Raw genomic sequence first — 57671 nt, 5'->3', positions numbered from 1 at the left:
GCAACACGGGCCACCAGTCCGGCGACCCGGCCTGCGACCGCATGCTGGCGCGCATCGCGACCGACGAGAACCTGCACATGGTCTTCTACCGCAACCTGCTGAAGGCCGCGTTCGAGCTGGCCCCCGACCTGACCATGCAGGCGGTCCGCGACGTCGTGGTGAACTTCCGCATGCCCGGGCACGGCATCCCCGGCTTCGAGCGGGCGGCCGCGCAGATGGCCATCGGCGAGGTCTACAACATGCGCATCCACCACGACGACGTGCTCCAGCCCGTCCTGCGCTTCCTGAAGGTCCTGGAGCTGGACGGCCTGGGCCCGGAGGGCGTGCAGGCGCAGGAGGAACTCGGCCTGTTCATGGGCGGCCTGAACGACGAGGCCCTCAAGTTCGACGAGAAGCTGGCCGCCCGCAAGGCCCGGATGGCGGCCCGGGGCCGCTGACCTCACCGGGGGGTGCGTCGCAGCGCGAGGCGCTCCTTCTCCGACAGGCCGCCCCAGACGCCGAAGCGTTCGTCGTTGTCCAGCGCGTACTCCAGGCAGGCGGGACGCATCTCGCACATGGCGCAGATGCGTTTCGCCTCACGGACCGAGCTGCCCGGCTCGGGGAAGAAGAAGTCGGCCCCGGTCTGCGCGCACAGGGCCTCGGCCTGCCAGGCGGGGTCGGCCGGGGTGATCGTTTCGGTGTGCATGGTCAGGATCGTGCCGGGCCGCGAAAAACGTTCGATCAACGCGGCATCAACGCCGCGGCACGGAGCCCCGCCGTCTCGATGATGCTCCGCCGCGGCGGGCCGGCGCACGGCGGCGCGCGGGGGGGACGGGTTTTCGCCGGGCGCGGACGGCGGCGTCCCGGCGGCGGTTGTCAGTGAGCGGTGCCAGACTCGGCAGTGCGGGCGGCGCGTCCCCGCCGCCCGGCCCGACAGGCAGCGGGACCCCTTTCGAGGAGGGCCGGAATGCTCACCACCCGTTTCGTCGACGGCGCCCCGAACTGGATCGACCTCGCCACATCCGATCTGGACGGCGCCCTCTCGTTCTACGGCGCGCTCTTCGACTGGCGGTTCCAGTCGGCCGGACCGGACGCCGGCGGTTACGGCTTCCTCCAGCTCGACGGCAGAACGGTCGCCGGCGCCATGCAGTCGGGCGCGGACCAGGGACCGCCGGCCTGGACGGTGTACTTCCGCAGCGAGGACGCGGCCGCGACCGCCAGGACGGCCGAGGAGGCGCACGGCCGGGTGGTGGTCCAGCCCATGGACGTCATGGGGCAGGGACACATGGCCGTCCTCACCGACCAGGCGGGCGTGCCCTTCGGGATCTGGCAGCCCGGCCGGACGAAGGGCGTGGACGTGGCGAACGAGCCCGGCGCCCTGTGCTGGGTCGAGCTGTACACACCGGACGTCGCCGCCTCCGCCGCGTTCTACAGCCGGACCCTCGGCCTGGAGACGTCCGCCGTGCCGTTCCCCGGCGGTACGTACACCTGTGTGAATCCGGGTGGCGCCGGGGAGGACGCGATGTTCGGCGGCATGGTCCCCCTGGCCCCCGACACGAGCGACGACTCGCCGTACTGGCTGCCGTACTTCGAGGTCGGGGACACGGACGTGGTGGTCGCCCGCGCCCAGGAGCTCGGCGGCACGGTCCGCATGCCCGCGTCGACCGTGGAGGGCGTCGGCCGCATGGCACGGCTCGCCGATCCGTACGGCGCCCGCTTCGCCGTCATCAAGAGCGCCTCGGGACAGGGCTGAACCGGGGCGCGGGCTCGGCCCGACGTGGGGGCGGAGGGTGGCGCGGGGCCGTTGTCAGTGCCGTGCGGCATCCTGTGATCGGCGGCGGGACGAGCGCCGGGACCAGGGGGAGGACAGGGCGTGTTCAGGGGGATCGACGACGTCGACTGGGCGTCGCTGGGGCATGCGTACACGGATTCGGCGACGGATGTACCAGAGCTGCTGTGGGGACTGGCGTCGGAGGACGCCGAGCTCCGGGAGATCGCCCTGGACGGGATGTACGGAGCTGTGCACCACCAGGGCGACGTGTACGACAGCACGCTCGCCTGCGTGCCGTTCCTGTTCGAGCTGATCGCGAGCGAGGCGATCGCCGACCGGGGTGCCGTGGTCGGGCTGCTGTGCAGCATCGCCGGCGCCTCGGAGGACCAGGACACGGCGGACGACGACTGGTTCGGCGAGTCCGCCGCGTTCGACCCCGAGGTGCACGAGGACTGGCAGCGGCCCTTCTTCGACGCGCGGGACATGGTCCGCGGCCGGGCGGGCGTCTTCCTCGGGCTGCTCGGCGATCCGGACCCGGGTGTCCGGGCCGCGGTGCCGGCCGCGCTGGGCCGGCTGCACGCCGAGCCGGTGCGGGTGCTCGGCGCGCTGCGCGGCCGGCTGGCCGCGGAGACGGACCCGGAGGCCGCCCGGTCGCTGGCGCGCGCCCTGGGCACGCTGGCCGTGCGGGTCCCGGCGGACGTGGGCGCCGAGGCGGGCGGGCTGCTGCGCGAGCTGGTCGCCGGCGTCCCTGATCCGGAGCTGCGGATGACGGCCCTGACGGAGCTGGCCCGCTGCGCGCCCGGCGAACTTCCCCCGGACACCGTGGAGATCGCCCTGGACGTGATGCGCCTCGCCCGGGAGACCGCCGAACTGCCCCCGGCTCCCCCGGCGCCCGGACGACCGCGCACCAACACGCTGATCTCCCATCTGCGGGAGCTGGAGGCGGAGCACCGTCGCGGCCTCGGTCTGCACGAGGCCGACGAGCTGCTCGCCGCGTTCCACGGGGAGTTGCGCGACCGCGCCGACATCCGGTTCCCACTGCTCATCGGCATGCTGGAGAGTCCCGACGGCCGCCAGCGGCGGCACGCCGTCTCCATGGCGGGACGGCTGCTGACCGGATGGCGGGCACCCGACGACGAGCCGGTCCTGGCCCTGGCCCGGCTGCTGCGCGAGGACGACCTGCGGCTGCAGAAGGACGTGCTGCGGGAGCTACGGCACCTGGCGCCGGTCTCGCACGGCGCGTCGGCGGAGCTGGTCTCCTACGTGGAGGCGTGGGAGGAACGCCCCGTCGAGACGGGCACACCGTTCGCGGAGATGGCCCTCGGACTGGCCTTCGAGGTGGTGGCCCTCCAGGGCGACGAACGGATCGTGCCGGGCCTCGGCCACGTCCTGGAGGTCGTGGAGATCCCGGAGAACCTGCCGCGGTGGATCGAGGCGCTGGGGCCCGCGGCGGCTGCTCCCCTGGGACCTGTGCTGGACGCCCGGCTCACGGCACTCGGTCACCCCACCCCGTCCGCCGGCCTGGACGCGCTCGCCGGCGCCCTGGGCCTCCTGCGGCACGGCCCGTCGGTGCCGCTGCTCACCCGAATCCTGCGGGAGACCACCGACCCGCGGACGCGGCGGGCCGTGCTCCGCGCCCTGAGCGACTACGGCCCGTCGGCGGCCGAAGCGGCGGAGCCCGTCCGCCGGTTGTGGGAGAGCGCCGAGCTGCGGGAGGAGGAGCGCGTCGACGCCGCGAGAGCGCTGTGGGCGCTGACCGGGGACGCGGAGGCGGTCCTCCCGCTCGTCCGCGAGAGCCTGCGGTCGCGGAGCTGGGGCCGGTGGTACGGGGCGATCCGGCTGACCGGGGCGCTCGGTCGCTCCGGTGCGGCGCTCGCACCCACACTGCGGGACATGATCGCGGCCGGCGAGACACCCGCCCGGGCCGCGGCCGCTCTGTGGCAGGTCACCGGGGACCCCGAAGAGGTCCTCCCGTTGATCGCGGAGCAGTGGCCGGCCGCCCCGAAGGAGCGTCCCGCGCTGGCCGCCGCGCTGGCCGGGACGGGCCCTGCGGCCGCGCCCGCGCTGCCACTGATACGCGCCGAACTGGCCTCGGCTCGCCGCCACAACAACGACGGCTCCGGAGGGAACATGCGCTACGACGTCCGCCCGGACGTGGCCCTGCTCGCCGACTGCCGGCGTGTCCTGGCCGCCTGCGGCGGGCAGAGCGACGAGGAGCCGACGGGCTGAGCCGCGCCGAAGAGCCGGGCCACGCCGAAAGGATGCACCTCTGCCGCCCTCACGTGCCCTGTTCGCGCCGGGCGCGGCTGGGCTGGACCCGTTTGGGTTCGCCGGGCATCTTCGGGTACTCCGGCGGGTACGGCAGATCGCCCAGCCCGTGGTCGTGTTCGTCGCGGCGGGCCAGTTCCAGCAGCGTGTCCAGGCTGAAGGCGTGCTGGTCCATGTCGGCGTGCACGTCGCCGAGTTCGGCGAACCGGGCCGGCATCGTGGCGAGGTCGAAGTCCCTGGGGTGGGCGTCGCCGACCTCCTCCCAGCGCAGCGGCGCCGAGACGGGGGCGTGCGGGCGGGGCCGTACGGAGTAGGCGGAGGCGATGGTGCGGTCGCGGGCGGTCTGGTTGTAGTCCACGAAGATGCGCTCGCCGCGCTCCTCCTTCCACCACTTGATGGTCACCCGGTCGGGCATCCGGCGTTCCATCTCCCGGCCCACGGCGATCGCGGCGCGCCGGACCTGGGTGAAGGTCCAGCGCGGTTCGATGGGCACGAAGACGTGCAGGCCCCGCCCGCCGGACGTCTTGGGCCAGCCGCGCAGTCCGCCGAACTCCTCCAGAACTGCCCGCAGTTCGTGGGCGGCGCGGACGGCGTCGGAGTAGTCGGTGCCGGGCTGCGGATCGAGGTCGATGCGGAGTTCGTCCGGGTGGTCGACCCGGTCGCGGCGCACCGGCCAGGGGTGGAAGGTGAGGGTGCCGTACTGGGCGGCCCACACCACGGCGGCCTGTTCGGTGGGGCACATCTCGTCGGCGCTGCGGCCGCTGGGGAAGGTGATGTGGGCGGTGGGGATCCAGTCGGGCATGCCCTTGGGGGCCCGCTTCTGGTAGAACCACTCGCCGCCGACGCCGTCCGGGTAGCGCTCCAGGGTGGTGGGGCGGTCGCGCAGGGCGCGCAGGATGCCGGGGCCGACGGCGGCGTAGTACTGGGCGAGGTCGAGCTTGGTGAAACCGCGCTCGGGGAAGAAGACCTTGTCCGGGCTGGACAGCCGTACGGTCCGGCCGCCCACCTCCAGTTCCACCGCGTCACCCATGCGGCCACGGTAGGCGCACCCGGTGCGGCGCGCACACCGGGCGGAGCGGGGCGGGTGCGCGCAGAATCGGGGGCATGGACCTGCCGGTGATGCCGCCCGTGAAGCCGATGCTCGCCAAGTCGGTGGCGAGGATCCCGCCGGGCATGCACTACGAGGCCAAGTGGGACGGGTTCCGGGCGATCGTGTTCCGTGACGGGCCCGAGGTGGAGCTGGGCAGCCGTACCGGCAAGCCGCTGACGCGGTATTTTCCGGAGCTGGTGGAGGCACTGCGGGACCGGGTGCCGGAGCGGTGCGTGCTGGACGGGGAGATCGTCATCGCGCGGGACGGGCGCCTGGACTTCGACGCGCTGACCGAGCGGATCCACCCCGCCGAGTCCCGGGTGCGGACCTTGGCCGAGCGGACGCCGGCCTCCTTCGTCGCGTTCGACCTGCTGGCCCTGTCCGGCGAGTCGCTGCTGGACGAAGTGCTGACCGACCGCCGGGCCCTGCTGGAGCGGGCCCTGTCGAACGCCACTCCCCCGGTCCACCTGGCACCGGCGACCACCGACGCCGCTGTCGCGCAGCAGTGGTTCGAGCAGTACGAGGGCGCCGGTCTGGACGGAGTCGTCGCCAAGCCGCTCACGCTGCGCTACCGGCAGGACGAGCGGGCCATGTTCAAGATCAAGCACGAGCGGACGGCGGACGTCGTCGTCGCCGGCTACCGCCTCCACAAGAGCGGCCCGGTGGTGGGCTCGCTGCTGCTGGGCCTGTACGACGACCGGGGCGCGCTGCAGCACGTGGGCGTGTCGGCGGCGTTCACCATGAAGCGGCGGGCCGAGCTGGTGGACGAGCTGGAGCCGTTGCGCATGGACGAGGTGGCCGGCCATCCGTGGGCCGCCTGGTCGGAGGAGACGGCCCACGAGACGGCCAGGCTGCCGGGTGCGCCGAGCCGCTGGTCGGGCAAGAAGGACCTGTCGTGGGTGCCGCTGCGGCCGGATCGCGTGGCCGAGGTGGCCTACGACCACATGGAGAACGGGGCCCGGTTCCGGCACACGGCCCGCTTCCGCCGCTGGCGGCCCGACCGCACCCCCGAGAGCTGCACGTACGCGCAACTGGAGGAGCCGGTGCGCTACGACCTCGCGGAGATCCTGGGCGGGTAGCGCGGGATCACCGGAACGGTCCCGGCCCCGGCGGCTCAGGGCTGCATCAGCACCTTGACCGCGCCGTCCTGCTTGCGCTGGAACATCTCGTAGGCGTGCGGCGCCTCGGCGAGCGGGACCCGGTGGGTGGCGAAGTCGTCGACGCCGAGCGGGTCCTCGTCGGTGAGGAGCGGGATGATGTCGTCGGTCCAGCGGCGGACGTTGGCCTGTCCCATCCTCATCTGGATCTGCTTGTCGAACAGGGTGAGCATGGGCATCGGGTCGGCCATGCCGCCGTAGACGCCGCTGAGGGAGATCGTGCCGCCGCGCCGGACGAGTTCGATGGCCAGGTGCAGGGCGCCGAGCCGGTCGATGCTGAAGCGTTCCGCGAGGGGCGCGCTCAGTTTGCGCGGCATGGCCGCGGTGGCCTGCTGGGCCAACCGGGCGGCGGCGCTGCCGTGGGCCTCGGTGCCGACCGCGTCGATCACGGCGTCCGGGCCCCGGCCGTCGGTCTGGTCCTGGATCGCGGCGATCAGTGCCTTCTCGTCGTCGAAGGCCCTCAGGTCGTAGGTCCGCACGCCGCGCCGGCTCGCCCGGGCCAGCCGTTCGGGCACCAGGTCGACGCCGAAGACGTGTTCGGCGCCGCGGGCCAGGGCGACCCGGCAGGCCATGTCGCCGATCGGCCCGAGGCCGAGCACGGCGAGGGAGCCGCCCGGCGGGACGGCGGCGTACTCGACGGCCTGCCAGGCGGTGGGCAGCACGTCGGAGAGGTAGACGAAGCGGTCGTCGGAGGGGCCCTCGGGCACCTTGATCGGGCCGAACTGGGCCTGCGGCACCCGCAGGTACTCGGCCTGCGCGCCGGGCACGGCCCCGTACAGTCGGGTGTAGCCGAACAGGGCGGCGCCCATGTGCTCGCCGGTGACCTGGGTGGTCTCGCACTGGGTGGGCAGCCCGGCCGAGCACATGAAGCAGTGCCCGCAGGCGATCTGGAAGGGCACGACGACCCGGTCTCCGGGCTTGAGGCCGGTGACCTCGGGGCCCACTTCCTCGACGATGCCCATGGGTTCGTGGCCGAGGATGTCACCCGGGGTCATGAACGGGGTGAGCACCTCGTAAAGGTGCAGGTCCGAGCCGCACAGCCCGGTGGACGTGATACGGATGACGGCGTCGGTGGGCTCTTCGATCCGCGGGTCGGGCACGTCGTCCACGCGCACGTCCCGCTTGCCCTGCCAGGTGACTGCCTTCATGGGGTCGCGCTCCCTTGGTCACGTGCGCGCCGGTTCGCCCTGGCGCGTCCGGTTTGCGGTGGCGGCCGGGTACCCGCACCCGCACCGCCGAACCGCCCGCCTCCACCCTCTGGGATCCGGCCCCCGGGATCCGCCCCCTGGGACCGCTTCCGATCTGGAATGGCCACTCATGACCGGATGAGCGCACAATCGACAACACGAACGGGGGCAAGCGTGCACATACGACACCGGGCGCGCAGACGACGCGCCACACGAGCGGCGGCGTTCCTGGCGGCCGCGCTGACGGCCTCCCTCCTGGCGGGCTGCACGGGGAACGGCCGCCCCCACGGCGGCCACACGCCGACCGGCGCCCCGACACCGAGCCGCAGCGTCACGACCGGCGCGACAGGCTCCGTACTGGCCGTGAAGATCGACAACGTGCCTGCGGCCCGCCCGCAGACGAGGCTCGACGCCGCGGACGTGGTCTACGCCGAGCAGGTGGAGGGCGGCCTCAGCAGGCTGATGGCGGTGTACGCCACCCGGATCCCCGAGGCCGTCGGACCGGTGCGCAGCGCCCGTGAGTCCGATCTGGAGCTGCTGCGCCAGTTCCACCGCCCGATGCTCGCCTTCTCGGGCGCCCAGAGCAGGCTGCTGCCGCTCATCCACCGGGCCCCGCTGCGCGCCGAGTCGCCCCACGAGGCAGCCGGCGCCTACTACCGGGGCACTGACAAGCCCGCCCCGCACAACCTCTACCTGCGCCCCGGCCGTCTGCTGCCCACCGTCCCGGGACGGGCGGCGCTGACCACCGGTTTCCGCTACGGCCCCGCCCCGTCCACCGGGGGCACGCCCGAGACCTCGCTCACCGTGCGCTATCCCTCGGCGCGCTTCACGTTCACCTGGAGCACACGCGAGCACCGCTGGCTGGTCGCGATGGACGGCACCCCCACGGTGACGACCGCGGGCACACCGGTGGCGCCCGCGACGGTGGTTGTGCAGTACGTCAAGATCCGCGCGTCGGCGTACCACGACTTCCTCGGCAACAACACGCCGTACACGCAGACTGTCGGTACGGGGACGGCGCGGGTGCTGCGGGACGGGCGGTCCTACGACGCCAGGTGGTCGCGGCCTGCCCCGGCGGACGGTACGACGTTCACGACGGCGGACGGCGGCCCGCTGGACTTCGCCGCCGGCCAGGTGTGGGTGGTGTTCGCGGCGGCCCCCTGAGGGCGTGACGGCGAGGGTGACCCTGGTGGTCGTAGTCTCAACGGCACCTCGTACGGGCCGCCCCGCCGTGCCTAGGGTGGGCGCATGTCGACTGTTCTGATCACCGGTGCCACCTCCGGGCTCGGCCGCTACGTCGCCTTCGAACTGGTCCGCGGCGGCCATGTCGTCCTCGCCCACGGCCGCGACCGGACCCGCACCGAGCAACTCGTCACGGAACTGAACGGCCAGGGGCGCGCGGAGGGGTTCGTGGCCGATCTGGCCCGGCTGGCCGAGGTGCGCGAACTTGGGGCGCGGGTCGCGAAGGCCCATCCCGAGCTGGACGTGCTCATCAACAACGCCGGCGTGGGCGCCGGCCCCCGCGGGTCCGGGCGCGAACTCGGCGCGGACGGCCACGAGTTGCGGCTCGCGGTGAACTACCTGGCGCCCGTGGCGCTGACCCGGGCGCTGCTGCCGGTGCTGCGCGCCAATCCGCCGGCCAGGATCGTCAACGTGGGCTCCGTCGGGCAGGAGCCCCTGGACTTCGACGATCCCGAATTCACCCGCGGCTACAGCGGGATGCCGGCCTACTGCCGCAGCAAGTTCGCGCTCGCCGCGCACACGTTCACGCTGGCCGAGGAGCTGGCGGGCAGCGGGGTGGCGGTGAACGTCCTGCACCCCGCGACCTACATGGACACGGCCATGGTCCGCGAGAGCGGGATCGGCCCGTGGAACTCGGTCGCGGACGGCGCTCCCGGGGTGCTGGCGCTGGCGACCCGTGACCTCGGCTCGGGCGGCTACTTCGACGGCACGCGCCCGGCTCGGGCGCACGAGGGGACGTACGACGGGGAGGTGCGCAGGCGGCTGGAGGCGGTCACCGAACAACTGCTGACCGTATGAAGGCCACTGTATGCAGTTCGCCGCATACGGTCGGGCGACGGGTGGCGTGCGGTCGACTGCATACAGCCGACTGCTCACCCCGTCGGCTGCCCCGGCCGGCTCCCCCAGCCGCCTACCGCAGCCCCCGTCCCGCCTCCAATGCCTCGCTCGCCTGCGCCACCAGCCCGTCCGCGCCGCACGCGCGTGCCAGGGCCAGGCCCCGGTCGAGTTCGGCGTCCGAGCGGGAGGCGATGCCGAACTCGACGCGGGCCGCCGCGTGTTCGTACTGGCAGGGCGAGGCCTCCAGATAGGCGACGGCCTGCGCGGCGAGGCGCACCGCGCGCTGGCCGGTCTCCAGCGCTGCCGCGCAGCGCAGGGCCTCGCCTATGGCGGTGTCCGTGCCGAAGCGCTCCGCCTGCCGGCGGGCGTCGGCGGCCAGCCGGGCGGCGCGGGCCGGGTCCTGGCCGGCGAGAGCCCGGGCGAGGCCGATGGACCAGGGTGAGAGGACCGGGTTGTGGCCGCCGCGCGAGGCGGCGGTCTTCTCTGCGGCCTCCAGTTCGCCGATGCCCTCCCGGGTCCGGCCCACGGCGAGCAGCAGCCGGCCGCGCACGGAGCGGATGTCGGGCAGCACGATCGTGGACGGGTAGGGCGGGGCGAAGCCGTACTGCTCGGCGACGGACCAGGCCTCGTCGACATGGCCGCGGGCCAGCAGCGTGTCGACGAGTCCGCAGGTCGCCGACCAGTACAGCGGCAGTCCGCGGCCGACGCGCTCGGCCAGCGTGAGCGCCTCGCGCAGCGCGGACTCGGCGTCCCGCAGCCGGCCCTGCCTGCGGTAGGCGAGGCCGAGAAAGGCGTTGGCCAGGGAGAGGTGGCCGCCCCGCCAGCCGGCGCTGGTGTAGGCGCGCAGGGCCTCGGCGAACAGGCTCTCGGCGCGGTCGAGCCGGTCTGCGTAGGTGTAGGCGCTGCCGAGCATCATCAGCAGTTCCACGCCCCATTCGGGGTCGGTCCAGCCGAGGCCGGGCGCGAGCCGGCCGTTGACGAGGGCCCGGTCGCACAGTTCGACGACCTCCTCGGCGCTCTCCCCGTGGGTCATCGCGTCGAAGCCGCGCAGGATGAGCATGGCCCGCTCGGAGTTGTCCCGTCCGGTGCAGGTTCCGGCCAGTTCGGCGAGGCGCCGGGAGCGCTGCTGGGAGACGGTCTCGCCGTGGATGCCCTCCCACATGAACTGCACGGCCTGCAGCCGCATCCGGACCGGCCCCGGAGGGTGGCGGGTGGCCTCGGCCTCGACCGTGCGGACGGCCTCCTCCAGTTCGTCGTTGTGGAGCAGGGCCTGGGAGAGGCGGACGACGGCCTCGACGCGCCGGCCCTCGTCGAGGCCGGGCGCGGCGAGGGCGCTGCGCAGGTGGTCGACGGTGACGCCGGGCGCGGTCAGCAGGGTGGCGCAGCCGAGTTCGTAGAGCACGTGCGCGTGGACCTCGGGCCTGGGAGGTTCGGCGAGGGCGCGTTCCAGGCAGCGGCGGGCCGCGTCGGGCGCGCCGACGGCGAGGTGTTCGGCGGCCGCCTCGCGCAGTTGTGCGACGAGTTCCTCGTCGTCGTCCGGGTGCACCTTCAGCAGGTGCTGGGCCGCCTCGGCGGCGCCCCGGCCCTGGTCGATGAGGATCTGCGCGGCGACGCCGTGCATGGCGGTGCGGATCCCGGACGGGATGGAGTTGTAGACGGCGGACGCGATCAGCGGATGGACGAACTCCAGCGCCCCTTCCTCCGTTTCGGCGCCGCCGGTCTCGGGCTCGGTGAGGATGCGGGCGGCGCTCAGCAGCCCCGCACAGCGCTCGGCGTCGTCGAGGCTCATGGTGGCGAGCTGGGCGACGAGGTCGACGGAGATGCCGGTGCCGAGAATGGCGGCTGCCCAGGCGAACTGGGTGGCGTCGATGCCGAGTTCCTTCAGGCGGGCGACCAGGCCGCCGCCGCGGGCGGAGCGGTTCAGGGCACGCAGTTCGCCGGCCCGGGACTCGACGGGCTGCAGTTCGCCGTCCTGGACCTTGGCGAGGAGTTCGACCGCCTCGTAGGGATTGCCGCCGGTGACGGCCCAGACCTCGCGGCAGAACGGGTCGTCGGCGTAACGGCCGAGGGTCGCCCGGGTGAGTCCCTCGGTGGCGGCCGGGGTGAGGGCGCTGAGGCTGTGCGTGGGCCGGCCGGCCGCGGCGGCGACCGCGTCGAGGTGGCGGGCGCTGTCGCCGCTCGCCTCGCCGGGGCGGCGGGCGACCACGACGAGCACGGACAGGTCGTCGAGGCGTTCGGCGAACGCGGCGAGCCAGCGCAGGGTCTCCTGGTCGGCCCAGTGGGCGTCGTCCAGGAGCAGGACCAGCGGCCACTCGCGGCGGGCGAGCCGGCGTACGGCGGCGACGAGTCCGTCGCAGACGTACTGCGGGTCGGGCGGGTCGGCGCTGCGGTCTCCGGGATCCACTATGCCGAGGGCGGGGCCGGCGATGTCGTACCAGTCGCCGAGGTAGTCGCGGGCCTCCTCGGGGAGCAAGGAGATCAGCGCCGGCTGGAGCAGTTGCCGTACGACGTTGAACGGCACGGACTTCAGGGTCTCGCCGCCACGGGCGGTCCACACGGTGCAGCCGCGGCGCTCGGCGACGCGGCGGGTCTCGGTCAGCAGCGCGGTCTTGCCGAGACCGGCCTCACCGCGGAACACCAGCAGGCTGCCGGCGGACGACCGGTCGGTGCACAGCACGTCGAGCGCCTGTGTGACGGTGGTGAGCTCCGCGTCCCGCTCCCACAGCGAAGCCGTGGCGGCCTCCGGGGGCCGTACCTCCGTCATCCCGTTACCTCCCCGAGTCGCCCGAATGACGTACAGACCACGAGCGTAGCCGTCGGAGGCGACCCGCGGAGGCCGGTCCCGGCAGCTGTTGCCTCGACGGGTGAACGAGAGTGCGGCGAGGCGACGCGCGCACCGCCCGACCTGCCGGTGTTCAGGTGACCGCCCGTCAACCTGGCTGGACGGGCGGCTCTTTGAAACGGCGTCTGCGGAACGGGGGCGAGGAGGGCGGCGCACGGACGGTGGTGCGGCGAGGTGAGAGCGGGCCGTGGCGGTGAAGACGTGGGGGGCGGCGGTGGACGGCCGGGGGCTGGACGGCACGTCCGGCGGGTGCCGACGGGACGACGCCCCCGGGCCTCCGGGCCCCCAGTCCCGGCTCCGCCGGGCCATGATCGGCCGCCGCCGGGACCACGGCGCGGCCGAGCGGGCGGAGGTCATCGGCGCGGGGCCCGCGGGCCCGCGCCCGGCGGTGCACGAGGCCCGGCCGCGAGACCCCACGCCCCGGCACGGCAGACCCGACAGGACCGACAGACCCGGCCAGACAGGCGGGACCGGCAGACCCGGCGGTGTGAGATCCCCGATTCGGGTGTGAAATGCCCTACTCCACGACATTCGCCGTAGATCCTCTCATCCGACTTTCACCGATGCCTCATACGGTGGGGTCATGACGCAGGTGACTCCTCCCGGGTGGTACGCCGACCCCGGGCAGACGAATGACGGTCCGCCCACCGAGCGCTGGTGGGACGGCAAGGCCTGGACGGACCAGACCCGCCCGGCCGGGTCGGCCGCCGCCTGGGGTCCGCCGGGGCAGCCGCCGTCGTACGGCGCGCCCGCGGATCCGTCGGCCTACGGCACGTACCCGGGGTACGGGTATCCCGCCCAGCCGCCCGCCGGGCCCCGGCGCGGCCTGCGGATCGGCATCGCCGTGGCCGCGACGGTCGCGGTGCTGGCGAGCATCGGCGTCGGCGCGTACGCGCTCACCCACGACGACGGCGGCGGCAAGGACCGGGCGACCTCGCGGCAGCAGCGGCCGGACGGTCCCGGTGGCGACTCGGGCGGGCCGGGCGGGGGCTCCCCGTCGCCGGCGCCGTCCGAGGCGCCGAAGGTCAAGGGCGGCGGCACGGTGCAGGACCCGTTCAACGGCATCAGCATGCCCGTGCCGGAGGGCTGGACCGGGCAGACGATCAGGGGCGGCGCGGCGATCACCTCCGACCACGCCTACAAGTGCCCCGGCGACACTTCCCAGCAGTGCACTCCGGGCGGCGCCTACTCGGCGCCGGCCGCGGGGCTGGGCACGGCCGGCGACACGGCCGAGCAGGTCGCCAAGGCGGACATCGCGGCCAACGCCAAGCAGTCCTACGGCGGCTCCACCTACGGCGGCATCACCTCGCACCGGGTGCTGGCCGCCAAGTCGGTGACGGTGGCCGGGCAGAAGGGGTACCTGGTCCGCTGGAAGGCGGTCACCCGCAAGGGCGCCGACGGCTACGTCGAGTCGCTCGCGTTCGCCTCCCCCAACGACGCCAAGCAGATCGTCGTCGTCCGCTTCGGCGTGGACGTCGGACAGCCGCTGTCCGTGATCGACGACGTCACCAAGGGCATCAAGGTCTCGTCCGGCGGCGGGAACGGCCAGAGCGTCTGAGACACCTGGACGATGCGGCCGGGTGGGACGCGCCTCCGCTCAAGGGGCGCCCCACCCGGCCGGGGGTGCGCGCCGCCCCCGTCCCCACGGTGCGGCGCGAGCAGGTCGCCGTCCAGTCATCCCGTGGACGGCGGCCTGGGTCTCAGGTCAGTCCGAGCGCGGGCAGCACGGTGGCCTCCACGAAACGGACGAGGTAGTCGGAGTCGGCGTACTCGCCGGTGAGCACCGGGCGGACGCGCAGGACGCCGAACATCATGGCGGGGACGTACTCCAGCGCGGGATGGCCCGCGGGCACCTCGCCCCGCTCGACGCCCCGGCCGAGGATCGCCTGGAGCGCGGCGATCTCCGGGGTGACCAGCGCGTCGCGCAGCGCCTGCGCCAGTTCGTGGTCAGCCGTGACGGCGTGCCCGAGCGCCTGCAGCAGCTTGGTGTCCTTGCCCGACCAGTCGCCGGCCGTCCGGGCGGCCTGGCGCAGGTCCTCGGCGAGGGACCCGGTGTCGATCCCGCTGAAGCGCACCCGACGATTGGCGCGCAGCGCGGCGGCGACGAACTGCGGCTTGTTCCGCCACTGCCGGTAGAGCGTGGACTTGCTGCACCGGGTGGTGGCGGCGACGCCCTCCATGGTCACGGAGTCGTAGCCGCATTCGCGGATCTGCTCCAGCACGGCGTCGAAGAACTCCCGCTCACGCTCGGGCGTGATCTTGGAGCGGCGCGAGGCGGCGACCGTCTCCGGTCCGTCCGCGGCCTGCGACGTCATGCGCTCCCTCTCCCTCGATGTGGGCCCGCCCAAGCTGCGCGCTAGGACTGTGGCCGACCCTCACTCCAGTGTGTCTCATGTCTATCGATACGCCAGTGTACCGGTACAGGATCGTATCGGTACACTGGCGTATCGGTACACTCTCGTATCGGTACTGCCACGTATCGATGAGGTCGGGGGCCGTTCCGATGAGTCCGGGCCCCGGCCCGGGTCTGTACACCGCACACCGCACATTGCACACCGCACGCCGCATATACGACCGACCGTCAGCGAAGGGGCCGGGGGATGAACGACCGAACCGCGCCTGTACCGGCGGGGCCGGCGCCGGAGGCAACCGCGCGACCGCCGCTCCTGCGTGAGTTCCTGCTGGTCGCCGGGCTCTTCCTGGTCTACAAACTCGGCCGGCAGCTGGCCACGGGGCACACCGCGGCCGCCTTCGGCGACGCGCGGGACGTGTGGCACCTCGAACGGGTCCTGCACCTGCCCCACGAGAACGCCGTGCAGACCGCGCTGCTCCACGGCAGCACCCTCGTGCACCTGGCGAACACCTACTACGCGACGGTCCACTTCCCCGCCACGCTGGCCTTCCTGGTCTGGCTCTACCTGCGGCGGCCCGCCCACTACGTCTGGGCCCGCCGGGTGCTCGCCGCGGTGACCGCCGCCGCGCTGGTGCTGCCGTTCACCTTTCCGCTGGCCCCGCCGCGCATGCTGACCGGCACCGGACTGGTCGACACCGGCCGCCTCTACGGCCCCTCGGTCTACGGCCCGCCCGCCACCGACCACCTCTCCAACCAGTTCGCCGCGATGCCGTCGCTGCACTTCGGCTGGGCGCTGATGCTGGCGATCGGCCTGATCACGGCCACCCGGACCCGGTGGCGCTGGCTGTGGCTGTTGCACCCGCTGATCACGCTGGTGGTGATAGTGGGCACCGCGAACCACTACTGGCTCGACGCGTTCGTGGCGACGGCCATGCTCGGCCTGGCCCTGGCGGTCCTCCGCCCGCCGCACCGGGCGGCCACCCCGGGCGCGCCTGGCGCGCCGGGCGCGCCGGGCACCCCGGTCGACCTGGTGAAGCACGGCCGGGCTGTCCCGAAGCCGTCCGCGCTGGCCGGAGCGGGCCGATGAGCGGCGCGGCGCTGGTCGCGGTGGCGCTGTCCCTGGTCTCGGCCGTCGCCTACGCCGCAGCGGCCGTCGCCCAGGAACGCCTGGCCTCCCGGGACTCGGGGGCGGGCCTGCTGCGGTTGCTCGGCAGCGGCGCCTGGTGGTCGACGGTCGGGCTGAACGCGGCCGCCGCGCTGCTGCACGTCGTGGCCCTGAAGTACGGTCCGCTGACCGTCGTCCAGCCCTTGGGGGCGCTCACCCTGGTCGCGGCCGTGCCGCTGGGGGCGCGGGCCGCCGGACGGCGGGTCGGCGCGGCGGAATGGCGCGGTACGGCGCTGACGCTGGCCGGGCTGGCCGCCCTGCTGGTCACCGCGTCCGGCCCGGCGCCCACGCGGGTGCTGAGCCTGCCCGAGGCGCTGGCCGTCGCCGCCACGACCGCCGCCCTGATCGGCGCGCTGTCCCGGCCGGGCGCCCGGCCGGGCCTGCGGCACGCCACGGCGTCCGGCTTCGCCTCGGGTGTCGCCTCCGCGCTCACCCAGACGCTGACGGTGGCGGTCACCGGCCGCTCGGGGACGCCGGGCGCCGAGGTCGTCGTGGTCGCGGTCCTCGTCGCCGCGTTCGCCGCCGGCGGCCTGCTGCTGTCCCAGACCGCCTACCGCGGCGGTCTCGGCGCCCCGCTGGCCGTGGTCACCCTGGCCAACCCGGTGGCCGCCGCGGTCATCGGGCTCTCCCTGCTCGGTCAGGGCCTGCGGGGCGGAGCCACCGGCGTGCTGCTGGCGCTGGCCGGGGCCGCCCTGGCCGCCCGCGGCGTGGTCCTGCTGACCCGGGCTGCGCCCGCACCCGTGCCCGCCCCCGGGCCGCTGCCCGGCGAGGAACACCCCGTCGCAGCGGTGCTGGCGCTGGCCCCGGGCACGGCGACGGCCGAACCGTCGCCCGTGCCCAGGCAGCCGGCACCGAGAACACCGTCGGAACCGGGGCAGCTCAGCACGCTCTGATGCCCCGGCAGGGGCACCGGGAGTCCCTGCACCCGGCGCCCCTGCCGGGGCACTCGACCGCGGACGTCTAGCCCAGGCCCCGGGAGTCCTGCTTGAGGGCGGTGTCGACGGTCAGTGCCGTCGCCACCACGAGGCTCAGCAGCGGCTCGGGGAGCTGGTAGTGGATCTGCAGGACGTAGTTGTCCGCGGTGGTGAACAGCGTCTTGGCGAGGCCTTCCCAGGTCTTGGTGATCCGGGCGACCTCGTTGTCCGCGTGGTCGACGATCGCGAAGTTCCAGGCCCGCCAGTTCTCCGCCTTGATCGCGCCGACCTGCTGGCCGCCCGCGTTCATCGCGAAGTTGATTTTGCCGATCATGTTCTGCTGGACGATCTCACCGACCGGCGAGCCGTCCGGGCGGGTCACGATCACCCGGGACTTCAGGAACTTCGCGGGCCGGGTGAGCACCAGCTGCGGCTGGCCGTAGGCGTCGCGGATCTCCAGCCTGTGCGTCATGAACTGGTCGAGGCTGGAGACGAAGCGCAGGACCTTCTTCAGCGCGCTCTGGCCGACCTCCACGACCGAACCGATCTCCCGGCCGCCCTGGTCCATGACCTTGTACTCATTGGTCACCTCGATCAGCTTGGCCTTCTGGTTCACCACCAGGACCGGCTCGGTGAACAGGGTGCCGCCGCCGGGACCGCCGGCGGCGACCCCGGCCTGCTGCTGCACCTGGCGCTGCACCTTCGGGTCGGCGCCCTGCTGCTGCGGGAAGGCACCGGCGGGCTGCTGCTGCGGGACCTGCCCGGCGGCCTGGGCCGGGTTCGTGTGCGCGGTCCACTGCGTGCCGTCCCAGTAGCGGTGCGTGTCGGCCGCCCCGTGCGGGTCGGGGTACCAGCCTGCAGGAGTGTTCGATTGCGTGGTCACCGGGGCACACTATCCTGCCGTGACCGGTACCTGACCAGCCCGCACGGAGCCCTGCTCACAGGCCGTCACACCGTGGCGATGGCGGGGTCGCTGACCCCGGGCGCCCCATTCTCGACGTGCCCGGCGAACGCGCGCAGGTAGGCCGGGTCCCCCTCGCAGGTGACCGTCAAGTCGTACCAGCGCCGGCTCGCCGTCAGGTCGACGGTCCGCCGCACGGTCGCGCCGGGCCGCACGGTCACGGTGACCGGGCTTCCGCCGTAGCCGTCGGCGAGTGTCAGCCGCACGGTTCCCGAGCCCTGCTGGGTGAAGGAGAGGGTGACGTCGTCGCCGGTGTGACGGACGGTCACCTCGGGACCGGCGACCTTGTTGCGGCCCTTGAAGACGCGCAGGAAGCCGTTCGGGCCGTGCACGGCGAGGTCGTAGGAGCCGCCCGAGTAGACCGAGTTCCAGGTGTCGGCCAGGGACTTCCCGGCCTCCGTGGTGTAGGTCCAGGGGCCGTCGCCGCGGTTGCCGGACGTGACCAGGAAGGCCGCTCCCGCACGGGGCCCGGAGGCGAAGGTGAGCGTGAACTTCCCGGCCGCCGTGTCCGCGGCACCGTCCACGGCGGGGGCGTACGGGAGCGGGCGGGTGGGCCGGCTGCCGCGTTCCTGCCGGGGCAGGGCCGGGTGTGCGGGCGGCTTGGGCACGTAGTCGGGGTGGCGGTCGTGGTCCGGCGGGGCGTAGCCGGCCGTCGACGGCAGCGCCACCGGGGCGGTGCTCCTGCGGGAGAAGTCGAACGCGGCGGTCAGGTCACCGCACACGGCCCGCCGCCAGGGCGAGATGTTGGGCTCCGTCACGCCGAAGCGGCGCTCGATGAACCGGATGATCGAAGTGTGGTCCAGGGTCTCGGAGCACACGTAACCGCCCTTGCTCCAGGGCGAGACGACCAGCATCGGCACGCGCTGGCCGAGGCCGTAGGGGCCCGCGGTGTATCCGCCGCCGCCCGGGAACAGGTCGAGCGCGGGGTCGACGGTGGACCTGCCGCGGCCGGCGTCGGTGGGCGGGTGGGGCGGGACGACGTGGTCGAAGAAGCCGTCGTTCTCGTCGTAGGTGATCAGCAGCGCGGTCCTCGCCCATACGTCGGGGTCGGCGGTGAGGGCGTCCAGGACCTGGGAGACGTACCAGGCGCCGTAGTTGGCAGGCCAGTTGGGGTGCTCGGTGAAGGCCTCCGGGGCGACGACCCAGGACACCTGCGGCAGCCGGCCCGCGCTCACGTCCGCCTTCAGCCGGTCGAAGAACCCCTCACCCCTGCTCGCGTCGGTGCCGGTGCGCGCCTTGTCGTAGAGCGGGTCGCCGGGCCGGGCGTCGCGGTACTGGTTGAAGTAGAGCAGCGAGTTGTCGCCGTAGTTGCCGCGGTAGGCGTCGGCGATCCAGCCCCAGCCGCCGTTCGCGTCCAGTCCGTCACCGACGTCCTGGTAGATCTTCCAGGAGACCCCGGCGGCCTCCAGGCGTTCGGGGTAGGTCGTCCAGCCGTAGCCCGCCTCGTCGTTGCCGAGGACCGGCCCGCCGCCCTTGCCGTCGTTGCCGGTGTAGCCCGTCCACATGTAGTAGCGGTTGGGGTCGGTGGAGCCGATGAGCGAGCAGTGGTAGGCGTCGCACACGGTGAAGGCGTCCGCCAGGGCGTAGTGGAACGGGATGTCGTCGCGGGTCAGGTACGCCATCGTGGTCGGCGACTTGACCGGCACCCACTGGTCGTAGCGGCCGCCGTCGAACGCGGCGTGCCCGTCGTTCCAGCCGTGCGGGAGGTCCTGGATGAACGCCAGGCCGAGGTCGTCGGCGTCCGGGTGGAACGGCAGGACGTCCTTCGTGCCGTCGGACTGGTGCCAGACGGACCTGCCGTTCTGCGTGACCGGGCGCGGGTCGCCGAAGCCGCGGACGCCCCTCATCGTGCCGAAGTAGTGGTCGAAGGAACGGTTCTCCTGCATGAGGACGACGATGTGCTCGACGTCCTGGAGGGAGCCCGTGCGGTAGTGGGCGGGCAGCGCGGCGGCGCGCTGGATGCTGTTCGACAGCGCGGTGAACGCGGTGGTCGCGCCCGCGAGCTGGAGGAATCGGCGCCGGTTGACTTCGGGCATGCGTGGGGGTCCTCTCGTCGTGGCGTACGGAACAGCCGTCACCGGATGGCGTCCGATGACGGAATCTGCGCGCAGCGAGTGTTCCAAGAGCAGCAAACGTCAGGGAAGGGTCTGATGACGCCAAGGTGAAAGTCGTGGGTACGGGGGGAGTTGGGGCGGTGTGACGCCTTTGGCCGTATACACGTTCCGGTCGACGGCATACGGCACCCCGGGTCATACGACGGCGCCCCCCGCCCCGTCCCACGTGCGGGACACCGGGCGTCGGCCGGGGGTGCCGGCGGCGCAGCGGGCCGGATCCGGACGGGACGACCCGGCTTCCGGCATGTCCCGGGGGTGTTCGCGGATATCGTTGTCGCCATCCGCTCGGCTGCGGACGGTACGGCGATCGGGGTTCGATGTTCGAGGTACGTCTGCTCGGGCCGGTGGAGGTGTGGGAGGGGAACCGGCGGGCACCGCTCGGCGGTTCGCGGCCCCTCGCCGTCCTCGGCGCCCTGGTCGTGCATCTCGGCGAGGTGGTGTCCACCGAGCGGCTCGTGGACCTCGTCTGGGACGAGCGGGCGCCGGCCACCGCGGGGGCGCTGGTCGCCACGCACGTCTCGGCGGCACGGCGCGCGCTGAACCGGATCGGCGTGGCCGACGTCATCCGCACCCGGCCCCGCGGCTACGTCGTCGACCTCGATCCGGGCCGGGTCGACGCCCGCCGCTTCGAGCGACTCCTCGCCGCCGCACGCCTGGAGGCCGCCGACGGCCGCCCGGCCGACGCCGTGGACGTCCTGGCCGAGGCGCTCGGGCTGTGGCGCGGCCAGGAGGCCCTGGAGGGGCTCGGGCAGTCGTTCGCGCGGATCGAGTCGGCCCGGCTCGCGGAACTGCGCCTCGTGGCCCACGAGGAGTCGTTCGCGCTACGGCTGGAGCTGGGCCGTGCGGACGAGACGATCGCCCCGCTGCTCGCCCACGTCGCCGCGCACCCGCTGCGGGAGCGAGCCCGCGGCCAGTTGATGACCGCGCTCTTCCGCACGGGCCGCCTGTCCGACGCCCTGCGCACCTACCAGGAGGGCCGCACACTCCTGCGCGACGAGCTCGGCATCGACCCCGGCCCCGAACTACGCGCCCTGCACCAGGCATTGCTCACGAACGACACGGACCTGCTGGGACCCCCGCCCAGCCGGCCTCCCGCGGCCCGGCAGGGCGGCGACGCCCCGGCCCCCGCACCGGGCGAAGCCGCGCCCGCCCGCCCGGGGACGGCGACGGAGACGGAGACAGAGCGTGCAAGGGCCGGCCAAGCCGGCCCGGATGCGGCGGCGGAGCGGGGATCGACCAGGCACACCACCCCGGCCCCAGGACCGGGAGAAGGCGAGCACCACGGCCCGGGCGCGGCGGGCCGGCCGGAAGAGCGCGGCCACCACGGCGCGGGTGCCGATGGCGGACAGGCGCCGGACCGGCGTTCCGCACAGGTGCCGGACCGGCGGTCCGGGCAGGCACCGGGCCGGGTTCCCGGACAGCTGCCGGATCGGCGCTTCGGGCAGGGGCAGGACCGGTATTCGGGGCAGGGCGGGGCCAGGGCCGCGGAGCCGGGGTCCGGCGTCCCGTTCGCCGGGGCTGAAAACGTACCGGCCGGGAACCCCACGGACGGCGGGGCCCGTGAGGGACGTCGGGGTGGCCCGGTCGGGGCACCGGTCGCCGGTGTCGTACCCGGGCCGCGCACGGAGCCCGTGCCCTCTCATCTGCCGCCCGACATCGCCGACTTCGTGGGGCGGGCCGAGCAGGCCGCATGGGCGGTCGGGGTGTTGCGGGGGGCGGGCGGCGCCGGGCGGACCGCGCCGCCGATCGGGGTGATCTCCGGGCGGTCCGGCACCGGCAAGACCGCGCTCGCCGTGCACGTCGGCCACCGCACCGCCGAACTCTTCCCGGACGGGCGCCTGTTCATCGACCTGCGGGCCGCCGACGCCACCCCGCTGCAGCCCGCCGACGCACTCGCCCGGCTGCTGCGGGCGATGGGCGCCGGGCCCCGGACGCTGCCCGCCGGCCTGGAGGAGCTGACCGGGCTGTACCGCACCCACATCGGGCACCGTCGGGTGCTGCTCATCCTGGACAACGCGGCCGGGGAGGCGCACGTACGACCGCTGCTGCCGCCCGGCCCCGGCTCGGCCGTACTCGTCACCAGCAGGCGCCGGCTGGTGGCGCTGGAAGGCGCCGCGCACCTGGACCTCGCCGTGCCCGACGAGCGGGACGCGCTGGAACTGCTGAGGCGGGTGGCCGGAAACGAGCGGACGGGCGCCGAGCCGGACCAGGCCGCCGAGATCGTCGCCCTGTGCGGCCGGCTGCCCCTCGCGGTGCGCATCGCGGGCGCCCGGCTCGCCGCCCGCCCGCACTGGCCGCCGGCCCGGCTCGCCGGCCGGCTGCGCGACGAGCGGCGCCGCCTCAACGAACTCAGCGCCGGCGACCTGGAACTGCGCTCCAGCCTGGAACTCGGCTACAAGGACCTCGCCCCGCCCGAGCGGCGGGCACTGCGCCGGCTGGCCCTGCTGGACCTGCCCGACTTCGCCGCCTGGGTCGCCGCCCCGCTGCTCGACATCGGCACCGACGACGCCGAGGAGGCCGTCGAACGGCTGGTGGACTGCCACTTCATCGACGTCCTCGGCGTCGACGGGACCGGCCGGACCCGCTACCGCATCCACGACCTGGCCCGCGAACACGCCCGGGAACGCTGCCTGTCCGAGGAGAGCGCCGAGGAACGGGCGGCGGCCGTGCTGCGGCTGGTGGCCTGCTGGCTGGACCTCGCGAGGAAGGCCGCCGCCCGCGGTCCGGGCGGTGCGGCCCGGCACTTCCCGGAGCCGGTCGCCGTACGCGCCCTCGACCCGGAGACCGAGGAGTCGCTGCTGGCGCGGCCGGCGGCCTGGTTCGCCACCGAGCAGGCCGGTCTGCTCGCGGCCGCCGTCCACTGCGCCGACCACCAGCACGTGCGCGCCGCCCGTGATCTCGCCGGGGCGCTGATGGCCGGCTCGGCCGCCCTCTACAACCGGTTCGACGCCTGGTCCCGCTCCCACAGCGCGGCCATGGCGGCGGTCCGCCGCGGCGGCGACACCCAGGGCGAGGCCTGGCTCCTCAGCGGCCTCGGCCAGCTCCGCTACGAGCAGGACGACTTCGACGCCTCGTACACCTATTTCGCCGATGCGCTCCGCCTGTTCGAGGAGCAACCCGGCACACCGGCCGGCGCGGCCCGCGCCCTCGCCGGCATGGGCACCGCCCGGCGGGAGCAGGCGCGGTACGACGAGGCGTCGGCGCTCCTGCGGGCCTCGCTGGACCACTACGGCCCCGCCGGCGGCGTCGACGACAGCGGCGCCCGGGCGCGGGTGCTGTACGGCCTGGGGTACGTGCACCGCGAGCAGGGCGGTACGGACGCCGCCCGGCAGGCACTCACCGAGGCCCTGGAGCTGTACCGTGCGGCGGCCGACCGGCACGGCGAGGGCCTCACCCTGCGCTCGCTGGCCCTGTGCCACCGCGCGGAGGACGAACACGCCGAGGCCGAGCGGGTGTTGGGGCAGGCGCTGGAGATCTTCGGCGAGCTTCAGGACACCTTCGGGACGATGTACACCGAACAGTCGCTGGCCAAGGTGGAGCTGCGCACGGGTCGCACCGGCCGGGCCCGCGAACGGCTCGGCCGCTGTCTTGCGGTGACCCGGGAGCGGCGGGACCGGTTCGGCGAGGCACTGGTGCTGCGCACCCTCGGCCAGGCGCACCTCGCGGAGGCCGACCCGGCCGGGGCCCGCGAGCCCCTGGAGCGGGCACTGGCGCTCTGGGAGGAGCTGCGGCTTCCCCTGTGGCGGGCGCGGACCCTGTGGGACCTGGCTCAGGTGCGGGCGGCATCCGGCGAGGAAGAGGCGGCGCGCGGGGACCGGGCGGAGGCCCTGGCGGTGTTCCGCGCCCTGGGCTGCAGGGAGGCCCTGGAGCGCGGCTGACCCGCGTGCGGAGGACCGCTTGCACAGAACCGCGTGCACAGAACCGCTTGCAGAGAACCTGCAGAGGCTTTGCAGGGGCCGGCGCCACTCTGGTCCTGTGACGGACATCATCACGCTCTCCGACCCGCGGGTCGCCCAGGTCACCGAGCAGGAGTGCGGTGAACCCCTGGTCGACCTGCGCACGACGACACCCGAACTGCGCCTGGATCCACGCCAGGCCGACGACACCGGCGCCTACGCCCATCTCAGGTCCGGCGCACTGCGCCGCCTGGTGCACGCCCAGCGGCTGCTGCCGGCCGGGGTGCGCTTCCTGGTGGTGGAGGGGTACCGGCCGCCGGACCTCCAGCGGCGCTACTTCGACAGCTACGCGGCGGCCCTGCGCGCGACCCGCCCGGACGCCGGCCCCGGCCTGATCCGCGAACTCGCGAGCGCCTACATCTCCCCGCCGGAGGTGGCCCCGCACGTCAGCGGCGGGGCGGTGGACCTGACGCTGTGCGCCGAGGACGGCACGGAGCTGCCGCTGGGCACCGAGGTCAACGCGACCCCGGAGGAGAGCGCGGGCGCCTGCCGCACCGCGGCCCCGGGCCTCGATGCCGAGGCCCGCGCCAACCGTGCCCTGATGGACCGGGCCCTGACCGCGGCCGGGTTCGTCAACTACCCGACGGAGTGGTGGCACTGGTCGTACGGCGACCGGTACTGGGCCCTGCTCAGCGACGCCCCGGCCGCCCGCTACGGCCCGGCCGCCCCACCCGCGCGGACCGCCTGACCACACCGGCGAGAGCGGCAAGAGCACCAGGACAACGACCCGGGGGAATTTCCATGAAACCGAGCGGTGGCGCCTGCCCAGGCCCCGCTACCCGTACCGTCGACCACGTCGGACCGGACCAGTTCGACGCGGCCTTCACCGCCGACATGCCGCGACTGCGCAGCCGCCTGCTCGCGCTGACCGGCGATCCGCACGACGCCGACGACCTGTTGCAGGAGACGTACCTGCGGCTCTCCCGGCGGGCCCGCGGCCAGGGGCTGACCCGGCAGCGGCACCCGTACGCCTACACCTGCGCCGTCGCCCTCAATCTGCTGCGCGACTCCTGGCTGCACCCCTCCCGGCGGGAGCGGGCCACGGACCGGCTGCCGGAGGCGGGCTGGGACGGCGGGCTCGGCTCGTACGAGGCCGGCGCCACGACCCTCGCGCTGCTGAGGCTGCTCTCCCCCAAGGAGGCGGCCGCCGTGATCCTCGTGGACCTGGAGGGGCTGAGCCACGACTCGGCCGGTGAGCGCCTCGGCGCGCACCGCGGCACGGTGCAGCGCAACAGGATGCGCGCGCTGGCCAAGATGCGGGCCGCGCTCCTGTCGTAGATTCCGGTGCCGCGCCCCTACGGGGGTGGGGCGCGGCACCGGTGACGGCATCGCGGCCGCGCGGTCCGGTGTCGTGCGCAGACCCCCCACCGCCCCGGTCCGCGCCGTGAGGTGACGGGCCGTCGACGACGAAGGATGTCTCCCGTGCAGATCAGTACGACCCGCCGCCCCGCCGGCCGGGTACTCGCGACGACGCTGGCGGCCGCCCTGGCCGCCTTCCTGCCCACGGCCGCGCACGCGGTCACGGCGCCGCACGTCGGCGCCGCCGTCCAGGACGCGGCCTGCGGGGCGCTCGCCCCGGGCGCCTCGGCGACCGCGAAGGCCGCGGTGGACGCGGCCTGTTCGCAGATCGGCGTCTGGTACAGCTGGGGCGGCGGCCACGGCGCCACGCCCGGCGCGACCTACGGCTACTACGACGGCTCCGACCCGGACAGCCTCCACGACAACGAGCGCAAGGGCTTCGACTGCTCGGGCCTGATGCGCTACGCGTACTACCGGGCCACCGGCAAGGACCTGCTGAACGGCACGGCCGACGACCAGTTCCACAGCTCCCACGCCACGGCCCGCTTCTCGGCCGGCCAGGGCACCGGTCCGCTGGTGCCCGGCGACCTCATGTTCTGGGGCAGCGGCCACATCCACCACGTCGCCATGTACCTGGGCGCGGGCAAAATGGTGGAGGCGTACGAGTCCGGCACGCACATCCGGGTCACCGGGGTGCGCACGGGCGGGGACTACGCGGGCGCGATCCGGGTGAACCCGCAGGGCAGTCCCACTCCCCCGCCGGCCGATGGCGGTACGGTCTTCGAGACCTGGGGGACGAGCGTGCGCACGCACTCCTCGCCGAGTGTGCACGCGTCCGTGCGGGACACCTTCTCCGGTCCCACGCAGGTCTCCGTGCAGTGCCAGGAGCACGCCGAGACGGTGACCGCGGAGGGTTACACCAACGACATCTGGGCCAAGCTGGCCGACGGCTCCTGGCTGACCAACATCTACATCAAGGGCCCGGCGCAGTTGCCCGGCGTGCCGGACTGCGGCGGCAGCAGCGCGCCGCCGCCGAGCGGGGGCAGCAAGGCGTTCCAGACGTGGGGCACGGGGGTGCGCACGCACAGCCAGCCGAACGTCAACGCCTCGGTGGTGAACTACTTCGCCCAGCCGACCACGGTCAACGTGGTCTGCCAGGCGCACGCCCAGGAGGTGACGGCCGACGGCTACACCAACGACGCCTGGGCGAAGCTGACCAACGGCTCGTGGCTGACCAACATCTACATCAAGGGCGGCGCCTGGCTGGCGGGCGTGCCCTCCTGCTGACGTGCCACGACCCGGGGCCCGCGCCGCGTCCGGCGGGGCCCCGGGAAGGGACGGTGCAGGTGGGGTCAGGAGCCGAGGTACGCCTCGACCTCACTGAACTGTCCGGCCGGCCAGCCCGAGTTGGCGCTGACGGTGAGCCGGAGGTGGCGCAGGTTGGCGCTGTCGGGCAGGGTCACCGTCGCGGTGTTGCCGGTGGCCGGGTCGAAGCGGTAGTCGTGGGAGGCGACCACCGTCGAGTACGCCGAGCCGTCGGTGCTGCCGAGGACGGTGATGGTCTGCGTGCGGGCGCCCCAGGCCGGGGACGGGGGCAGCTTCAGCACGAGCCGGCGGACCTCGTACGACGAGCCGAGGTCGACCGTCCAGGACTGCGGGAAGGCGTGGTTCGTCGACTCCCAGTAGCTGTTCGCGTCGCCGTCGACCGCCTTGCCCGGGGTGTATACGTCCTGGGTGCCGGTCGCGGTGGCGGGGCGGCCCTTGGCGAGGTTGCGGCCGGGGTCGGGTTCGGGGTTGCCCTGGCCGGGCTGCGGCCACGTGGTGCAGTCCGCCCAGGTGCTCGACCAGCCGGAGTTGCCGCCGCCGTCGGTGACGGTGAAGGCCCCGGAGTTCGCCGGGTAGGGGCAGTTGTAGATGCCCGCGGAGCCGGTCTGGGTGGCGGTGACGTCCTTGAAGATGGCGGCGCCCTGTGCCTCGGCCTGTACGACGACCGTTCCGGTGTTCTTCACCGTGGCGCCGGTGACATGGACGTTCCTGACGGGGTAGCCGCGTCCGCCGCCGGAGACGAACTCGAAGGCGCTGTACGGGCTGTCGGTGATCGTGGTGTCGGTGATGTTCACGGTGGCGTCGATGGCGCTGTCGTAGGAGTCGACGCGCAGGGCGCCCATCGGGTGGTTCCAGTTGGGGTTCATGGCGCCGGTGCGCACGAGGGTGTTGCCGTCGACGGTGATGGTGCCGGCGAGCGGGTGGAAGGGATCGAGGAACTTCTGGTTGGAGATCGCGATGCCGCTGCCGAGGGCGTTGGTGTCGGAGACCAGGTTGTTCTTGACGGTGATGTCGGTGCCGCCGTAGATGGCGATGCCGTTGGCCAGGTTGGGCTGCGTGACGGTGTTGTTCTCGAAGCTGGAGTCGGTGTCGGGGGCGTACAGCGACCACATGGCGAGGGCGTCGTCGCCCTGGTTGCGCAGGAAGTTGTTCCGGACGCGGACGCCCTTGGCGGTGCCGTTGAGGTTGATGCCGTCGGCGGTGGTGTCGAGGAAACGGCTGTTCTCCACGACGAGGTTGTCGTTGTCGCCCATCAGCCACATGCCGCACTTCATGTGCTGGATCCACATGCCGGAGACGGAGGAGTCCGGGCCGAGGGAGCCGTTGACGAAGTTGTCGGGGTTGGAGTCGACGCGTTCGGTGACCTCGCCCATGACGGCGAAGTCCTGGAGGTGGACGTGGCCGGAGGAGCCGGCCTGGTCGATGAACCGGGAGGTGTGTACGACCGAGTGCCAGCTGCCGGCGCCCTGGAGGGTGACGTTCTGCACGCCGTTCAGGGAGGCGGTGATGCGGTAGTCGCCGGGCGGGATCCAGACGGTGCCGCCCTGGGCCGCCGAGATGGCGTCCCGGAAGGCCTGGGTGGAGTCGCCGTTGCCGCTGGGGTCGGCGCCCTTGGAGACGACGGAGACCGAGCCGGCGGGCTGGGTGGCGGCCGGGGCGACCTGTTCGAAGTCGGCCACGTCCACTGTGACCTGGGTGCCGGTGGCCACGAACGTGACCGTGTCACCGGCCTGGACGTCCCGGCCGAGGAGCAGCCGGGAGTCGTCGAAGAAGTGGTGCGTCTTGGCGCCCGGGATCCAGCTGGTGTCGATGTAGGAGTACTTGGAGGTGACCGGGAGGGTCCGGGCGAGCTTCGTGCCGTTGACGTACACGTCCAGCGAACCGGACTGGCCGTCGGGGACGCTGTAGGAGAGGTTCACCGCATTGGCGGCGCGCGGCACGGTGAACTCCACGCGCTGCCCGGCGGACAGCCGTACGGCCTGCCGGCCGGAGGCCTCCGAGGCGAGGGTGCCCTGCGTGTAGTCGGGGCCGATCTTCGTGCCGGTGGTGGCCGCCGACTCGGCCTCGACTGAGGTGAACGGGAGGGTGGCCCCCGCGGCGGCGTGCGCCGCGGGGGCCAGGGCGACGAGCGTGCCGGCGGCCAGGGCGACGACCGCCCCGATTGCTGGCATGCGCCTGACATGTCTGGCGGTGGTGCTGTGCATGTGCCGATCCCTTCGTAGTGGGGGTGCGCGTGGGACGGGTGGGACAGCGGGGTGCGCAGGCGGCTCAGGCGGCGAGCCAGGCCGCCGTGTCCTGCGGCAGCCGGCCCGCGTCGTCGAGCGGGCCGCTGGTGAGCAGGAGCCGGGAGTGCGGAGGCAGGTCGGCCGGCGCGGCGGCGAGGTTGACCACGCACAGCGCGCCCTCCGCTCGGGAGAAGGCGAGGACGCCGTCGGCAGCCGGGAGCCAGGTCAGGGGGGCCTCGCCGAAGACGGTGCGGGCGGCGATCGCCCGACGGTAGAGGGTGAGCATGGAGTCGGCGTCGTCCTGCTGACGGTCGACCGCATACGATGTCCAGCCGGCGGGCTGCGGCAGCCACGGCTCCGCGCGGGACCCGAATCCCGCGTACGGCAGACCGGCGGCCCAGGGCAGCGGCACCCGGCAGCCGTCCCGGCCCGGGTCTGCGCCCGCCGAGCGGAAGTACATCGGATCCTGTATGCGGTCCACCGGGATGGGCGCCTCCGGCAACCCCAGCTCCTCCCCCTGGTACAGGTAGACCGCGCCGGGCAGCGCCAGCGACAGCAGGGCCGCCGCCCGCGCCCGGCGGGTGCCGAGCGCCAGGTCCGTCGGGGTGCCGAAGGCCTTGGTGGTGAAGTCGAAGGCGGTGTCCTCGCGGCCGTAGCGCGTGACCGTGCGTGTCACGTCGTGGTTGCACAGCACCCAGGTGGCCGAGGCGCCCACCGGGGCGTGTTCGGCGAGGGTCGTGTCGACGGCCCTGCGCAGCCGTGCCGCGTCCCAGGGGCAGGACAGGAAGGAGAAGTTGAAGGCCGTGTGCAGTTCGTCGGGGCGCAGGTAGCGGGCGAAGCGCTCGGGGTCGGGCAGCCAGACCTCGCCGACGAAGACCCCGTCGTAGTCGTCGGCCACGCGCCGCCAGGAGCGGTAGACGTCGTGCAGTTCGTCGCGGTCGACGAACGGGTGCGGGCGTGGATCCGGCCGGCCGGTTAGGTCGGGGAGGGCCGGGTCCTTGGCGAGCAGGGCCGCCGAGTCGATGCGCACGCCCGCGACACCCCGCTCGAACCAGAACCGCAGGATGTCCTCGTGCTCCTGCCGCACGGCCGGGTGGGCCCAGTTGAGGTCCGGCTGTTCGGGGGTGAACAGGTGCAGGTACCAGTCGCCGTCGGGCAGCCGCGTCCACACCGGTTCGGTCGAGCCGGCGAACTGCGACGGCCAGTCGTTGGGCGGAAGTTCGCCGTTCTCCCCGCGTCCGGGCCGGAAGTGGAACAGTTCCCGCTCCGGGCTGCCGGGGCCGGCGGCGAGGGCCGCCCGGAACCAGGGGTGCTGGTCGGAGACGTGGTTGGGCACGATGTCGACGATGGTGCGGATGCCCAGTTCCTGGGCCTCGGCGATGAGCTTCTCCGCCTCGGCGAGGGTGCCGAACGCCGGGTCGATGGCACGGTAGTCGGCGACGTCGTAGCCGCCGTCCTTCAGCGGCGACAGGTACCAGGGGGTGAACCACAGGGCGTCCACACCGAGTTCGGCGAGGTACGGCAGCCGGGCGCGGACCCCGGCGAGGTCTCCGGTGCCGTCGCCGTCGCCGTCCGCGAAGCTGCGGACGTACACCTGGTAGATGACGGCGGACCGCCACCAGTCACGGTCTTTTCGGGCAGGGGTGGGCTGTCCCACTGAGCTTGACCTTTCTGACGAGACGGGCGGCGGCGTCAGCCCTTGGTGCTGCCCGCGCTGATCCCGGCGATGATGTGGCGCTGGAAGACGAGGAACAGGGCCACCATCGGGATGCTGGCGATCACCATCGCGGCGATGAGCACGGTGAGCTGGATGTTCTGCGACAGCTGGACGAGGGCCACGCTGATCGGCTGCTTGCCCGTGTCGGAGAAGACCATCAGCGGCCACAGGAAGTCCTGCCACACGGCGACCAGGGCGAAGATCGACACCACGCCGAGGACGGGCCGGGACATCGGCAGGACCACCGACCACAGCACCCGGAGCTTCCCCGCGCCGTCGATCTCGGCGGCCTCCAGGACGTCGCGGGGCAGTTGGTCGAAGAACCGCTTGAGCAGGTAGAGGTTGAAGGCGTTGGCGACGGCCGGCAGCCAGATGCCGAGGGGGTCGTTGAGCAGACTGGTGTGGATCAGCGGCAGGTCGGCGACCGTCAGGTACTTGGGCACGACGAGAGCCTGCGCCGGCACCATCAGGGTGGCGAGGATGCCGCCGAGGACCACGGACCCGAAGGCGGGCTTCAGCTTGGACAGGGCGTAGGCGGCGGCCGTGCAGAACACGAGCTGGAACGCCCAGGCGCCGGCCGCCTGCACCACCGTGTTCCACAGGTGCTCGGGGAGCTGCATCAGGTCCCAGGCGTCGGTGTAGCCGGTGAGGTGCCAGTGCCGCGGGACGAGGGTGGGCGGGGTCCGGGCGACCTCGTCCGGGGACTTCATCGCGCCGGTCACCATCCAGTACACGGGGAAGAGGAAGGCGAGTGCGAAGAGCAGGACGACGGCGGTGAACACGGTCCAGTAGACGGCCTTGCCGCGCGGGCGGGCCAGGGTGGCCGGCGAGATGAGGGTGCGGGTGCTCATGCGTCCCCCTCGGTGCGGGTGAGCCGCAGGTAGCCGGCGGAGAAGACGCCGAGCAGCACGAGCAGCATGACGCTGAGCGCGCAGGCGCCGCCGAAGTCGTTGTAGAGGAAGGCGTACTTGTAGATGAGGTAGAGGATCGTGACGGTGGCGTTCTCGGGCCCGCCGCCGGTGATGACGAACGGTTCGGTGAACACCTGCATGGTGGCGATGATCTGAAGGAGCATCAGCATCAGGATCACGAACCGGGTCTGCGGGACCGTGACGTGCCGGACGCGCTGGAGCAGGTTCGCGCCGTCCAGTTCGGCGGCCTCGTACAGCTCGCCGGGGATGGACTGCAGGGCGGCCAGGTAGATCAGGACGGTGCCGCCCATGTTGGCCCAGGTGGCGACGATCACCAGGGAGATCAGCGCCGTGTCGGTGCCGTTGGACCAGTTCGAGGTGGGCAGGTGCAGGAAGCGCAGCGTCTCGTTGGCGAGGCCGGCGCCGGGGTCGTAGAACCACTTCCACAGCAGGGCGCTGACCACGGGCGGGATCATGACGGGCAGATAGACCACGACCCGGAAGAACGCCTTGGCGTGGCGCAGTTCGTTGAGGACGAGGGCGAGGACGAAGGGCACGGCGAAGCCGAGGAGCAGCGCGAGGAGGGTGAAGGTGAGGGTGTTGCGCCAGGCCGCGGAGAACTCGGGGTCGTGCCAGACGCGGGTGAAGTTGGCGGTGCCGACCCACTGGGGGTCCGCGCCCGGGGTGTACTTCTGGAAGGCGATGACGACCGCGCGGATCGCGGGGTACCAGGAGAACAGGGCGAAGCAGATCAGGCCGCCGAGGAGGAAGCCGTAGGCACGCAGCTGGTCGAGGAGGCGGCGCCGCCCCCGGCCCCCTCGTGGGGGCGGCGCCGCGGCCGGGTGGGCGGCGGCCCGCTGGACGGGCCGCCGCGTGGCCGTCTTGGTCATGGTGGTCAGCTCCGGGCCAGAATGCTGTCGATCTTGCCGGAGGCGTCCTTGAGCAGCTGGTCGATGTCGGCGTCCTTCTTGGTGAGGACGGCGGAGACGGTGCCGTCGAGGACGGAGTAGATCTGCTGGGCGTTGGGCGGCTCGATCTTCATCCGGAGCTGCTGGTTGCCGTCGAGGAAGGCCTGATAGTTCTCCACGGGGACGTTGGCGTTGGCCTTCTTGGCCTGCTGGTCCTTGGCGTCGGCGGCGCCGGTGAACAGGCGGGGTTCGGGCAGGCCGACGGGTGCGTCGTTCTTCTTGGCGCGGGCGTAGTCGCCGAGGAAGCCCTTGCCGGGGGTGAGGAACATGTGGTCCAGCCACTTCAGGCCGGCCCGGATCTGGGCGGGGGTGTCGTGCTTGTTGAACATGTAGCCGTCGCCGCCGATGAGGGTGCCCTTGCCGCCGGGCATCGGGGCGAGGGCGAGGTCCTTGTAGTTGCCGCCCTTCTCCTTGACGAGGATGGGGATGTTGTCGGGGGCGGAGAGGTACATGCCGAGCTTGCCGGACCCCATCATCTGCTGCACGTCGTTGATGACGAGGAGCTGCTTGCTGCCCATGGAGTCGTCAATCCAGCGCATGTCGTGCAGGTTCTGCAGGACGGCGTGGCCCTCGGGGGTGTCGATGGTGGCCTTCTCGCCGTCGGCGCCGACGACGTCCCCGCCCTGCGAGTACAGCTCGGCGGTGAAGTGCCAGCCGCCCTGGTTCTGGGCGCTGTAGTCGGCGTATCCGACGGTGCCGTCACCGAGCGCGGCGATCCGCTTGGCGTCGGCGCGGACCTCCTCCCAGGTGGCGGGGGGCTTGTCGGGGTCGAGGCCGGCCTTCTTGAACAGCGCGCGGTTGTAGATCAGCCCCATGCTGTATCCGGTACGCGGTATGCCGTAGACCTTTCCGTCCACGGTGTAGATGTCCCGGAGCTGCTTCTGGAGGGTGCCGTAGCTCTTTAGGTCCTTCAGGTACGGGGTGAGGTCGGCGGCCTGGTGGATGTCGACGACGTGCCGGGCGTCGGTGAAGTACGTGTAGAACACGTCCTCCATCTGGCCGCCGGCGAGCTTGGCGTCGAAGGTCTTCGGGTCCTGGCAGGGGAAGGCGTCGTGGGCGACGACGTCGATGTCCGGATGCTGCTTCTCGAAGGAGGCGACGTCCTGCTCGAAGAATCTCCGGTCGGTCTTGGCGCTCTTGGGTGGCTCGCAGTTCACGGTGATGCGGGTCTTGCCGCCCGCCGCACTGTCGTCGTCCGAGCCGCAGGCGGACGCGGCGAGGACGAGGCTGGAACAGACGCCGATCGCGGCGACGGTACGACGGAACCCGGTGCTTGTCATCGGTGGACCCCTCAAGGCAGGAGCGGTGGGCGACGCACACTCAAGCACCCACGACACCACTCCGCAAGATATCGCGCAGAATCTGTAATTATTTGACAGACGATTGGATCTGCTGGATCTCAGCCGCGCGGGGCTTGCGCGGTGGATCCGCGCACCACCAGTTCGGGCTCGAACAGCAGCTCCTCGGCGGGTACGGCGGTGCCGCCGATCCGGGCGTTCAGCAGCTCCACGGCCGCGCGCCCCATGGCCTCGATGGGCTGGCGGACGGTGGTGAGCGGCGGCTCGGTGCAGTTCATGAACGCCGAGTCGTCGTAGCCGACCACGGAGACGCGCCCGGGGACGTCGTGGCCGCCCCGGCGGGCGGCCCGGACGGCGCCGAGGGCGAGGGGGTCGCTGGCGCAGATGAGGCCGGTGACGCCGCGGTCGATGAGCCGGGCGGCGGCCGCGTGGCCGCCCTCCAGGGAGAAGATGGCGCGGGCGACGAACTCCTCGGGCAGGCCCGGCGCGATGGCCCGCGCGGCGGCCAGTTTGCGGGCCGAGGGCACGTGGTCCTCGGGGCCGAGGACCAGGCCGATCCGTTCGTGGCCGAGGGAGGCCAGGTGCCGCCAGGCCTGCTCGACGGCGACCGCGTCGTCGCAGGACACGGCCGGGAAGCCGAGGTGTTCGATGGCCGCGTTGACGAGGACGACCGGGATGTTGCGGTCGGCGAGCAGCCGGTAGTGGTCGTGGGGCGCGTCGGCCTGGGCGTACAGGCCGCCGGCGAAGACGACGCCGGAGACCTGCTGCTGGAGCAGCAGCTCGACGTAGTCGGCCTCCGAGACGCCGCCCTTGGTCTGCGTGCACAGCACCGGGGTGAGGCCGAGCTGGGCCAGCGCGCCGCCGATGACCTCGGCGAACGCGGGGAAGATGGGGTTCTGCAGTTCGGGCAGGACCAGGCCGACCAGCCGGGCGCGTTCGCCGCGCAGCTGGGTGGGGCGCTCGTAGCCGAGCACGTCGAGGGCGCTGAGCACTGCCTGCCGGGTGGACTCGGAGACACCCGGCTTGCCGTTGAGCACCCGGCTGACCGTGGCCTCGCTGACCCCGACCTTCTTCGCCACTTCCGCAAGTCGTCGCGTCATGGGCGCAAGAGTAGCGCAAGTTACGCAAGCAGTTTGCGTAAAGGTGCACGGGAATCGGCAGAGCCTGGGGGATGGCGGGCGGCCTTCCCGCGGCGGGCCCGGCCCCGTCGGCGACCTGAACGCCGACGGAGCCGGGTCAGCTCTCCGGTGCCGGAACGACGGCGAGGTGCCCGGCCGCGGCGCGCGGGCGGCGCGGCCGGCGGGGCGCCGCCGCGGGGCGGCGGGGGTCGCGCAGGACCATGGTCAGGCGAGTGCAGCCCAGATCCCGGAGGGTCCGGGGCGTCTCGTCGACGATGCGGCACTCGGTGGCGCCCCGCCGGGGGTCCGGGTGGAACAGCAGACGGACCGCGCCGTCGAGCTCCGTCGCGGCCTCACCTACCGCGCGGATCCAGTGCGGCAGTCCCTGCCGGTAGGCGGCCTCCATGATCGGGTCCTGGCCGACCTCGCGCCGGATCGCCTGGAGTTCGTGATCGTGGCCGTACAGCTCCAGGGCCGCCTTCAGGCGGGCCAGCATCGGCAGGCACCACCCGGGCTCGTGCTCACCGAGGACCGCGGCCGCGTCCGGATGGAACAGGACGAACCGGAGGAAGTTGGCGTCCGGCATGGCCGTCGCGTGCGGGCGCACGCCACGGAAAAGTGTCTCGAACGCGCCGTTCGCCACGACGACGTCCCAGCGGTGGTCCACGACCATGGACGGGAAGGACACGGCCTCCACCAGCGCGGCGCAGTCCTGGAGATACTCCTGGGCCTCGCGGCTCGCGGGGACGGGCCACGGCGCCTGCCGCTGCCCTCCTGCCTGTTGTGCCATCGGGAGGTCACCCCTCTTGCCTCTGCGCCCGTTCACGCGGCGATGCGATCCTGCTGCCCGTCCTGACGCATGTCAACTATCGTGGCATTTCATGCCTGTTGACGGCTGAAATTCGCCACAGTTGTGGCGAGACCTGGATGTGAGTTCGAAGCACCGGATACTCTCCGGGAAGTTCACGGCATCCGTTGGTGAACGTCACGACCTCACCTGGGACCTTGCCCACACGAGACGTAGGAGTTCTGTCGGTGACGGATGGCTACGAGGATCCGGGCGCCGCGGCGACCGCTCAGCTGCCGGCCGTCGTCGCCCGCGTCACCGCGCTCGCCGACCGGCTCGGCGTGCCGCACGCCGAGGTCTTCGACGTGGGGCGGCTCAGCGTCGCCTGCGGCGTGCCGGAGCCCGTGGTACGGGCGCTGCTCGCCGGCCGGCCAGCGGGCGAGCCGGACGTGCAGGCGCGCTTCCTGCAGCGGCTGGACCTGCTGCGCCGCACCCGGCTGAAGCCGGGCGGCCGCAAGTACACGCAGCAGGAGATCGCCGACGGTGCGGGCATGTCCCGGCAGCAGGCGGGCGCCCTCATCAACGGCGACCGGCGGCCCACGATGGAGCACTGCGACGCGCTGCAGCGGTTCTTCCGGGTGCACGCCGGCTTCCTGACGGCGGAGGACCCCGAGGCGCTGGCGGGCGCGCTGCAGCGCACCGAGCAGGACCTGCTGCACAAGCTCGCCGACCGGGAGCGGGCGGCGGAGCAGGCCGCCCAGGATCCGCTGGAGCGGCTGCTGCAGGACCACGGGGTGCGCGGGATCGCCTGGCGGGCCGCCCAGCTGCCCACCGACCAGCACCGGGACAAGGTCGCGGAATGGCTCGACATGCTCCTGGAGAGCGTCAAGCGGCCCGAGTCGTGAACCGGGGGAGGACAGTGGGCATCGGCAGGGACATGCGCCGGCTGTGCGCGGAGCTCGTCGGGGGACTGACCCTCCCCGCGCCCGCTCCGCCGCACGAGCTGTACCGGGCGCTGTGCGAGGCGATGAGCCGCCGGCGCGGCCGCCCGGTCGTCTTCCGTACGGCCGTCTTCCCGCCCGGCACGGCCAGCGGGCTGTGGCTGGACATGGCCGACCGCGACCTGGTGGTCGTCGAGGAACGCACCGCCCCCGACCACCAGTTGGTGATCCTGGGCCACGAGCTGTGGCACATGCAGGCCGACCACTGCGGTCACCCGGTCGAGGGCGCCGGCGTGGCCACCCGGCTGCTCACCGACGACACCGACCGGGCCGCCCTCCAGGCCACGGTCCACCGGGTCGCCGCACGCACCCGCTTCGACCAGGCCGAGGAGCGGGACGCCGAGACGTTCGGGCTGCTCCTCGCCAGCAAGTGCCGTACGTGGCTGGCCGGTTCGGCCCTGCGCGGTCCAGGGCGGCGCGACGGTGTCGCGGGCCGGATCGAGCTGTCCCTGGGCTATCCGGGACCGCAGGGCTGAGCGGCGGCAGCCCGGGGGTCCGTCGGAGCGTTTCGGATCAGCCGAGCGGGCGAAGCGCCGCGGAGCGGGGCGGCGTTGTCAGTGGTGGGCGGCAAGCTGGACCCGTGCGCCGTACGAGGCGGCGCACGGCGCCGCAGGGGGCGCCAGACGTGACGCCGAATCGGGGAGAGCCGACCGATGACCACCGCCGTACTGACCGACCGTGAGCGCACCGCCGTACAGGCCTATCTGCGGCTGCTCCACACCGTGCGCGCCGCCTTCGACGGCCCGCCGGGCGGCACCGGCCCCGCGGTGGTGCCGCCCGCCGTGCTCGCCGAGGCCGAACAGGCCCTGGCCCGGGCGGGCCTGACGGGCAACGAGGAGGAGTTCTTCCGGCTCCTCGGCGACTGGTGCCCACCGGTGTGACGCCGACGGGCCCGGCGGGCCGGTGGCTGGGGCAGGTGACAGCGGGTGTGGGCCCGGAGCGGATCAGGGGTGCGGGACGACGACGGCGGTGGTGAGCACGCCCTCGCGTACCGCCCAGCGGCCGTCGAAGGCCTGCCGGCGGACGCCGCCCAGCACGGGGCCGGGCACGAGGAGTTCGGCGCGCAGTGTGCCGTGCGGTGCGGCCCCGGGGTCCGGGCGCAGGTCGATGTCGGCCTCGGAGAAGTCCAGCCAGTTGCCGGTGAGGGGGAACCACGCCTTGTAGACGGACTCCTTGGCGCTGAACAGGAGGCGGTCCCAGTGCACCTCGGGCGCGCGGCGGGCGAGCAGGCGCAGCCGTTCGGTCTCGGTGGGCAGGAAGACGTAGGAGACGACCTCCTGCGGGAGGGGCTCGTGCGGCTCGGCGTCGATGCCGAGGGAGGCCAGGTCGCCGGCGCGGGCCAGGGCGGCGGCACCGTAGCCGTCGCTGTGGGTCATGCTGCCGATCAGGCCGTCCGGCCAGCGCGGCGCGCCGCTCGCGCCGGTGACGACGGGCTGCGCGGGCACGCCGAGCTTCTCCATGGCCTGCCGGGCGCAGCCGCGTACGGCGGCGTACTCGCGGCGGCGCTTGGCCACCGCGCGCACCATGACCGCCTCCTCCTCCGGGTGCAGCGGGGCGTCCCACAGCGGGCTGTCAGCGTGTGCCTCCACGGCCACGACCGCCTGCGGGAGCAGCTCCTCGATCACCGGGTTCGACCTCCATCGGCAGGATGCGGCGAGGCTGTCCCGGGGTTTCCGGGCGCCCTCGCCATTCGCGGGGGTATCCCACGGAGACCTCTTCGAAGCGCACGCCGTCGTGCCAGGTGGTCCGCGGGATGTGCAGATGACCGTAGACCATGGTCCGGACGCGGAACCGGCGGTGCCAGTCGGCGGTCAGGTCCGTGCCGCACCACATGGCGAACTCGGGGTGCCAGAGCACGTCCGTCGGGTGCCTGTGCAGCGGATAGTGGGCCGCGAGGACCGTCGGCAGGTCCTCGGGCAGCTCGGCGAGCCTGCGTCCGGTCTCGGCGACGCGGGCGCGGCACCAGTCCTCCCGGCTCGGGTAGGGGTCGGGGTGCAGCAGGAACTCGTCGTTGCAGACGATGCCGGTGCCGTGCGCGTACGCCAGGCCCTCGTCCTTGGTGACGCAGCCGTCCGGCAGGAACGAGTAGTCGTACAGCAGGAACAGCGGGGCGACGACGGCCGGGCCGCCGGGGCCCCGCCATACGGGGTAGGGGTCCTCGGGCGTGGTGACGCCCAGTTCCCGGCAGAGGGCGACCAGATGCTCGTAGCGGGCGACGCCGCGCAGCGTGACCGGGTCCTTGGGGTGGGTCCACAGGTCGTGGTTGCCGGGCGCCCACAGGACCTTGCGGAAGCGGTCGGCGAGGGTGGCGAGCGTCCAGCGGATGTCGGCGACGGTCTCGGCGATGTCACCGGCCACGATGAGCCAGTCCTCGTCCGTGCCGGGGCGCATCCGCTCGACCAGGGCGCGGTTCTCCGGATAGGAGATGTGCAGGTCGCTGATGGCCAGCAGCTGTCCGGCCCCGGCCGTCGACTCCACCCCGTGCCCCTCCCGGTCACTCCCGATCATGCCGTCCGCACCACGAGAACACATTCGGAGGGAGGGGACAAGGGGCCCATGAGCCAGGTCGTGCGCCCCGGCGCGTCAGACCTGGGCGCGGGGCAGGTCGAGGGAGCGGCTCTCCTCCAGGACGCGGTAACCGGCGCTGGTGTAGAGGTTCATCGCCACCTCGTTGCCGCCCCACACGGTGAACATCAGCGCCGTGTCGCCGGCCGCGAGCGTCGCCCGTTCGCCGGCCGCCATCGCGGCCCGGCCGTAGCCCTTTCCCCGGTACCGCTCCTCGATGTGGAGCGAGTAGCCGTAGGTGACGCCCGGGAGATGGCGGTGGCGCAGCCAGCCGGTGCCGATGGGCTCGCCCGCGGCTTCCAGTACCAGGAAGGTGTTGTCGGGCGTGGCCAGGCCGTCCGGGACGAGCTCCGCGAAGTCCCGGTCCGACTTGCGTACGGCCTCCTCACGGCTGCGGGCCCCGGACCGGACGATGTCGTCGGCGTACGACGTCTTCTCCGCGGCCAGCCAGTCGGGATACTCGGCGGGGGTCATCGGCCGTGCGGTGACGCCGTCGAGCGGTTCGGGCGGGGACGCGAGGGGCCGCGCCCTGACCTGGCCGCGCACGCCGTAGTCGTCGAAGAGGGTGCCCGCGGGTTCGGTGAGCCGTATGTGCAGCTTGCGGGCGCCGCGCCGGGCGCACCAGTCCTCGGCCCAGTCCCTGGCGGCCCGTTCGTGGCCGCGGCCGGAGTGGGGCGCGTCGATGTGGAGGTCGCCGATCCGGCCCTCGGGCGCGCCGTCGTCGTCGGACACGGACACGGCCACGTGCCCGACGCGGGTCCCGGCTTCGGTGATCTCGGCGACGGTCCAGCCGGCGGCGCGGTCACGCGCGGTCGACAGCATACGGTCGACCGCCGCCGGGTCGAGGCCGCTGCGGGTGTACGAGGCGCGCAACCGGCGTTCGAAGCCGTGCTGCCAGCGCGCGGGGTCGGTGAGGACGCTGATGTCTGTCACCTGATCACACTAGTCCCGGCGGTGCGGGGCCGAACGGGTGAAACGGGGGCGGGCGGGGCCGGGGAGGCGGGATTTCGTGGTGTCCGCGGTGTACGCGCGGGCCGGGCGAAGCCGTATGATCGCCCCCGACACCACCGCCCCGACTCCCTTCGCCGCAGGGCGGGTTCGGTGTCCCTTCCTCTCTCCTGCCTGGGCCCGGGCCGCTCAGCCCTGCCCGCACACCGCGAAAGGCGGCCTGCATGATCTCTCGCGTACGCGTCTGGCTCAATCGTACGTACGCGGAGAACGTGTTCTTCATCGATCAGCTGCGGGGTAATCCCGCCGGCCACGCGGTCGAGGTCCACGCGACGCACGGTGACGCGGACTCCCCCGTGCTGGCCGCCGCCGACACCGCCGACCTGGAGCCGGAGGGCCTGTCCGCGGCCGGGTACGTCGAGTACGCCCTCGACCAGTGCGCGCGGCGCGGGATCGACGTGTTCGTGCCGCGGCTGCACCAGGCGGCGATCGTCGCGCACCGCGCCGAGTTCGAGGCCGCCGGCACGGCTCTGCTGGCGCCGACGGCACGGGCGGTGGCCGTGTTCGAGGACAAGGTGACCGCGTACGAGGCGGTCGCCTCGGCCGGTGTCCCCGTGCCGCCGTGGTGGCGGGTCCGCTCGGCCGGTGAACTCGTCGCCGCCGTGGAGGAGTTGGAGGCGGCCGGGGACACGGCCTGCTTCAAGCCGGCCGCCGGGGCGGGCGGTGTCGGCTTCCGCGTGCTCACCCGGGCCCCCTTCTCCCTCGCGTACCTCGGCGGTTTCCCCGGTCCGCAGGTGCACCTGGACGCCGTCGTCGAGGCGTTGCTGGGGTCGGGCGAGGCCGTGGACTGGCTGGTGATGCCGCGGCTGGGGCAGCCGGAGGTATCCGTGGACTGTCTGACCGGACCGGACGACCGGGTCCGGCTGGCGGTGGGGCGGACCAAGAACGGCCGCCGCCGGGGCTTCACGCTGCACGAGCAGTGGCTGGGACCGGCCCGCCGAATCGCGGAGGGTTTCGGCCTGCACCACCTGTCCAACATCCAGTTCCGGATGTACGGCGACCGTCCCGTCCTGCTCGACGTCAACACGCGGCCCGCCGGTGGGCTGCACCAGCTGTCGTTGTGCGGGGTGAACGCGCCCTGGACGGCGGTCCGGCTGGCCCTGGGCGAGGAAGTGGGCGTGGTCGAACCACCCTTCCTCGGGCCCGACTACACGGTGGTGTCCGGGCCCCGGCCACTGCGCGCGGTGTCACTGCCGCAGCAGCGGGGCGAGTCGCTCCCGTCGCTGCCCGCGCCCGCCGGCCGGCAGAGCGGCAGCAGCCCGGCGCGGGCGCTGCCCCTCTAGGCTCCCTCCAGGCTGTGGAACGGCCCTCACTCCAGGTACGCCAGGCCCGGGTGGACCTCGGTGTACGCCTCCACCAGGCTCCGGGCCACGCCCACGGAGTCGATCAGCGGGTGCAGGGCGAAGGCCTTCACCGCCGTGGCGCGGGAGCCGGACTCGGCGGCGGCGAGCACCTCGCGCTCGACGGCCTTGACCGAGCAGACCAGTCCGGTGGCATGGCCGGGCAGCGGGTCGGCGGCGAGGGGGTGGGCGCCGCCCGCGTCGACCAGGCAGGGCACCTCGACGACCGCGTCGGCGTCGAGGACGGACAGGGTGCCGCGGTTGCGGACGTTGAGGATCAGCGTGGTGCGTTCGTCGCGGGCGACGGCCCGCATCAGGGCGAGAGCGACCTTCTCGTAGCCGCCGGACAGGTCGTCGTCCTCGCGTTCGCCGGCGCCCGCCGTTCGGCGGTTCTCCGCCATGTAGGTGGCCTCGCGTTCGGCGCGGGTGCGGTTCCACAGGTCCAGGGCGGGGGCGCCGGGGCGGCCGGCCTCCTCGTAGAAGCGGGCCTGCTGCTCCAGGAGGAAGGCGCCGCGGGTCTTCTCCGCCTGCTGATAGGCGCGTACGGCCTCCCGGTTGAAGTAGTAGTAGTGCAGGTACTCGTTGGGGATCGCGCCCAGGGAGCGCAGCCAGTCGGCGCCGAACAACCGCCCCTCCTCGAAGGAGCCGAGCAGGGCGGGGTCGGCGAGCAGCCGGGGCAGCTGGTCGCGGCCGTCGACGCGCAGGGCACGCACCCAGCCGAGGTGGTTGAGGCCGACGTAGTCGACGGACGCCCGGCCCGGGTCGGCGCCGAGGACGCGGGCGATGCGGCGGCCGAGGCCGACCGGCGAGTCGCAGATGCCGATGACCCGGTCGCCGAGGTAGCGGGACATGGCCTCGGTGACCAGGCCCGCCGGGTTGGTGAAGTTGATGACCCAGGCGTCGGGCGCGAGCCGGGCGACGCGCTGGGCGATGCCGACGGCGACGGGTACGGTGCGCAGGCCGTAGGCGATGCCGCCGGCACCGACCGTCTCCTGGCCGAGGACGTCCTCGGCCAGGGCCACGCTTTCGTCGGCGGCACGGCCCCGCAGTCCGCCGACGCGGATGGCGGAGAACACGAAGTCGGCGCCGCGCAGGGCCTCGTCGAGGTCGGTCGTCGCGGTCACCCGGGGCGCGTCCGGGACACCGACGGCCTGCGCGTCGAGTACACGGGACACCGCATACAGTCGACCGGCGTCCAGGTCGTGCAGCACGACCTCGGTCACCCGGCCTTCGGCACGGTCCGTCAGCAGCGCCCCGTACACGAGCGGCACCCGGAATCCGCCGCCGCCCAGAATGGTCAGCCTCACGCTCGCACCTTCCCCACCACTCCGCCCACACCACACCCGACCGGCCACCTCGACGCCCCCTCCATCTTCACCGACGAGCACCCTGGCCGGTGGCGACCCGCCGCGGAGGAACGACGACGAGGCGACCGCTGCTTGGGGCCGGCGACGCGAAGACCGGCGCCCGGGGCTGGGGCACCGGCCTGCCGTCCGGTGACCGGCGAAGCGACCCGCGGCCCCGGGGCCGATGCGCCGCCCCCCGCCCGAGGACCGCCGGGCCACCTGTTGCTCTGGCACCGGTGCACCGATCCCCGCCCGGGGACCGACCGGGCCGGACCGCCCTCGGGCACGGGGCATCGGCCTGCTCTGCGGCCCCTCGGGCACGGGGCATCGGTCTGCTCTGCGGCCCCTCGGGCTCAGGCAAGTGACCCCGGCTCAGGCCCTGAACGCCGCGCTGCGCGGTTTCGCGGAGGCCGAGGTCTCGCACGGGATCGACGACTCCCTCTGCACCACGTGCCGCGCCGGTCCTGCCTGCCGACCGCCGGCCGGGACCAAGCGGCCGGCCAGGCACCGGCGGCGAACCAGGACCGCAGTGACCGCAGCCCGCGTCGCGGTGTCGTCAGCGCGGGAGGGTGGCCAGCAGTCGGCGGTCTCGTGGGGCCGGTTTGCGGTCGAGGCGGGTGTCGAGGAGGCGGCGGGCGGCGTCGGTGCGGCCGTCGGCCACCAGGGCGTACAGCAGGGTCTCCTCCACCACCTCGCGCTGGGCCGCGCTGCCGCCGACTCCGCTCAGCGCGGGCAGGAGGGCGTCGAGTCCGCGGGCCGCCTCGTGGAAGCGCCGCTCCACGAGGGCCGCGAACGCCTCGCACAGCGGGGCGATCACCTCGCGCTGCACCGCGTCCGCGCCCGCCGCGTGGTCGCGGAGCCGGCGCAGCGCGGGCAGGTCGCCGTCGGCGGTCAGGACGACGGCCGCGTGCAGGGCGGTGAACGCGGTCGCGGGGTGTTCCAGCACGTCCCGTTCGACGGCGTCGAGGACGTCCGCCACCGGCAGCTCGCCCGGCCAGCTGTCGCTCAGCCGCGCCCGCCACAGCAGCGACCCGGAGTCGACGAGCGCCCGTATCCCGGTCACCCGCCGGGGTGCCAGTTGGGCGAACCAGCGCCTGCGCAGTGCCGCCGGGTCGTCCAGAGCGAGTTCGTGCAGCGCGATGTGCCAGGAGAAGTGGGCCCGGTGGACGGCGCCCCGGCCGCGCCCGGCCACCCAGCGGTCCAGCCAGTCGCGGCCCGCCTCGTGGGCGCCGGTCTCGTAGTGCACGTGGGCCAGGGCGTGCACGGCGTGCCCGGAGCCGGGTTCGGCGGCCAGCGCCCGGTGGGCGAGTTCACCGGCCTCGTGCAGCCGGCCCTGCCCCTGCCGGAGGAAGGCGAGCAGCGAGGTGTGGAACCAGTGTCCGTCGTGGGCCGGGGACGTCAGGTCGAGCAGGGCGAGGGCGTCGTCGGCGGCCAGGTCGCGCACGCCGGAGAAGGCGATGGTGGGGACGGCGGCGGCCAGCGCGAGCGCGTCGGCCGGGTGCGCGCGCAGGTGCCGTACGAGGGCCCGGTCGCCGTCGTCGCCGGTGATGCGGCGGCCGACGGTGTCGACGAAGGACCGCTCTCGTTCGTCGGCCCGCTCGCGGGCGCCGCGGCGGGCGTCGGCGAGGGCGCGGGGCACGTCGACGGCGGCCCCGCACTCGTGGCCGAGCAGGGCGAGGGCGGCGTGGCCGAAGGCGAAGCCGGGGTCCAGGGCGACCGCGCGGGCGAGGGCGTCCCCGGCGCCGGAACGTACCTTCAGGATCCGGTCGAGGCCGGTGCGGTAGGCGGCGGCCGCCTCGGCGTGCGTGGACAGGGGCAGCCCGTGTCCGTCGGCCGGGCGGCGGCTCCGACGGCGCGGCGCGGCGGCCGGTGCGAGGATGCGCGCCGCCAACTCGACTGCCTGGAGGCGGATTTCGGGGATCGCCGTGGTCTCCCACAGTTCGCCCCGGCGGGGTGCGCCGAGGGTGTGGAGCGGCAGCCGGGTGCGTCCGTGGGCGTCGAGGAGGCGGCCGTCAAGGGTGGCGACGCCCATGCCGAGTGGGCCGGGGACCGCGAGGCCGTCGGCGAACAGGCCCCGCCACAGGGGGCCGTCGGGCAGGCGTCCGGGGCCGGTGCAGTCGATCACCCAGCTCACGTGCAGGGTGCGGCCGTCGGAGAGGAGGACGGTGAGGGTGCCGTCGTCGCGGGCGACGGCGTCGGCGACGGTGCCGGTGTGCACGGTCAGCCGGCGTGCGGTGCGGGCCCGGTCGACGTGCTCGGCGGTGGCCGGGGCCATGCGGTGGCGGTGGGTGTTCCACAGGGCGCCGTCGCGGGCCAGGAACTCCTCCCGTTCGCCCGGCGTGAGGGCGCGCCACAGGCGTGCGGTGTGCGGGCGGAGGCTGTCCAGGGCGGGCCGCCAGTCGCCGTGGACACGCAGGGAGCGGCTCAGGTGGCCAAGGACGGTGCGGCGCAGCCGGTCCAGGGGCATCGGACCCAGTTGGGCGGGTGCGGCCATCTCACCGGCCGGGTCGAGCGCGTTCGCCTCGGGCAGCAGGCCGCTGCGGGAGACGGCGTGCACGCGGCGGCCGGGCCGGTCCAGGGCCAGGGCCAGGTCGACGGCGGTCAGGCCGCTGCCGACCAGCAGGACGTCGCCGCCGTGGTCGCCCGCCGGTCCGTCCAGGGCGCCGGGCGCCCAGGGCCCGGGGACGAACCGGGGTGAGCCGAGCAGGGCGGGCGGTGCCCAGTCGGCCACCGCCCCGGCCGGTCCGGTGGCGAGGACGACGGCGTCGGCGGTCAGGGCGTCCGCGTCGGTGAGGCGCAGCGTGATCCGGGCGCCGGGGGCGGTGGCGGTAGCGGTGGAGCAGTGGTGGGCGCGGGTGCGCAGGCGTCGTACGGCGACCGTGTCCTGCGCGCGGACGATGGCCCGGCCGAGGGTGTCGGCGAGGTAGGCGCCGTAGCGGTGGCGGGCCGCGAAGTCGGCGGCGGTGACATGGGGTTCGCCGTGCCGGCACAGCCAGCGGGTGAAGTGTCCGGGCTCGTCGGGGTAGGCGCTCATACCGCCGGCCGGCACGTTCAGGCGGTGCCGGGGGTCGGTCGTGGCGTAGGCGGTGCCGCGCCCGGCCTCGGGGGCTGGGTCGATCAACACGAGGTCGAGGGGGGTCCGGCGGCGGGTCGCCGTCTCGCAGAGCTGGACGGCGGTCAGGGCGCCCGCCGCTCCCGCTCCGACGACGGCCACGGTGGGCCGCTTGCGCGCTTTTGTCACGGATGCCTCCGGCGGGTGGGCGTGCGGGCGTGTCCTGGGGTGTCCTTCCTGCCGATCGAGCGGGCTGGGGAGGGCCGGACCGGGGTGCGGGGTGCGGGGTGCGGGGCGCAGGTGCGGGGTGCGGGGCGCAGGTGCGGGGTGCAGGCCAAGGTGCACCCGCAGGGCCACGGTCCAGGCCGGAACGCCGGTCGGTGTCCCCACTCTGGTCACAGTCGCCGGACCGGGGACAACCATGGTTCCGGCCGACTCCGCGGGCACGCCGGAGATGGCCCACAACCGCCGTACGAGGGCTGCCCGTCGGGTGTGTGCACGAGGCCCGCCGGATGTATACACGCCGCCGTAGACGGTATACGGCTCGGCGGCCGCCCACACGCCGCCTGCCGTCTCCACGGGGCCCGTCCGCGATCCGCACGCGACGGTCCACCGCGTACACGCGGCCCGTCCGCCGTATACACGCGACCCGTCGACCGCACGAACACTGCCCCTCGGCCGCTCGTACGCGGCCCGTCCGCCTCACGCACGCGCCCGCCCGTCCGCGGACCAACCTCCTTCGCCGGGCCCGAGGCCAGGACACCTCCCCCACTCCCCCGCTTCACAGAGTGAACTCCAGCCGGACAAAAGGACTTTCCTTGCTTTAAGTCTTGACGGCCCGGTGGCCGGAGAGCACATTGACGCCAGTCCTGAGAGCGCTCTCAGGACACTCCTCACATCTCCCCGTACCTGAGAGGCCTCCCCATGAGCGAACCCTCCGGCATACCCAGATCCGGGTCGCCCGGCCGCGGCGGAGCGCACCGCGCCCGTTCGTTCCGTCGTGCCCTCGTCGCGGTGGCCGCCACGATCGGCCTGGCCGCGGCCGCCGCCACGGTGGCCACCGCGCCCGCGAACGCGTCCGGGCCCACGCCCCCTTCGGGCTGGTCACAGGTCTTCCTGGACGACTTCAACGGCGCGGCCGGCTCGGGCGTGAACACGGCGAACTGGCTGTACGACACCGGGACGTCCTACCCGGGCGGCGCCGGCAACTGGGGCACCGGCGAGGTCGAGTCGATGACCTCGTCCACCAGCAACGTCTCGCTCGACGGCAACGGCAACCTGCTGATCACGCCGCGCCGGGACTCCTCCGGCCACTGGACGTCCGGCCGGATCGAGACCAACCGCACCGACTTCCAGCCGCCGGCCGGCGGCAAGCTGCGCGTGCAGGCCCGTATCCAGATGCCGAACGTGACCGGTGCCGCCGCCAAGGGGTACTGGCCGGCGTTCTGGATGCTGGGCTCGCCGTTCCGGGGCAACTACCAGAACTGGCCCGGCGTCGGCGAGCTGGACATCATGGAGAACGTCCAGGGCCTCAACACCGACTGGGCCACCATGCACTGCGGCACCAACCCGGGCGGCCCCTGCAACGAGACGTCCGGCATCGGCAACTCCACGTCCTGCGCGGGCAGTACCTGCCAGGCCGGCTTCCACACCTACGCGATGGAGTGGGACCGCTCGACCAGCCCCGAGGAGATCCGCTTCTACCTCGACGGCGTCAACTTCCACACCGTGAAGGCGAACCAGGTCGACGCGACCACCTGGGCCAACGCCACGAACCACGGCTACTTCATCATCCTCAACGTGGCGATGGGCGGCGGCTTCCCGGGGGCCTTCGGCGGCGGCCCCGACAGCGGGACCGAGCCGAACCACCCGATGGCCGTGGACTACGTCCAGGTGCTGACGTCCGGCGGTGGCGGCGGCACCACTCCCCCGCCCACCGGCAACCGTGACGCCTACAGCGCGATCCAGGCGGAGTCGTACGACAGCCAGTCCGGGGTGGCCACCGAGACGACGTCGGACTCCGGCGGCGGCAAGGACATGGGCTGGCTCTCGAACGGCGACTGGGCGCTCTACAAGGGCGTCGACTTCGGTTCCTCGGCGGCCCGGCAGTTCACCGCGCGCGTGGCGAGCGGCGCGGCCTCCGGGGTCAGCGGCCTGGTGGAGGTACGGCTGGACAGCCGGAGCAACGCACCGATCGGCAGCTTCGCGGTGGGCAACACCGGAGGCTGGCAGACCTGGAGGTCGATCCCGGCGAACATCAGCGCGGTGACCGGCACGCACGACGTGTACCTCACGTTCACCAGCGGTCAGCCGGCCGACTTCGTGAACGTGAACTGGTTCGACTTCGGCCACTGACGCCAACACCCCCTGCCGGACCCCGATCGCGGCCCCGAAGGCCCCTCACCCCCGGGCCTTCGGGGCCGTTCGCCGTCACGGGCCGGCCGGTCCGGCCAGCTCCGCCCGGAACGCCACCGGGGTGACACCGGTGTGCAGGTGGAAGAACTTGGAGAAGTTGGCCGCGTCCGGAAAGCCCACGGCGACCCCCACCCGACCGATCGGCAGGTCCGTGTGGGCGAGGAGGCGTTTGGCCTCCAGGACGACGCGCCGGTCGATGAACCCCTTGGGGGTCTGCCCGGTCGCGGCCCGGACCGCGCGGACCAGGGTGCGGCGCGAGTACCCCAGCCCGTCGGCGTAGGCGCTGACGCTGTGGTTGGTGGCGAAGCCCTGCTCTACGGCGTCCCGGAAGAGCGTGAAGGGGGTGTCCGCCGCGTCCGCGCGCCACCGGTCCGCCGCCTCCGGACCGGCCGCCAGGTGCGCGAGGCGCAGCAGGAACGCGGTGAGGCTGTGCCGCAGCACGGCGGTGTGCAGGCCGAGCGGGAGGGTCGTGGTGTCCTCGTACTCGCGGCGCAGCTGGTCAAGGGCCGCTCCGAGTCCGGTGAGTTGCGCGGGGCCGGGGTGCAGCAGGGGCGGCAGGTTGTAGCGGTAGAGGCCGGTGGCCTCGACGGTGGCACGCGGCAGAAAGCCGGGCTGCATGGTCAGGACGGTTCCGCGGTACTCGCTGCCGCGGGAGAACCGGTGGACCTGTCCGGGGCGGATCCACAACAGGTCGCCGGCGCCGGCCTCGTACGTGGCGAAGTCGACCATGTGCCGTACGGGACCGGTGGTGAACAGCATGACCACGTGGTAGTCGATGCGGTGGACGCGGTGCAGCGGGGCGTCGGAGTGCCAGGTGCGGTCGGTCTCCAGCGGACCGATCCGCATACCGACGCCGCCGGCGGCCCGGTCGGCCGGGAAGGGGAACGTTCTGATCCCGTCAGCGTTCTGCTCGTCCGTTCTGTCCGCCATGTCCTTCTCGTGCCGCCCCTGTCGCCCTGTCGCGCCCGCCGCGCCCTCCGGGGGTGTCCCAGATTCACCACAGGCTGACACACGCCGACCTTCCCTCCAAAAAGTCAGACTTTTAGTTTTGAACGCGTCCGGCCGACGAACCCGCAGATTCCCGCAGCGAACGAGGACTTCTTGAAGATGAGCGCGCAAGCATCCGAAGGCTCCGACGGCTTCGAGTGGACGGATCTGGACCGGCGGGCGGTGGACACCGCCCGGCTGCTCGCGGCCGACGCGGTGCAGAAGGTGGGCAACGGCCACCCGGGCACGGCGATGAGCCTGGCCCCGGCGGCGTACACGATCTTTCAGAAGGTGATGCGTCATGACCCGGCCGATCCGGAGTGGGCCGGCCGCGACCGCTTCGTGCTGTCCCCCGGGCACACCTCGCTGACGCTCTACGCGCAGCTGTTCCTCGCCGGGTACGAGCTGGAACTGGCGGACCTGATGGCGTTCCGCACGCACGGCTCGAAGACGCCCGGCCACCCCGAGTACGGGCACACGGCGGGCGTGGAGACCACCACCGGGCCGCTCGGGCAGGGCGTCGCCAACGCGGTCGGCATGGCGATGGCCGCCCGCTACGAGCGCGGCCTGTTCGACCCGGACGCCCCCGAGGGCACCTCCCCCTTCGACCACACCGTCTGGGCGATCGTCTCCGACGGCGACCTCCAGGAGGGCGTCTCCGCGGAGGCGTCCTCGCTGGCCGGCCACCAGAGGCTCGGCAACCTGGTCCTCCTCTACGACGACAACCACATCTCCATCGAGGGCGACACGGCGACCGCCTTCTCCGAGGACGTGCTGAAGCGGTACGCGGCATACGGCTGGCACACCCAGCGCATACAGCCGACCGCCGACGGGGACGTGGACGTGGCCGCCCTGCACGCGGCGCTGACGGCCGCGGGGGCCGAGACCGGCCGACCGTCGCTCATCGCGATGCGCACGGTCATCGCGTGGCCGGCCCCGAACGCGCGGAACACCGAGGCCTCCCACGGCTCGGCGCTCGGCGAGGAGGAGATCGCCGCCACCAAGCGCCTCCTCGGCTTCGACCCCGAGCGGACCTTCGCGGTGGACGGCGACGTCCTCGCCCACACCCGCGCCGCCCTGGACCGGGGCGCGGAGGCGCATGCGGCCTGGGACAAGCGGATCGCCGCCTGGCGCACCGGGCAGCCCGCACGGGCCGAACTGTTCGACCGGGTGAGCAAGGGCGAGCTGCCCCCGGGCTGGGAGGACGCGCTGCCGGTGTTCGAGGAGGACAGGCCGGTCGCCACCCGCGCCGCCTCGGGCAAGGTGCTGCAGGCGCTCGGCCCGGTGCTGCCGGAGCTGTGGGGCGGCTCGGCCGACCTGGCCGGCTCCAACAACACCACCATCGACCAGGGCAGCTCCTTCCTGCCGGCGGGCAATCCGCTGCCCGGCGCCGACCCGTACGGCCGTACGGTGCACTTCGGGATCCGCGAGTTCTCGATGGCCGCCGCGATGAACGGCGTCGCGCTGCACGGCAACACCCGGATCTACGGCGGCACCTTCCTGGTGTTCTCCGACTACATGCGCAACGCGGTGCGGATGTCGGCGCTGATGCAGCTGCCGGTGACGTACGTGTGGACGCACGATTCCGTCGGTCTCGGCGAGGACGGGCCCACGCACCAGCCGGTCGAGCACCTGGCGTCGCTGCGGGCGATCCCGGGCCTGAACGTCGTCCGCCCGGCCGACGCCAACGAGACCTCGGTCGTCTGGGCCGAGATCCTGAAGAGGCACGCCACCTGCCCCGCCCCGCACGGGCTCGCGCTGACCCGCCAGGGCGTGCCGACGTACGCGCCCCGCGAGGACGCGGCCAAGGGCGGCTACGTGCTGCGCGAGTCCTCGACCGAGGTCCCGGAGGTGATCGTCATCGCGACGGGGTCCGAGGTGCAGCTCGCGGTGGCCGCGCGCGAGGAACTGGAGGCCGGCGGGATCGGCACGCGGGTGGTGTCGATGCCGTGCGTGGAGTGGTTCGAGGAGCAGCCGCGCGCCTACCGGGAGGCCGTGCTGCCGCCGGCAGTGCGGGCCCGGGTCGCGGTGGAGGCCGGCATCGGACTGACCTGGCACCGGTACGTCGGTGACGCGGGCCGGATCGTGTCCCTGGAGCACTTCGGGGCCTCCGCCGACGCCGCCACGCTGTTCGCCGAGTTCGGCTTCACCCCCGAGAACGTGGCCGCGGCGGCCCGCGACGCGCTGGCCGCCGCGCGCGCCTGATCCGCACGTGACGAGAAAGATGATGACTGTGACCGAAGCTATCGCCACACCGGGAGCCCTCAAGCGCCTCGCCGACGAGGGAGTCTCGATCTGGCTGGACGACCTGTCGCGCACCCGGATCGCCTCGGGCGCGCTGGCCCGGCTCGTCGACGACGCGGGCGTCGTCGGCGTGACCACCAACCCGTCGATCTTCCAGGCCGCCATGGGCTCCGGCGAGGGCTACGAGGAGCAGCTCCGCGAGCTGGCCGCGCGCCGGGTGACGGTGGACGAGGCCGTCCGGATGATGACGACCGCCGACGTGCGCTCCGCCGCCGATATTCTGCATTCTGTATACATCGCATCCGAGGGGCGCGACGGCCGGGTCTCCATCGAGGTCGACCCGCGCCTCGCCCACCACACCGAGGCGACCGTCGCCGAGGCCAAGCAGCTCGCCTGGCTCGTCGACCGCCCCAACGCGATGATCAAGATTCCGGCTACCCGTGCGGGCCTGCCGGCCATCACCGAGGTCATCGGGCTGGGTATCAGCGTCAACGTCACGCTGATCTTCTCCCTGGAGCGCTACCGCGAGGTCATGGACGCCTACCTGGCCGGGCTGGAGCGGGCCCGCGCGCGGGGCCTGGACCTGTCCACGATCCACTCCGTGGCGTCCTTCTTCGTCTCCCGCGTGGACACCGAGATCGACAGGCGGCTGACCGCCCTCGGCAGCCCGGAGGCCCTGGCGCTCAAGGGCCGGGCGGCCCTCGCCAACGCCCGGCTGGCGTACGCGGCGTACGAGCAGGTGTTCGGCTCCACCGGCGGTGGAGCCCCCGCCGACGACCGCTGGCGCGCCCTCGCCGCCGAGGGCGCCCACGCGCAGCGCCCGCTGTGGGCGTCCACCGGTGTGAAGGACCCCGCATACAAGGACACGCTGTACGTCGACGAGCTGGTCGCCCCCGGCACGGTCAACACCATGCCCGAGGCCACCCTGGCCGCCACGGCCGACCACGGCGTGATCACCGGAGACACCGTGACCGGCGGCTACGAGCAGGCCCGCGCCGACCTGGCCGCCGTCGGACGGCTCGGCGTCTCCTACGACGAGGTCGTGCGGCAGCTGGAGGACGAGGGCGTGGCCAAGTTCGAGACGGCCTGGCAGGACCTGCTGGACGCCGTCGCGGCGGCCCTGGAGAGCAAGGGAGTTGACGCGTCATGACCGACCAGGCAACGCAGGCCCCCGCCGAGGAGGCGGTGCGGGTGCCCGTCGGCCCGGCGGCCGACTGGGTGAACCCGCTGCGGGACACCGGCGACCGCCGGCTCCCCCGGATCGCCGGCCCGTCGGGGCTGGTCATCTTCGGGGTGACCGGCGACCTGTCCCGCAAGAAGCTGATGCCGGCCGTGTACGACCTGGCCAACCGCGGTCTGCTGCCGCCGGGTTTCTCGCTGGTCGGCTTCGCCCGCCGGGACTGGGAGGACCAGGACTTTGCGCAGGTCGTGCACGACGCGGTGCGCGAGCACTCCCGCACCCCGTTCCGCGAGGAGGTCTGGCAGCAGCTCGCCGAGGGCATGCGGTTCATCCCGGGCGACTTCGACGACGACACCGCGTTCAAACAGCTCAAGGACGCCGTCGAGGAGCTGAACGCCTCCCGGGGCACCGGCGGCAACTTCGCGTTCTACCTGTCGGTGCCGCCGAAGTTCTTCCCGAAGGTCGTCCAGCAGCTGAAGAAGCACGGCCTGGCGAGCCCGCCGCCGGGCGCCTGGCGGCGCGCGGTCATCGAGAAGCCGTTCGGGCACGACCTGGACAGCGCCTGCGACCTCAACGCCATCCTGCACGACGTGTTCGAGCCGGACCAGGTGTTCCGCATCGACCACTACCTCGGCAAGGAGACCGTCCAGAACATCCTGGCGCTGCGCTTCGCCAACCAGATGTACGAGCCGATCTGGAACCGCAGTTACGTCGACCACGTGCAGATCACCATGGCCGAGGACATCGGGATCGGCGGCCGGGCCGGCTACTACGACGGCATCGGTGCCGCCCGGGACGTCATCCAGAACCACCTGCTGCAATTGATGGCGCTCACCGCGATGGAGGAGCCGATCGCGTTCGACGCGGAGGCGCTGCTCACCGAGAAGCTGAAGGTCCTGAAGTCGGTGCGGCTGCCCCAGGACCTCGGCCGGCACACCGTGCGGGGCCAGTACGCGGCGGGCTGGCAGGGCGGCGAGAAGGTGGCCGGCTACCTCGAAGAGGACGGCATCGACCCCACGTCGAAGACGGACACGTACGCGGCGATCAAGCTCGGCATCGACAACCGCCGCTGGGCGGGCGTGCCGTTCTACCTCCGCGCCGGGAAGCGGCTCGGCCGCCGGGTGACGGAGATCGCGGTCGTCTTCCAGCGGGCCCCGCACTCCCCGTTCGACTCCACGGCCACCGAGGAACTGGGCCAGAACGCCATCGTCATCCGGGTCCAGCCGGACGAGGGCATGACCGTCCGGTTCGGCTCCAAGGTGCCCGGCACCTCGATGGAGATCCGGGACGTGTCGATGGACTTCGCCTACGGCGAGTCGTTCACCGAGTCGAGCCCGGAGGCGTACGAGCGGCTCATCCTGGACGTACTCCTCGGCGACGCGAATTTGTTCCCCCGGCACCAGGAGGTGGAAGAGTCCTGGCAGATCCTCGACCCGATCGAGCGGTACTGGGCCAAGCACGGCAGGCCGGCCCCGTACGCGTCGGGCAGCTGGGGACCGAGGGAAGCGGACGAGATGCTCGCACGAGACGGACGGAGCTGGCGCAGGCCATGAAGATCGACCTGACCGACACCACGGCAAGCAAGATCAACAAGGCGCTGGTGCGGGGCCGCCGGGCCCTGGGCACCCCGGCCGTGGGCATGGTCCTGACGATGGTCATCGTCACGGACGAGGAGAACGCGTACGACTCGATCCGGGCGGCCGAGGAGGCCTCGCACGAGCATCCCTCACGGACCCTGGTCGTCATCAAGCGGCACGCCCGCACCCTGCGCGACCGCACCCACTCCCGGCTCGACGCCGAGGTGCGGGTCGGCTCCGAGGCAGGCACCGGCGAGACGGTCGTCCTGCGGACGTACGGCGACGTCACCGACCACGCCGACTCGGTGGTCCTGCCGCTGTTGCTGCCGGACGCGCCGGTGGTGGTGTGGTGGCCGGTGGACGCGCCCGACACCCCGTCCGCGGACCCGCTCGGCACGCTCGCCCAGCGCCGGATCACCGACCTGTACGCCTCCGAGCGCCCCCTGGAGATGCTCCAGACCCGGGTCCGCAACTACGCACCCGGCGACACCGACCTGGCCTGGACCCGGCTCACCCCGTGGCGGTCGATGCTGGCCGCCGCCCTGGACCAGGCGCGGGTGAAGGTGACGTCGGCGGCGGTGGAGGCGGAGGCGGAGAACCCCAGCGCCGAACTGCTCTCCCGCTGGCTGGAGGCCCGCCTCGGCGTCCCGGTGGAGCGGGTGGTCACGGCCGGGCCGGTCGTCACGGCCGTGCGCCTGGGCACCGCGGGCGGCGAGATCGTCATCGACCGGCCCGAGGGCCCCCTCGCCACGCTGACCCTGCCCGGCCAGCCCCCGCGGACCCTCGCCCTGAAGGTCCGCCCCACGTCCGAACTGATCGCCGAGGAGCTGCGGCGCCTCGACGCCGACGAGATGTACGCCGTCGCCCTGCGGGGCGAGGCCGCCAAGGAGAACGCCTGATGTCCCCCTCCCCCGCGCTCACGGCACGCCCCGAGTGGGCGGCCCTCGCCGCCCACCGCGACGCGGGCCTGCCGTCCCTGCGCGAGCTGTTCGCGACGGACCCCGGCCGCGCCGAGCGCTACGCCGTCCGCGTCGGCGACCTGTACATCGACTACAGCAAGCACCTCGTCACCGACGAGACCCTGCGGCTGCTGCGCGAACTCGCCGCCGCCACCGACGTGTTCGGGCTGCGGGACGCCATGTTCCGCGGCGAGCGGATCAACGTCACCGAGGGCCGGGCCGTCCTGCACACCGCGCTGCGCGCCCCGCGCGACGCGGTGGTCGAGGTCGACGGCGAGAACGTGGTGCCGCACGTGCACGCCGTGCTGGACAAGATGGCCGGCTTCGCCGAACGGGTCCGCTCCGGCGCCTGGACGGGCCACACCGGCCAGCGCATCAGGAACGTGGTCAACATCGGCATCGGCGGTTCCGACCTGGGCCCGGCGATGGCGTACGAGGCGCTGCGCGCCTTCACGGACCGCTCGCTGACCGTCCGGTTCGTCTCCAACGTGGACGGCGCCGACCTGCACGAGGCGACCCGCGACCTGGACCCGGCCGAGACGCTGTTCGTCGTCGCGTCCAAGACGTTCACCACGATCGAGACGATCACCAACGCGACCTCGGCCCGCTCCTGGCTGCTCGCCGGGCTGGACGGTGACGAGAAGGCCGTCGCCCGGCACTTCGTGGCGCTGTCGACGAACGCGGAGAAGGTCACGGAGTTCGGCATCGACCCGGACAACATGTTCGAGTTCTGGGACTGGGTCGGCGGCCGCTACTCGTACGACTCGGCGATCGGCCTCTCTCTGATGATCGCCGTCGGCCCGGACCGGTTCCGGGAGATGCTCGACGGTTTCCACCTGGTCGACGAGCACTTCCGCACCGCGCCCGCCGAGGCCAACGCCCCGCTGCTGATGGGGCTGCTGGGCATCTGGTACGGCAACTTCCACGACGCCCAGTCGCACGCGGTGCTGCCGTACAGCCACTACCTCTCCCGGTTCACCGCGTACCTCCAGCAGCTGGACATGGAGTCCAACGGCAAGTCGGTGCGGCGGGGCGGCGAACCGGTGAACTGGCAGACCGGGCCGGTGGTGTGGGGCACGCCCGGCACCAACGGGCAGCACGCCTACTACCAGTTGATCCACCAGGGCACCAGGCTGATCCCGGCCGACTTCATCGGCTTCGTCCGCCCGGTCGCCGAGCTGAGCGGTGAACTCGCCGCCCAGCACGACCTGTTGATGGCCAACTTCTTCGCCCAGACGCAGGCCCTCGCCTTCGGCAAGAGCGCCGAGGAGGTCCGCGCGGAGGGCGTGCCCGAGGAGCAGGTCCCGCACCGCACCTTCCACGGCGGCCACCCGACCACGACCGTCCTCGCCACCGAGCTGACCCCGTCGGTCCTCGGCCAGCTGGTCGCCCTCTACGAGCACAAGGTGTTCACGCAGGGCGCGGTCTGGAACATCGACTCCTTCGACCAGTGGGGCGTGGAACTGGGCAAGGTCCTCGCCAAGCGCGTCGAACCCGCCCTCACCCGGGGCGCCGACGTCCCCGGTCTGGACGCCTCCACCACGGCCCTCGTCGCCGCCTACCGCACCACCAGGGAAGTGAACTGACATGCAACTCGGTCTCATCGGTCTCGGCAAGATGGGCGGCAACATGCGCGAGCGCATCCGCCGCGCCGACCACACCGTCATCGGCTACGACCGCGATCCCGCGCTCTCCGACGTCAAGGACCTCGCCGAACTCGTCGAGAAGCTCTACGCGCCCCGCACCGTCTGGGTGATGGTCCCCGCCGGGCACGCCACCCAGTCCGTCATCGACGAACTGGGGGAACTCCTCGACGACGGCGACACCGTCGTCGACGGCGGCAACTCCCGCTGGACCGACGACGAGAAGCACGCCGCCGAACTCGGCATCAAGGGCATCGGCTTCGTCGACGCGGGCGTCTCCGGCGGCGTGTGGGGCCTGCAGAACGGCTACGCCCTCATGGTCGGCGGCGACAAGCAGCACGTGGAACGGCTCCAGCCGATCTTCGACGCGCTCAAGCCCGAGGGGCCGTACGGCTACGTCCACGCGGGCAAGGTCGGCGCCGGGCACTTCTCCAAGATGGTCCACAACGGCATCGAGTACGCCATGATGCAGGCCTACGCCGAGGGCTGGGAGCTGCTGGAGAAGGTGTCCTCGGTGAACAACGTGCGCGAGGTGTTCCGCTCCTGGCAGGAGGGCACCGTCATCCGCTCCTGGCTGCTGGACCTCGCGGTCAACGCCCTGGACGACGACGACCACCTGGACAAGCTGCGCGGGTACGCGGAGGACTCCGGGGAGGGCCGCTGGACGGTCGAGGCGGCCATCGACAACGCCGTACCGCTGCCGGCGATCACCGCGTCCCTGTTCGCCCGGTTCGCCTCCCGGCAGGACGACTCGCCGCAGATGAAGATGGTCGCGGCGCTGCGCAACCAGTTCGGCGGCCACGCCGTCGAGTCGGCGCAGAAGGGCTGACCAGTGGGGGGCCTCATGACCCGGGCCCGGGTCATGAGGC

Annotated in this window: 44 protein-coding genes (1 of these 44 running past the window's edge); 24 read left to right on the top strand and 20 right to left on the bottom strand. The window is 73.2% G+C overall.

Annotation, left to right across the window (positions count from 1 at the left end):
* Nucleotides 1-437 carry the 3' end of an acyl-ACP desaturase gene (locus ABZ854_RS26160; RefSeq protein ID WP_361215003.1) on the top strand. 535 nt of this gene lie to the left of the window's left edge, so only the last 437 of its 972 coding nucleotides appear in the window; its start codon lies beyond the left edge, outside the window; it ends in the stop codon at nt 435-437.
* Between the two features lie 2 nt (nt 438-439).
* On the opposite strand, the gene ABZ854_RS26155 is transcribed toward ABZ854_RS26160, so the two are convergent.
* Nucleotides 440-685 carry a WhiB family transcriptional regulator gene (locus ABZ854_RS26155; protein ID WP_361215001.1) on the bottom strand — a complete coding sequence of 82 codons (246 nt, stop codon included), beginning with the start codon at nt 683-685 and terminating at the stop codon, nt 440-442.
* A gap of 261 nt (nt 686-946) precedes the next feature.
* On the opposite strand from ABZ854_RS26155, the gene ABZ854_RS26150 reads away from it, so the two are divergent.
* The gene (locus ABZ854_RS26150) at nt 947-1732 is read left to right on the top strand and encodes a VOC family protein (RefSeq protein ID WP_361214999.1); all 786 of its coding nucleotides are present in this window, start codon (nt 947-949) and stop codon (nt 1730-1732) included.
* Nucleotides 1733-1852: 120 nt separating this feature from the next.
* Nucleotides 1853-3979, top strand: a complete 2127-nt coding sequence (locus ABZ854_RS26145; RefSeq protein WP_361214997.1) for a HEAT repeat domain-containing protein — start codon at nt 1853-1855, stop codon at nt 3977-3979.
* Nucleotides 3980-4028: 49 nt separating this feature from the next.
* Here the strand turns inward: ABZ854_RS26145 and ligD are convergent, their stop codons facing one another.
* Nucleotides 4029-5048, bottom strand: a complete 1020-nt coding sequence (gene ligD, locus ABZ854_RS26140; RefSeq protein ID WP_361214995.1) for a non-homologous end-joining DNA ligase — start codon at nt 5046-5048, stop codon at nt 4029-4031.
* Nucleotides 5049-5122: 74 nt separating this feature from the next.
* Between ligD and ABZ854_RS26135 the strand changes: the two genes are divergently transcribed.
* Nucleotides 5123-6187 carry an ATP-dependent DNA ligase gene (locus ABZ854_RS26135; RefSeq protein WP_361214993.1) on the top strand — a complete coding sequence of 355 codons (1065 nt, stop codon included), beginning with the start codon at nt 5123-5125 and terminating at the stop codon, nt 6185-6187.
* Nucleotides 6188-6222: 35 nt separating this feature from the next.
* Here the strand turns inward: ABZ854_RS26135 and ABZ854_RS26130 are convergent, their stop codons facing one another.
* Nucleotides 6223-7413, bottom strand: coding sequence for a zinc-dependent alcohol dehydrogenase (locus tag ABZ854_RS26130; RefSeq protein WP_361214991.1), 1191 nt, complete (start codon nt 7411-7413; stop codon nt 6223-6225).
* Nucleotides 7414-7632: 219 nt separating this feature from the next.
* On the opposite strand from ABZ854_RS26130, the gene ABZ854_RS26125 reads away from it, so the two are divergent.
* Complete coding sequence (locus ABZ854_RS26125) at nt 7633-8616, top strand: DUF3048 domain-containing protein (protein WP_361215083.1); 984 nt, start codon at nt 7633-7635, stop codon at nt 8614-8616.
* Nucleotides 8617-8700: 84 nt separating this feature from the next.
* A complete protein-coding gene (locus tag ABZ854_RS26120) occupies nt 8701-9492 on the top strand; it encodes an SDR family NAD(P)-dependent oxidoreductase (RefSeq protein ID WP_361214989.1) in 792 nt (263 codons plus the stop codon).
* A gap of 112 nt (nt 9493-9604) precedes the next feature.
* Here the strand turns inward: ABZ854_RS26120 and ABZ854_RS26115 are convergent, their stop codons facing one another.
* A complete protein-coding gene (locus ABZ854_RS26115; protein ID WP_361214987.1) occupies nt 9605-12295 on the bottom strand; it encodes an AAA family ATPase in 2691 nt (896 codons plus the stop codon).
* Nucleotides 12296-12956: 661 nt separating this feature from the next.
* On the opposite strand from ABZ854_RS26115, the gene ABZ854_RS26110 reads away from it, so the two are divergent.
* On the top strand, nt 12957-13931 hold the full coding sequence (locus ABZ854_RS26110; protein ID WP_361214985.1) for a DUF2510 domain-containing protein: 975 nt from the start codon (nt 12957-12959) through the stop codon (nt 13929-13931).
* A 142-nt stretch (nt 13932-14073) separates the two neighbouring features.
* Here the strand turns inward: ABZ854_RS26110 and ABZ854_RS26105 are convergent, their stop codons facing one another.
* Complete coding sequence (locus ABZ854_RS26105) at nt 14074-14688, bottom strand: TetR/AcrR family transcriptional regulator (protein WP_361214983.1); 615 nt, start codon at nt 14686-14688, stop codon at nt 14074-14076.
* Between the two features lie 285 nt (nt 14689-14973).
* Here ABZ854_RS26105 and ABZ854_RS26100 point away from each other — a divergent pair, with 285 nt between their 5' ends.
* Nucleotides 14974-15813, top strand: coding sequence for a phosphatase PAP2 family protein (locus ABZ854_RS26100; RefSeq protein WP_361214981.1), 840 nt, complete (start codon nt 14974-14976; stop codon nt 15811-15813).
* Nucleotides 15810-16784, top strand: coding sequence for a hypothetical protein (locus ABZ854_RS26095; protein WP_361214980.1), 975 nt, complete (start codon nt 15810-15812; stop codon nt 16782-16784). Before ABZ854_RS26100 ends, ABZ854_RS26095 begins: the two co-directional genes overlap by 4 nt.
* A gap of 67 nt (nt 16785-16851) precedes the next feature.
* On the opposite strand, the gene ABZ854_RS26090 is transcribed toward ABZ854_RS26095, so the two are convergent.
* Nucleotides 16852-17688 (bottom strand): phospholipid scramblase-related protein, encoded by an 837-nt coding sequence (locus ABZ854_RS26090; RefSeq protein ID WP_361214978.1) that lies wholly within the window; start codon nt 17686-17688, stop codon nt 16852-16854.
* A gap of 65 nt (nt 17689-17753) precedes the next feature.
* On the bottom strand, nt 17754-19802 hold the full coding sequence (locus ABZ854_RS26085) for a phosphocholine-specific phospholipase C (protein ID WP_361214976.1): 2049 nt from the start codon (nt 19800-19802) through the stop codon (nt 17754-17756).
* A gap of 395 nt (nt 19803-20197) precedes the next feature.
* Here ABZ854_RS26085 and ABZ854_RS26080 point away from each other — a divergent pair, with 395 nt between their 5' ends.
* The 4 genes from ABZ854_RS26080 to ABZ854_RS26065 all read left to right on the top strand — a co-directional run bounded on the left by ABZ854_RS26080 (nt 20198) and on the right by ABZ854_RS26065 (nt 26422).
* Nucleotides 20198-23758 (top strand): BTAD domain-containing putative transcriptional regulator, encoded by a 3561-nt coding sequence (locus ABZ854_RS26080; RefSeq protein ID WP_361214974.1) that lies wholly within the window; start codon nt 20198-20200, stop codon nt 23756-23758.
* Between the two features lie 97 nt (nt 23759-23855).
* The gene (locus ABZ854_RS26075; RefSeq protein WP_361214972.1) at nt 23856-24524 is read left to right on the top strand and encodes a M15 family metallopeptidase; all 669 of its coding nucleotides are present in this window, start codon (nt 23856-23858) and stop codon (nt 24522-24524) included.
* Nucleotides 24525-24577: 53 nt separating this feature from the next.
* Entirely contained in the window at nt 24578-25114 is a 537-nt protein-coding gene (locus ABZ854_RS26070) for an RNA polymerase sigma factor (RefSeq protein WP_361214970.1), read from the top strand.
* A gap of 144 nt (nt 25115-25258) precedes the next feature.
* Nucleotides 25259-26422, top strand: a complete 1164-nt coding sequence (locus ABZ854_RS26065) for an NlpC/P60 family protein (protein ID WP_361214968.1) — start codon at nt 25259-25261, stop codon at nt 26420-26422.
* 65 nt (nt 26423-26487) lie between these two features.
* Here ABZ854_RS26065 and ABZ854_RS26060 read toward each other — a convergent pair whose 3' ends face one another.
* The 7 genes from ABZ854_RS26060 to ABZ854_RS26030 form a co-directional block, all read right to left on the bottom strand.
* A complete protein-coding gene (locus tag ABZ854_RS26060) occupies nt 26488-28665 on the bottom strand; it encodes a discoidin domain-containing protein (RefSeq protein ID WP_361214966.1) in 2178 nt (725 codons plus the stop codon).
* Nucleotides 28666-28729: 64 nt separating this feature from the next.
* Nucleotides 28730-30343, bottom strand: a complete 1614-nt coding sequence (locus ABZ854_RS26055; protein ID WP_361214964.1) for a glycoside hydrolase family 13 protein — start codon at nt 30341-30343, stop codon at nt 28730-28732.
* 35 nt (nt 30344-30378) lie between these two features.
* Nucleotides 30379-31254 carry a carbohydrate ABC transporter permease gene (locus ABZ854_RS26050; protein ID WP_361214962.1) on the bottom strand — a complete coding sequence of 292 codons (876 nt, stop codon included), beginning with the start codon at nt 31252-31254 and terminating at the stop codon, nt 30379-30381.
* Nucleotides 31251-32204 (bottom strand): sugar ABC transporter permease, encoded by a 954-nt coding sequence (locus ABZ854_RS26045; RefSeq protein ID WP_361214960.1) that lies wholly within the window; start codon nt 32202-32204, stop codon nt 31251-31253. The genes ABZ854_RS26050 and ABZ854_RS26045 overlap by 4 nt, the downstream gene beginning before the upstream one ends.
* Before the next feature lie 5 nt (nt 32205-32209).
* Entirely contained in the window at nt 32210-33562 is a 1353-nt protein-coding gene (locus ABZ854_RS26040; RefSeq protein ID WP_361214958.1) for an extracellular solute-binding protein, read from the bottom strand.
* Between the two features lie 119 nt (nt 33563-33681).
* Nucleotides 33682-34680: a LacI family DNA-binding transcriptional regulator gene (locus tag ABZ854_RS26035; protein WP_361214956.1), complete on the bottom strand. Its 999-nt coding sequence runs from the start codon at nt 34678-34680 to the stop codon at nt 33682-33684.
* Nucleotides 34681-34816: 136 nt separating this feature from the next.
* Nucleotides 34817-35488: a hypothetical protein gene (locus tag ABZ854_RS26030; RefSeq protein ID WP_361214955.1), complete on the bottom strand. Its 672-nt coding sequence runs from the start codon at nt 35486-35488 to the stop codon at nt 34817-34819.
* A 245-nt stretch (nt 35489-35733) separates the two neighbouring features.
* On the opposite strand from ABZ854_RS26030, the gene ABZ854_RS26025 reads away from it, so the two are divergent.
* The 3 genes from ABZ854_RS26025 to ABZ854_RS26015 all read left to right on the top strand — a co-directional run bounded on the left by ABZ854_RS26025 (nt 35734) and on the right by ABZ854_RS26015 (nt 37367).
* A complete protein-coding gene (locus ABZ854_RS26025; protein WP_361214953.1) occupies nt 35734-36390 on the top strand; it encodes a helix-turn-helix transcriptional regulator in 657 nt (218 codons plus the stop codon).
* A 32-nt stretch (nt 36391-36422) separates the two neighbouring features.
* Nucleotides 36423-36962: a toxin-antitoxin system, toxin component gene (locus ABZ854_RS26020; RefSeq protein ID WP_129311658.1), complete on the top strand. Its 540-nt coding sequence runs from the start codon at nt 36423-36425 to the stop codon at nt 36960-36962.
* A gap of 177 nt (nt 36963-37139) precedes the next feature.
* Nucleotides 37140-37367 (top strand): hypothetical protein, encoded by a 228-nt coding sequence (locus tag ABZ854_RS26015; protein ID WP_361214951.1) that lies wholly within the window; start codon nt 37140-37142, stop codon nt 37365-37367.
* Nucleotides 37368-37430: 63 nt separating this feature from the next.
* Here ABZ854_RS26015 and ABZ854_RS26010 read toward each other — a convergent pair whose 3' ends face one another.
* From ABZ854_RS26010 to ABZ854_RS26000, 3 genes are all read right to left on the bottom strand, one after another.
* Nucleotides 37431-38111 carry a 4'-phosphopantetheinyl transferase superfamily protein gene (locus ABZ854_RS26010; protein WP_361214949.1) on the bottom strand — a complete coding sequence of 227 codons (681 nt, stop codon included), beginning with the start codon at nt 38109-38111 and terminating at the stop codon, nt 37431-37433.
* Nucleotides 38059-38964 carry a metallophosphoesterase gene (locus ABZ854_RS26005; RefSeq protein ID WP_361215081.1) on the bottom strand — a complete coding sequence of 302 codons (906 nt, stop codon included), beginning with the start codon at nt 38962-38964 and terminating at the stop codon, nt 38059-38061. Before ABZ854_RS26005 ends, ABZ854_RS26010 begins: the two co-directional genes overlap by 53 nt.
* Before the next feature lie 105 nt (nt 38965-39069).
* Nucleotides 39070-39984 (bottom strand): GNAT family N-acetyltransferase, encoded by a 915-nt coding sequence (locus ABZ854_RS26000; RefSeq protein ID WP_361214947.1) that lies wholly within the window; start codon nt 39982-39984, stop codon nt 39070-39072.
* A 239-nt stretch (nt 39985-40223) separates the two neighbouring features.
* Here ABZ854_RS26000 and ABZ854_RS25995 point away from each other — a divergent pair, with 239 nt between their 5' ends.
* Nucleotides 40224-41342: an ATP-grasp domain-containing protein gene (locus tag ABZ854_RS25995; protein WP_361214945.1), complete on the top strand. Its 1119-nt coding sequence runs from the start codon at nt 40224-40226 to the stop codon at nt 41340-41342.
* Nucleotides 41343-41368: 26 nt separating this feature from the next.
* On the opposite strand, the gene ABZ854_RS25990 is transcribed toward ABZ854_RS25995, so the two are convergent.
* Complete coding sequence (locus ABZ854_RS25990) at nt 41369-42706, bottom strand: 6-phospho-beta-glucosidase (RefSeq protein ID WP_361214943.1); 1338 nt, start codon at nt 42704-42706, stop codon at nt 41369-41371.
* Between the two features lie 595 nt (nt 42707-43301).
* Nucleotides 43302-45986 carry an FAD/NAD(P)-binding protein gene (locus ABZ854_RS25985; RefSeq protein ID WP_361214941.1) on the bottom strand — a complete coding sequence of 895 codons (2685 nt, stop codon included), beginning with the start codon at nt 45984-45986 and terminating at the stop codon, nt 43302-43304.
* A gap of 735 nt (nt 45987-46721) precedes the next feature.
* Between ABZ854_RS25985 and ABZ854_RS25980 the strand changes: the two genes are divergently transcribed.
* Nucleotides 46722-48152 carry a glycoside hydrolase family 16 protein gene (locus ABZ854_RS25980; RefSeq protein ID WP_361214939.1) on the top strand — a complete coding sequence of 477 codons (1431 nt, stop codon included), beginning with the start codon at nt 46722-46724 and terminating at the stop codon, nt 48150-48152.
* 75 nt (nt 48153-48227) lie between these two features.
* Here the strand turns inward: ABZ854_RS25980 and ABZ854_RS25975 are convergent, their stop codons facing one another.
* A complete protein-coding gene (locus tag ABZ854_RS25975) occupies nt 48228-49142 on the bottom strand; it encodes an AraC family transcriptional regulator (RefSeq protein WP_361214937.1) in 915 nt (304 codons plus the stop codon).
* A gap of 177 nt (nt 49143-49319) precedes the next feature.
* Between ABZ854_RS25975 and tkt the strand changes: the two genes are divergently transcribed.
* The 6 genes from tkt to gnd are packed head-to-tail and all read left to right on the top strand — an operon-like array spanning nt 49320 to nt 57631.
* Entirely contained in the window at nt 49320-51404 is a 2085-nt protein-coding gene (gene tkt, locus ABZ854_RS25970) for a transketolase (protein WP_361214935.1), read from the top strand.
* Nucleotides 51405-51423: 19 nt separating this feature from the next.
* Nucleotides 51424-52593 (top strand): transaldolase, encoded by a 1170-nt coding sequence (gene tal, locus ABZ854_RS25965; protein ID WP_361214933.1) that lies wholly within the window; start codon nt 51424-51426, stop codon nt 52591-52593.
* Nucleotides 52590-54176 carry a glucose-6-phosphate dehydrogenase gene (zwf, locus tag ABZ854_RS25960; RefSeq protein WP_361214931.1) on the top strand — a complete coding sequence of 529 codons (1587 nt, stop codon included), beginning with the start codon at nt 52590-52592 and terminating at the stop codon, nt 54174-54176. The genes tal and zwf overlap by 4 nt, the downstream gene beginning before the upstream one ends.
* Nucleotides 54173-55099 carry a glucose-6-phosphate dehydrogenase assembly protein OpcA gene (gene opcA, locus ABZ854_RS25955; RefSeq protein WP_361214929.1) on the top strand — a complete coding sequence of 309 codons (927 nt, stop codon included), beginning with the start codon at nt 54173-54175 and terminating at the stop codon, nt 55097-55099. Before zwf ends, opcA begins: the two co-directional genes overlap by 4 nt.
* Nucleotides 55099-56745, top strand: coding sequence for a glucose-6-phosphate isomerase (gene pgi / locus ABZ854_RS25950; protein WP_361214927.1), 1647 nt, complete (start codon nt 55099-55101; stop codon nt 56743-56745). The genes opcA and pgi overlap by 1 nt, the downstream gene beginning before the upstream one ends.
* Nucleotide 56746: 1 nt before the next feature.
* Nucleotides 56747-57631 carry a phosphogluconate dehydrogenase (NAD(+)-dependent, decarboxylating) gene (gene gnd, locus ABZ854_RS25945; RefSeq protein ID WP_361214925.1) on the top strand — a complete coding sequence of 295 codons (885 nt, stop codon included), beginning with the start codon at nt 56747-56749 and terminating at the stop codon, nt 57629-57631.
* Nucleotides 57632-57671 lie beyond the last annotated feature (40 nt).

The organism is Streptomyces sp. NPDC047028 (assembly GCF_040644095.1).
Lineage (GTDB): Bacteria > Actinomycetota > Actinomycetes > Streptomycetales > Streptomycetaceae > Streptomyces.
The sequence above is the reverse complement of the archived record's forward strand: the minus strand, read 5'-3'. Positions and strand labels throughout refer to the sequence as shown.

Bases quoted from the DNA above. Each gene is read 5' to 3' on its own strand.
- ABZ854_RS26155 (WP_361215001.1), bottom strand. From the start codon at position 685: ATGCACACCGAAACGATCACCCCGGCCGACCCCGCCTGGCAGGCCGAG.
- ABZ854_RS26150 (WP_361214999.1), top strand. From the start codon at position 947: ATGCTCACCACCCGTTTCGTCGACGGCGCCCCGAACTGGATCGACCTC.
- ligD (WP_361214995.1), bottom strand. From the start codon at position 5,048: ATGGGTGACGCGGTGGAACTGGAGGTGGGCGGCCGGACCGTACGGCTG.
- ABZ854_RS26135 (WP_361214993.1), top strand. From the start codon at position 5,123: ATGGACCTGCCGGTGATGCCGCCCGTGAAGCCGATGCTCGCCAAGTCG.
- ABZ854_RS26130 (WP_361214991.1), bottom strand. From the start codon at position 7,413: ATGAAGGCAGTCACCTGGCAGGGCAAGCGGGACGTGCGCGTGGACGAC.
- ABZ854_RS26120 (WP_361214989.1), top strand. From the start codon at position 8,701: ATGTCGACTGTTCTGATCACCGGTGCCACCTCCGGGCTCGGCCGCTAC.
- ABZ854_RS26115 (WP_361214987.1), bottom strand. From the start codon at position 12,295: ATGACGGAGGTACGGCCCCCGGAGGCCGCCACGGCTTCGCTGTGGGAG.
- ABZ854_RS26110 (WP_361214985.1), top strand. From the start codon at position 12,957: ATGACGCAGGTGACTCCTCCCGGGTGGTACGCCGACCCCGGGCAGACG.
- ABZ854_RS26105 (WP_361214983.1), bottom strand. From the start codon at position 14,688: ATGACGTCGCAGGCCGCGGACGGACCGGAGACGGTCGCCGCCTCGCGC.
- ABZ854_RS26100 (WP_361214981.1), top strand. From the start codon at position 14,974: ATGAACGACCGAACCGCGCCTGTACCGGCGGGGCCGGCGCCGGAGGCA.
- ABZ854_RS26095 (WP_361214980.1), top strand. From the start codon at position 15,810: ATGAGCGGCGCGGCGCTGGTCGCGGTGGCGCTGTCCCTGGTCTCGGCC.
- ABZ854_RS26085 (WP_361214976.1), bottom strand. From the start codon at position 19,802: ATGCCCGAAGTCAACCGGCGCCGATTCCTCCAGCTCGCGGGCGCGACC.
- ABZ854_RS26080 (WP_361214974.1), top strand. From the start codon at position 20,198: ATGTTCGAGGTACGTCTGCTCGGGCCGGTGGAGGTGTGGGAGGGGAAC.
- ABZ854_RS26070 (WP_361214970.1), top strand. From the start codon at position 24,578: ATGAAACCGAGCGGTGGCGCCTGCCCAGGCCCCGCTACCCGTACCGTC.
- ABZ854_RS26060 (WP_361214966.1), bottom strand. From the start codon at position 28,665: ATGCACAGCACCACCGCCAGACATGTCAGGCGCATGCCAGCAATCGGG.
- ABZ854_RS26050 (WP_361214962.1), bottom strand. From the start codon at position 31,254: ATGAGCACCCGCACCCTCATCTCGCCGGCCACCCTGGCCCGCCCGCGC.
- ABZ854_RS26045 (WP_361214960.1), bottom strand. From the start codon at position 32,204: ATGACCAAGACGGCCACGCGGCGGCCCGTCCAGCGGGCCGCCGCCCAC.
- ABZ854_RS26040 (WP_361214958.1), bottom strand. From the start codon at position 33,562: ATGACAAGCACCGGGTTCCGTCGTACCGTCGCCGCGATCGGCGTCTGT.
- ABZ854_RS26035 (WP_361214956.1), bottom strand. From the start codon at position 34,680: ATGACGCGACGACTTGCGGAAGTGGCGAAGAAGGTCGGGGTCAGCGAG.
- ABZ854_RS26030 (WP_361214955.1), bottom strand. From the start codon at position 35,488: ATGGCACAACAGGCAGGAGGGCAGCGGCAGGCGCCGTGGCCCGTCCCC.
- ABZ854_RS26020 (WP_129311658.1), top strand. From the start codon at position 36,423: ATGCGCCGGCTGTGCGCGGAGCTCGTCGGGGGACTGACCCTCCCCGCG.
- ABZ854_RS26015 (WP_361214951.1), top strand. From the start codon at position 37,140: ATGACCACCGCCGTACTGACCGACCGTGAGCGCACCGCCGTACAGGCC.
- ABZ854_RS25995 (WP_361214945.1), top strand. From the start codon at position 40,224: ATGATCTCTCGCGTACGCGTCTGGCTCAATCGTACGTACGCGGAGAAC.
- ABZ854_RS25980 (WP_361214939.1), top strand. From the start codon at position 46,722: ATGAGCGAACCCTCCGGCATACCCAGATCCGGGTCGCCCGGCCGCGGC.
- ABZ854_RS25975 (WP_361214937.1), bottom strand. From the start codon at position 49,142: ATGGCGGACAGAACGGACGAGCAGAACGCTGACGGGATCAGAACGTTC.
- tkt (WP_361214935.1), top strand. From the start codon at position 49,320: ATGAGCGCGCAAGCATCCGAAGGCTCCGACGGCTTCGAGTGGACGGAT.
- tal (WP_361214933.1), top strand. From the start codon at position 51,424: ATGATGACTGTGACCGAAGCTATCGCCACACCGGGAGCCCTCAAGCGC.
- zwf (WP_361214931.1), top strand. From the start codon at position 52,590: ATGACCGACCAGGCAACGCAGGCCCCCGCCGAGGAGGCGGTGCGGGTG.
- opcA (WP_361214929.1), top strand. From the start codon at position 54,173: ATGAAGATCGACCTGACCGACACCACGGCAAGCAAGATCAACAAGGCG.
- pgi (WP_361214927.1), top strand. From the start codon at position 55,099: ATGTCCCCCTCCCCCGCGCTCACGGCACGCCCCGAGTGGGCGGCCCTC.
- gnd (WP_361214925.1), top strand. From the start codon at position 56,747: ATGCAACTCGGTCTCATCGGTCTCGGCAAGATGGGCGGCAACATGCGC.